This window comes from Mucilaginibacter sp. SJ (assembly GCF_028993635.1).
Lineage (GTDB): Bacteria > Bacteroidota > Bacteroidia > Sphingobacteriales > Sphingobacteriaceae > Mucilaginibacter.
Genome location: NZ_CP118631.1, coordinates 6,456,287 through 6,513,957 on the forward strand (window position 1 = coordinate 6,456,287; position 57,671 = coordinate 6,513,957).

The 57,671-nt window shown below is 43.0% G+C and carries 57 protein-coding genes (2 of these 57 running past the window's edge); 32 read left to right on the top strand and 25 right to left on the bottom strand.

The genetic code is table 11. The features are described 5' to 3' along the window. From moaA to MusilaSJ_RS26425, 5 genes are all read left to right on the top strand, one after another. Window positions 1-198 carry the final stretch of a GTP 3',8-cyclase MoaA gene (gene moaA, locus MusilaSJ_RS26405; RefSeq protein ID WP_274987744.1) on the top strand. It extends 792 nt beyond the left edge of the window, so 198 of the gene's 990 nt are visible here — the last part of the coding sequence; the start codon falls outside the window, past its left edge; the stop codon is at window positions 196-198. A gap of 19 nt (window positions 199-217) precedes the next feature. Continuing rightward, a complete protein-coding gene (locus MusilaSJ_RS26410; protein ID WP_274987745.1) occupies window positions 218-1,411 on the top strand; it encodes a molybdopterin molybdotransferase MoeA in 1,194 nt (397 codons plus the stop codon). Between the two features lie 157 nt (window positions 1,412-1,568). Then, window positions 1,569-2,039 (top strand): cyclic pyranopterin monophosphate synthase MoaC, encoded by a 471-nt coding sequence (moaC, locus tag MusilaSJ_RS26415; RefSeq protein ID WP_274987746.1) that lies wholly within the window; start codon window positions 1,569-1,571, stop codon window positions 2,037-2,039. After that, entirely contained in the window at window positions 2,020-3,231 is a 1,212-nt protein-coding gene (locus MusilaSJ_RS26420; RefSeq protein ID WP_274987747.1) for an NTP transferase domain-containing protein, read from the top strand. Before moaC ends, MusilaSJ_RS26420 begins: the two co-directional genes overlap by 20 nt. Continuing rightward, window positions 3,206-4,264, top strand: a complete 1,059-nt coding sequence (locus tag MusilaSJ_RS26425) for a HesA/MoeB/ThiF family protein (protein WP_274987748.1) — start codon at window positions 3,206-3,208, stop codon at window positions 4,262-4,264. The genes MusilaSJ_RS26420 and MusilaSJ_RS26425 overlap by 26 nt, the downstream gene beginning before the upstream one ends. A 115-nt stretch (window positions 4,265-4,379) precedes the next feature. Here MusilaSJ_RS26425 and MusilaSJ_RS26430 read toward each other — a convergent pair whose 3' ends face one another. From MusilaSJ_RS26430 to MusilaSJ_RS26440, 3 genes are all read right to left on the bottom strand, one after another. After that, complete coding sequence (locus MusilaSJ_RS26430) at window positions 4,380-4,799, bottom strand: molybdenum cofactor biosynthesis protein MoaE (protein ID WP_274987749.1); 420 nt, start codon at window positions 4,797-4,799, stop codon at window positions 4,380-4,382. A 12-nt stretch (window positions 4,800-4,811) separates the two neighbouring features. Continuing rightward, window positions 4,812-5,246, bottom strand: a complete 435-nt coding sequence (locus tag MusilaSJ_RS26435) for a GNAT family N-acetyltransferase (protein WP_274987750.1) — start codon at window positions 5,244-5,246, stop codon at window positions 4,812-4,814. Between the two features lie 182 nt (window positions 5,247-5,428). Next, a complete protein-coding gene (locus tag MusilaSJ_RS26440) occupies window positions 5,429-5,671 on the bottom strand; it encodes a MoaD/ThiS family protein (RefSeq protein WP_090526447.1) in 243 nt (80 codons plus the stop codon). A 369-nt stretch (window positions 5,672-6,040) separates the two neighbouring features. Here MusilaSJ_RS26440 and fdhD point away from each other — a divergent pair, with 369 nt between their 5' ends. The 12 genes from fdhD (at window position 6,041) to MusilaSJ_RS26500 (ending at window position 18,723) form a co-directional block, all read left to right on the top strand. Further along, window positions 6,041-6,922: a formate dehydrogenase accessory sulfurtransferase FdhD gene (gene fdhD, locus MusilaSJ_RS26445; RefSeq protein ID WP_274987751.1), complete on the top strand. Its 882-nt coding sequence runs from the start codon at window positions 6,041-6,043 to the stop codon at window positions 6,920-6,922. Window positions 6,923-6,936: 14 nt separating this feature from the next. Continuing rightward, a complete protein-coding gene (locus tag MusilaSJ_RS26450) occupies window positions 6,937-7,293 on the top strand; it encodes a DUF7009 family protein (protein WP_274987752.1) in 357 nt (118 codons plus the stop codon). Further along, window positions 7,290-9,605 (top strand): FdhF/YdeP family oxidoreductase, encoded by a 2,316-nt coding sequence (locus MusilaSJ_RS26455; RefSeq protein ID WP_274987753.1) that lies wholly within the window; start codon window positions 7,290-7,292, stop codon window positions 9,603-9,605. Before MusilaSJ_RS26450 ends, MusilaSJ_RS26455 begins: the two co-directional genes overlap by 4 nt. Window positions 9,606-9,675: 70 nt before the next feature. Then, a complete protein-coding gene (locus tag MusilaSJ_RS26460) occupies window positions 9,676-9,990 on the top strand; it encodes a ferritin family protein (RefSeq protein ID WP_274987754.1) in 315 nt (104 codons plus the stop codon). 100 nt (window positions 9,991-10,090) lie between these two features. Next, entirely contained in the window at window positions 10,091-10,696 is a 606-nt protein-coding gene (locus tag MusilaSJ_RS26465; RefSeq protein ID WP_274987755.1) for a GDSL-type esterase/lipase family protein, read from the top strand. Between the two features lie 43 nt (window positions 10,697-10,739). Further along, complete coding sequence (locus MusilaSJ_RS26470) at window positions 10,740-11,468, top strand: esterase family protein (protein ID WP_091162216.1); 729 nt, start codon at window positions 10,740-10,742, stop codon at window positions 11,466-11,468. A gap of 48 nt (window positions 11,469-11,516) precedes the next feature. Then, window positions 11,517-12,038, top strand: coding sequence for an O-acetyl-ADP-ribose deacetylase (locus MusilaSJ_RS26475; protein ID WP_274987756.1), 522 nt, complete (start codon window positions 11,517-11,519; stop codon window positions 12,036-12,038). Between the two features lie 43 nt (window positions 12,039-12,081). Beyond that, window positions 12,082-12,651: a Crp/Fnr family transcriptional regulator gene (locus tag MusilaSJ_RS26480; RefSeq protein WP_274987757.1), complete on the top strand. Its 570-nt coding sequence runs from the start codon at window positions 12,082-12,084 to the stop codon at window positions 12,649-12,651. 68 nt (window positions 12,652-12,719) lie between these two features. After that, a complete protein-coding gene (locus MusilaSJ_RS26485; protein ID WP_274987758.1) occupies window positions 12,720-13,742 on the top strand; it encodes an alpha/beta hydrolase family protein in 1,023 nt (340 codons plus the stop codon). Window positions 13,743-13,846: 104 nt separating this feature from the next. Continuing rightward, window positions 13,847-15,244, top strand: a complete 1,398-nt coding sequence (locus MusilaSJ_RS26490) for a hypothetical protein (RefSeq protein WP_274987759.1) — start codon at window positions 13,847-13,849, stop codon at window positions 15,242-15,244. Window positions 15,245-15,614: 370 nt separating this feature from the next. After that, on the top strand, window positions 15,615-18,032 hold the full coding sequence (locus MusilaSJ_RS26495) for a glycoside hydrolase family 3 N-terminal domain-containing protein (protein WP_274987760.1): 2,418 nt from the start codon (window positions 15,615-15,617) through the stop codon (window positions 18,030-18,032). A gap of 250 nt (window positions 18,033-18,282) precedes the next feature. Next, complete coding sequence (locus MusilaSJ_RS26500) at window positions 18,283-18,723, top strand: DUF695 domain-containing protein (RefSeq protein ID WP_274987761.1); 441 nt, start codon at window positions 18,283-18,285, stop codon at window positions 18,721-18,723. Between the two features lie 247 nt (window positions 18,724-18,970). Here MusilaSJ_RS26500 and MusilaSJ_RS26505 read toward each other — a convergent pair whose 3' ends face one another. Continuing rightward, window positions 18,971-19,804 (bottom strand): sterol desaturase family protein, encoded by an 834-nt coding sequence (locus MusilaSJ_RS26505; RefSeq protein WP_274987762.1) that lies wholly within the window; start codon window positions 19,802-19,804, stop codon window positions 18,971-18,973. A gap of 193 nt (window positions 19,805-19,997) precedes the next feature. Between MusilaSJ_RS26505 and MusilaSJ_RS26510 the strand changes: the two genes are divergently transcribed. The 7 genes from MusilaSJ_RS26510 to MusilaSJ_RS26540 all read left to right on the top strand — a co-directional run bounded on the left by MusilaSJ_RS26510 (window position 19,998) and on the right by MusilaSJ_RS26540 (window position 25,479). Beyond that, window positions 19,998-20,723 carry a DUF2071 domain-containing protein gene (locus tag MusilaSJ_RS26510; protein WP_274987763.1) on the top strand — a complete coding sequence of 242 codons (726 nt, stop codon included), beginning with the start codon at window positions 19,998-20,000 and terminating at the stop codon, window positions 20,721-20,723. 35 nt (window positions 20,724-20,758) lie between these two features. Beyond that, window positions 20,759-21,622 carry a helix-turn-helix domain-containing protein gene (locus tag MusilaSJ_RS26515; protein WP_274987764.1) on the top strand — a complete coding sequence of 288 codons (864 nt, stop codon included), beginning with the start codon at window positions 20,759-20,761 and terminating at the stop codon, window positions 21,620-21,622. A 96-nt stretch (window positions 21,623-21,718) separates the two neighbouring features. Then, a complete protein-coding gene (locus tag MusilaSJ_RS26520; protein WP_274987765.1) occupies window positions 21,719-22,258 on the top strand; it encodes a carboxymuconolactone decarboxylase family protein in 540 nt (179 codons plus the stop codon). Between the two features lie 92 nt (window positions 22,259-22,350). Continuing rightward, a complete protein-coding gene (locus MusilaSJ_RS26525) occupies window positions 22,351-22,968 on the top strand; it encodes a pyridoxamine 5'-phosphate oxidase family protein (protein WP_274987766.1) in 618 nt (205 codons plus the stop codon). Between the two features lie 62 nt (window positions 22,969-23,030). After that, entirely contained in the window at window positions 23,031-23,456 is a 426-nt protein-coding gene (locus MusilaSJ_RS26530; protein ID WP_274987767.1) for a VOC family protein, read from the top strand. Window positions 23,457-23,464: 8 nt separating this feature from the next. Further along, window positions 23,465-23,998, top strand: coding sequence for a hypothetical protein (locus MusilaSJ_RS26535; protein ID WP_274987768.1), 534 nt, complete (start codon window positions 23,465-23,467; stop codon window positions 23,996-23,998). Between the two features lie 248 nt (window positions 23,999-24,246). Next, window positions 24,247-25,479 (top strand): ROK family protein, encoded by a 1,233-nt coding sequence (locus tag MusilaSJ_RS26540; protein ID WP_112655752.1) that lies wholly within the window; start codon window positions 24,247-24,249, stop codon window positions 25,477-25,479. A gap of 109 nt (window positions 25,480-25,588) precedes the next feature. On the opposite strand, the gene MusilaSJ_RS26545 is transcribed toward MusilaSJ_RS26540, so the two are convergent. The 5 genes from MusilaSJ_RS26545 to MusilaSJ_RS26565 form a co-directional block, all read right to left on the bottom strand. Further along, window positions 25,589-26,440 (bottom strand): hydroxymethylglutaryl-CoA lyase, encoded by an 852-nt coding sequence (locus MusilaSJ_RS26545; protein ID WP_274987769.1) that lies wholly within the window; start codon window positions 26,438-26,440, stop codon window positions 25,589-25,591. Window positions 26,441-26,590: 150 nt separating this feature from the next. Continuing rightward, window positions 26,591-27,904 carry an NAD(P)/FAD-dependent oxidoreductase gene (locus tag MusilaSJ_RS26550; protein ID WP_274987770.1) on the bottom strand — a complete coding sequence of 438 codons (1,314 nt, stop codon included), beginning with the start codon at window positions 27,902-27,904 and terminating at the stop codon, window positions 26,591-26,593. A gap of 222 nt (window positions 27,905-28,126) precedes the next feature. After that, on the bottom strand, window positions 28,127-31,117 hold the full coding sequence (gene secDF, locus MusilaSJ_RS26555; protein WP_274987771.1) for a protein translocase subunit SecDF: 2,991 nt from the start codon (window positions 31,115-31,117) through the stop codon (window positions 28,127-28,129). Between the two features lie 116 nt (window positions 31,118-31,233). Continuing rightward, complete coding sequence (locus MusilaSJ_RS26560; protein ID WP_274987772.1) at window positions 31,234-31,716, bottom strand: dihydrofolate reductase; 483 nt, start codon at window positions 31,714-31,716, stop codon at window positions 31,234-31,236. A 281-nt stretch (window positions 31,717-31,997) separates the two neighbouring features. Next, window positions 31,998-32,819: a thymidylate synthase gene (locus MusilaSJ_RS26565; RefSeq protein ID WP_274987773.1), complete on the bottom strand. Its 822-nt coding sequence runs from the start codon at window positions 32,817-32,819 to the stop codon at window positions 31,998-32,000. A gap of 212 nt (window positions 32,820-33,031) precedes the next feature. Between MusilaSJ_RS26565 and ispE the strand changes: the two genes are divergently transcribed. Then, on the top strand, window positions 33,032-33,832 hold the full coding sequence (ispE, locus tag MusilaSJ_RS26570; protein WP_274987774.1) for a 4-(cytidine 5'-diphospho)-2-C-methyl-D-erythritol kinase: 801 nt from the start codon (window positions 33,032-33,034) through the stop codon (window positions 33,830-33,832). Window positions 33,833-34,169: 337 nt separating this feature from the next. On the opposite strand, the gene MusilaSJ_RS26575 is transcribed toward ispE, so the two are convergent. From MusilaSJ_RS26575 to tgt, 5 genes are all read right to left on the bottom strand, one after another. Continuing rightward, window positions 34,170-35,057: an NAD(P)-dependent oxidoreductase gene (locus MusilaSJ_RS26575; RefSeq protein WP_274987775.1), complete on the bottom strand. Its 888-nt coding sequence runs from the start codon at window positions 35,055-35,057 to the stop codon at window positions 34,170-34,172. A 3-nt stretch (window positions 35,058-35,060) separates the two neighbouring features. Then, a complete protein-coding gene (locus MusilaSJ_RS26580) occupies window positions 35,061-35,339 on the bottom strand; it encodes a lipopolysaccharide assembly protein LapA domain-containing protein (protein ID WP_274987776.1) in 279 nt (92 codons plus the stop codon). A gap of 1,006 nt (window positions 35,340-36,345) precedes the next feature. Beyond that, window positions 36,346-37,248, bottom strand: a complete 903-nt coding sequence (locus tag MusilaSJ_RS26585; RefSeq protein WP_274987777.1) for a DMT family transporter — start codon at window positions 37,246-37,248, stop codon at window positions 36,346-36,348. After that, complete coding sequence (locus MusilaSJ_RS26590) at window positions 37,248-38,351, bottom strand: LptF/LptG family permease (RefSeq protein WP_274987778.1); 1,104 nt, start codon at window positions 38,349-38,351, stop codon at window positions 37,248-37,250. Before MusilaSJ_RS26590 ends, MusilaSJ_RS26585 begins: the two co-directional genes overlap by 1 nt. Window positions 38,352-38,416: 65 nt before the next feature. Further along, window positions 38,417-39,547 carry a tRNA guanosine(34) transglycosylase Tgt gene (gene tgt, locus MusilaSJ_RS26595; protein ID WP_274987779.1) on the bottom strand — a complete coding sequence of 377 codons (1,131 nt, stop codon included), beginning with the start codon at window positions 39,545-39,547 and terminating at the stop codon, window positions 38,417-38,419. Window positions 39,548-39,771: 224 nt separating this feature from the next. Between tgt and MusilaSJ_RS26600 the strand changes: the two genes are divergently transcribed. From MusilaSJ_RS26600 to ltrA, 4 genes are all read left to right on the top strand, one after another. Beyond that, window positions 39,772-40,893 (top strand): glycosyltransferase, encoded by a 1,122-nt coding sequence (locus tag MusilaSJ_RS26600; protein WP_274987780.1) that lies wholly within the window; start codon window positions 39,772-39,774, stop codon window positions 40,891-40,893. Beyond that, a complete protein-coding gene (locus MusilaSJ_RS26605) occupies window positions 40,884-41,489 on the top strand; it encodes an RNA polymerase sigma factor (protein WP_274987781.1) in 606 nt (201 codons plus the stop codon). Before MusilaSJ_RS26600 ends, MusilaSJ_RS26605 begins: the two co-directional genes overlap by 10 nt. Then, entirely contained in the window at window positions 41,479-42,105 is a 627-nt protein-coding gene (gene rsmG, locus MusilaSJ_RS26610) for a 16S rRNA (guanine(527)-N(7))-methyltransferase RsmG (protein ID WP_274987782.1), read from the top strand. Before MusilaSJ_RS26605 ends, rsmG begins: the two co-directional genes overlap by 11 nt. A 631-nt stretch (window positions 42,106-42,736) precedes the next feature. Beyond that, entirely contained in the window at window positions 42,737-43,972 is a 1,236-nt protein-coding gene (gene ltrA / locus MusilaSJ_RS26615) for a group II intron reverse transcriptase/maturase (protein ID WP_274987783.1), read from the top strand. Window positions 43,973-44,101: 129 nt separating this feature from the next. Here ltrA and MusilaSJ_RS26620 read toward each other — a convergent pair whose 3' ends face one another. From MusilaSJ_RS26620 to MusilaSJ_RS26630, 3 genes are all read right to left on the bottom strand, one after another. Continuing rightward, window positions 44,102-44,344 carry a hypothetical protein gene (locus tag MusilaSJ_RS26620; RefSeq protein ID WP_091162272.1) on the bottom strand — a complete coding sequence of 81 codons (243 nt, stop codon included), beginning with the start codon at window positions 44,342-44,344 and terminating at the stop codon, window positions 44,102-44,104. A 291-nt stretch (window positions 44,345-44,635) separates the two neighbouring features. Next, complete coding sequence (locus MusilaSJ_RS26625) at window positions 44,636-46,387, bottom strand: M56 family metallopeptidase (RefSeq protein ID WP_274987784.1); 1,752 nt, start codon at window positions 46,385-46,387, stop codon at window positions 44,636-44,638. Further along, window positions 46,384-46,761 carry a BlaI/MecI/CopY family transcriptional regulator gene (locus tag MusilaSJ_RS26630; RefSeq protein WP_274987785.1) on the bottom strand — a complete coding sequence of 126 codons (378 nt, stop codon included), beginning with the start codon at window positions 46,759-46,761 and terminating at the stop codon, window positions 46,384-46,386. Before MusilaSJ_RS26630 ends, MusilaSJ_RS26625 begins: the two co-directional genes overlap by 4 nt. A gap of 247 nt (window positions 46,762-47,008) precedes the next feature. On the opposite strand from MusilaSJ_RS26630, the gene dprA reads away from it, so the two are divergent. Further along, window positions 47,009-48,106, top strand: coding sequence for a DNA-processing protein DprA (gene dprA, locus MusilaSJ_RS26635; protein ID WP_274987786.1), 1,098 nt, complete (start codon window positions 47,009-47,011; stop codon window positions 48,104-48,106). Between the two features lie 86 nt (window positions 48,107-48,192). Here dprA and MusilaSJ_RS26640 read toward each other — a convergent pair whose 3' ends face one another. The 7 genes from MusilaSJ_RS26640 to MusilaSJ_RS26670 all read right to left on the bottom strand — a co-directional run bounded on the left by MusilaSJ_RS26640 (window position 48,193) and on the right by MusilaSJ_RS26670 (window position 54,543). After that, window positions 48,193-48,669, bottom strand: a complete 477-nt coding sequence (locus MusilaSJ_RS26640) for a SixA phosphatase family protein (RefSeq protein ID WP_274987787.1) — start codon at window positions 48,667-48,669, stop codon at window positions 48,193-48,195. Between the two features lie 166 nt (window positions 48,670-48,835). Further along, window positions 48,836-49,456, bottom strand: a complete 621-nt coding sequence (locus MusilaSJ_RS26645; protein WP_274987788.1) for a porin family protein — start codon at window positions 49,454-49,456, stop codon at window positions 48,836-48,838. Between the two features lie 130 nt (window positions 49,457-49,586). Then, window positions 49,587-50,555 carry a glycosyltransferase family 9 protein gene (locus MusilaSJ_RS26650; protein WP_274987789.1) on the bottom strand — a complete coding sequence of 323 codons (969 nt, stop codon included), beginning with the start codon at window positions 50,553-50,555 and terminating at the stop codon, window positions 49,587-49,589. Window positions 50,556-50,568: 13 nt separating this feature from the next. Beyond that, on the bottom strand, window positions 50,569-51,072 hold the full coding sequence (gene rfaE2 / locus MusilaSJ_RS26655; protein WP_188832730.1) for a D-glycero-beta-D-manno-heptose 1-phosphate adenylyltransferase: 504 nt from the start codon (window positions 51,070-51,072) through the stop codon (window positions 50,569-50,571). An 81-nt stretch (window positions 51,073-51,153) separates the two neighbouring features. Beyond that, window positions 51,154-51,720, bottom strand: a complete 567-nt coding sequence (locus MusilaSJ_RS26660) for a D-sedoheptulose 7-phosphate isomerase (RefSeq protein WP_274987790.1) — start codon at window positions 51,718-51,720, stop codon at window positions 51,154-51,156. Between the two features lie 81 nt (window positions 51,721-51,801). After that, window positions 51,802-52,791, bottom strand: coding sequence for a D-glycero-beta-D-manno-heptose-7-phosphate kinase (rfaE1, locus tag MusilaSJ_RS26665; RefSeq protein ID WP_274987791.1), 990 nt, complete (start codon window positions 52,789-52,791; stop codon window positions 51,802-51,804). A 78-nt stretch (window positions 52,792-52,869) separates the two neighbouring features. After that, entirely contained in the window at window positions 52,870-54,543 is a 1,674-nt protein-coding gene (locus MusilaSJ_RS26670) for a DNA polymerase/3'-5' exonuclease PolX (RefSeq protein WP_274987792.1), read from the bottom strand. A gap of 187 nt (window positions 54,544-54,730) precedes the next feature. Between MusilaSJ_RS26670 and MusilaSJ_RS26675 the strand changes: the two genes are divergently transcribed. Further along, window positions 54,731-55,480, top strand: coding sequence for an ankyrin repeat domain-containing protein (locus MusilaSJ_RS26675; protein WP_274987793.1), 750 nt, complete (start codon window positions 54,731-54,733; stop codon window positions 55,478-55,480). A 121-nt stretch (window positions 55,481-55,601) separates the two neighbouring features. Here the strand turns inward: MusilaSJ_RS26675 and sppA are convergent, their stop codons facing one another. Then, a complete protein-coding gene (gene sppA / locus MusilaSJ_RS26680) occupies window positions 55,602-57,392 on the bottom strand; it encodes a signal peptide peptidase SppA (RefSeq protein WP_274987794.1) in 1,791 nt (596 codons plus the stop codon). Between the two features lie 87 nt (window positions 57,393-57,479). Here sppA and folK point away from each other — a divergent pair, with 87 nt between their 5' ends. Continuing rightward, on the top strand, window positions 57,480-57,671 hold the beginning of the coding sequence (gene folK, locus MusilaSJ_RS26685; protein WP_274987795.1) for a 2-amino-4-hydroxy-6-hydroxymethyldihydropteridine diphosphokinase. It continues 297 nt past the right edge of the window; only the first 192 of its 489 coding nucleotides appear in the window; the start codon lies at window positions 57,480-57,482; the stop codon falls past the right edge of the window.

Consider the following 57,671-nt stretch of genomic DNA (forward strand, 5'->3'; position numbering starts at 1 on the left):
GGTGAGTTAAAAACCTGTTTGTATGATGATGGCGTACTCAATTTAAAAGATCTGATGCGCGCGGGAGCTTCTGATGAAGCATTAGAGAGTGCCTTGTTAACCGCTTTTAGCCACCGCCCGGCAGATGGCTGGGAAGCCGAGCGGGCACGGGTAGCCAAAACCGGCATCCACGAGTCAATGGCCACTATTGGCGGATAGTTTTAAAACTACATATATTATGACAACGGTTGAGGAAGCTGAAAAACTGGTACTTGCGCAAATTAGGGATTATGGCACCCAAAGCCTCCCGTTTGAACAGGCTCTCGGTTATGCCCTGGCCGAAGACCTGAAGGCCGACCGCGACCTCCCCCCCTTTAACCGGGTAACCATCGACGGTATCGCTATAAGATATGAAGCTATTGAAAGCGGGGTCAATATTTTCCGGATCAAAGCTACCCAGGCAGCCGGTGACGAGCCGGTTCAGATCAATAGCGCCGAGGAATGCATCGAGATTATGACCGGTGCTGTATTACCTGCTTCGGTTGATACAGTGATCCGTTATGAGGATGTGGAGATCATCGCCGGGTCGGCGAGTGTACACACCCGCGACATAAAAAAAGGGCAGAACCTGCATTTGCAGGGCCTTGATAAAAAACAACATGATGTTATATCAACGGCAGGACAGGTGGTAAGCCCCGCTATCATTAGTGTGGCGGCATCAGTAGGTAAAACCCACCTGCTTGTTAAAAAAATGCCGCGGGTGGTGGTAGTTTCGTCAGGCGATGAATTAGTTGACGTGTATGAAACGCCGCTGCCGTACCAGATCCGCAAATCAAACAGCTATATGGTAAAAGCCGTTTTAAAACAACATGGTACCGATGCTGATATTTTGCATATCCCTGATGAGCCAGCTGTTACCAAAGAAAAGATCCAATACTGTTTGCAAAACTATGATGTACTGCTGCTGAGTGGTGGTATTTCGATGGGGAAGTTTGATTATATCCCCCGGGCGCTTGAGGAATTAAAGGTTGAAAAGTTGTTTCATAAAGTAGCCCAGCGGCCCGGCAAACCCTTTTGGTTTGGCAGGCATAATAACGGTGCATTGGTGTTTGCCTTTCCGGGTAACCCGGTAGCCACATTTATGTGCCTGCACCGTTACTTTTTAACATGGCTTAATACAGCACTGGGCTTGCCCGCAAAAGCCGCCACATATGCGGTATTAGGGAAAGATTTTACATTTCAGCCGGCATTGCAATATTATCTGCAGGTAAAGTTGGAAAGTAACGGGCAGGGTCAATTGATAGCTACACCCGTTGAGGGAAATGGTTCGGGCGATTTTGCTAACTTAGCAGATACCGAAGCTTTTTTAGAACTTCCGCCTGAAAAGAATAATTTTAAAGCAGGAGAGGTGTTTAAGGTTTGGAGGTTTTAGTTTTTGGGATTTCACCGATTTTCTTTGTTGATTACACCGATTTTTTGATTTGATCGAATCCATAACATAATAAGTCGCTATAAACAAACAAAGGAAACATGACCCTAACAAATTGGTGAAATCACAATAAAAATCAGTGTAATCATAATAAAAAATAATGTTAACTCACATAAACAAACAAGGTGACCCCAATATGGTTGATGTAACTGAAAAGCAGGTTACACACCGTACCGCTACCGCGCGCAGCGTAGTTGCTTTGCCGGCACAAGTATTTGAGCTTTTAGCAGGGAACGAGTTGCAAAGCAAAAAAGGCCCTGTTTTTCAAACGGCTATCATTGCCGGTATTATGGCCGCCAAGAAAACCGGCGACCTGATCCCGCTTTGTCACCCGTTGGGTTTGGATAACTGTAATGTTACCATCCAAATAAATGAGCGGCAGGAGGTGGTGGTTGATTGTACCGCAAGCATTACGGCAAAAACAGGTGTGGAAATGGAAGCGCTGGTTGGCGCTTCAATAGCGGCACTTACTATTTACGATATGTGCAAGGCCATGAGCCATGATATAGTGATAAAAGAAACCAAACTGATTTCAAAAACAGGAGGTAAACGTGACTTTAAAAGATCATAACCAGCCATCAGGTACGCATAAAAAACACACTAAACTGGCGCGGCCTTTAACAGGCAACTTCGGCCGTAATGAATGGGCAATTGTGGGCGGCCCCTGTACCGTAATCAAATTGTTGGCCGACGACGTGATCAGGATACTATCACCGGTTTATAAATGTGCTTATGTGGATATGTCACATAATGATGATATTACTTTGCTGCCCGGCAGATTGGTGAGCGGTGCTTCGCTCGAATATACCGACCAGGTAAACTATCAGCAGTTCAATTATCAAAACCCGGTATATCCCTATCAGCTCAAACAGCAATTTTCGCCTGCCGATCTGGTATTAGTTAATGGGAATCACCAGCAGGCTAAGGCACAGGTAGTTATTATCGACGTTAATAAAGAGGCGTCGCTGCAAAAAAGGACAGGTCAGCTCAATAATGTTCAGCTTTTTCTGCTGGCCGATAATGCAAGCGAAATCCCGGACTTTATACAGGAGGTTATCCCTCACTGGCAGCAGATCCCTGTTTTAAAGATAGATGAACGGGAAAAGATCGTAGCCTTTTTTGAAGCCGCGTTAAAACAGGCCAAACCTGTTTTAAACGGACTGGTATTGGCCGGCGGCAAAAGTACCCGAATGGGTTTTGATAAAGGTGCAGCCAAATGGCATGGCAAGCAGCAAAGGTATTACATGGCCGATTTGCTTAAAAACTTTTGCCGGCAGGTTTACATTTCCGCTCGCCCCGGCCAGCAGCAGGAAATTGACCCGGCTTATCCCGTTATTGAGGATACATTTACTGGTTTAGGACCTTATGGGGCTATTCTTTCCGCTTTTCGCGAACAGCCGGATGCCGCCTGGCTGATCATAGCCTGCGATTTGCCTTTGATGGATGAAGCTACCCTTCGCAATTTAGTGGCCTGGCGAAACAGTTCGTCGGTGGCTACGGCTTATCACAGTCCGGTAACCGATTTCCCGGAACCTTTGATAGCCATATGGGAGCCTAAAAGCTACCCTGTACTGCTATCGTTTTTGGCGCAAGGGTATTCATGCCCGCGCAAGGTTTTGATCAATAGTGATATTACATTGTTAAACGCCCCACAACAGGAGGCGCTGACCAATGTGAATACGCCTGAAGAATTGGAGAAAGTAAAATCAATGATCCACCATACAATAGTTGCTACTAATGAATCAGGATTTACAACGATATAACTGCCAGATAGCACTGCCTGGTTTTGGCGAGGAAGCCCAGCAATTATTGCAGCAAGCCCGCGTACTGGTTGTTGGGGCTGGAGGGTTGGGTTGCCCGGCTGCACAATACCTGGCATCAACAGGAATTGGCACATTGGGCATTGCCGATTTCGACCAGGTATCGATAAGTAACCTGCACCGCCAGGTATTGTATAACCCTGCCGATGAGGGTGAAAATAAAGCTGAAGTAGCCTGTTCACGTTTGCAGGCCCAAAATCCGGGTATTAAGCTCGTACCTCATACCATCAAAATAACATCCGATAATGTGATGGATGTTATCAGTAATTACGACATTGTGCTGGATGGTACTGATAATTTCGAGACCCGTTACCTGCTTAACGATGCCTGTGTTTTGGCCGGTAAACCGCTTGTTTATGGTGCCATTTATCAGTTTGAAGGGCAGGTTGCAGTTTGGAACGTAAGCAACTCCAAAGGGGCAAATTCGCCTAATTACCGTGATCTGTTTCCCGAGGTGGATGCTACCCAGATCCCTAATTGTACCGAAGGCGGGGTGGTACCAACTCTGGCAGGAATCATCGGCTGTATGCAGGCCAATGAAGTAATCAAGTACATTACCAAAACCGGTGAATTACTGGTCGGGAAAGTGCTGATCTTTGATGCACAAAGCATGCAAAGCCGCATCTTTAAGATTGGCCCGGTAACAAAAACGCATATCCGCAGGTTAAAAACAACTATCACCATTCCAACCATCAATGCTGATGAACTAAAAAAGCGGATCCTTTTGGATGAAACGGTAGAACTTATTGACGTGCGTACCATCCAGGAGCGTGAAGCCTATGATATTGGCGGTACGCATATCCCGCTGGATGAAATAGAAGAGTACCTGGCCTATTTTACCAGCCCGAATACTAAAGTTCTTTACTGCTCATCGGGCAAACGAAGCGACGAAGCCGTAAAACTTATCCTCAAAATGATCCCCGAGGCTGATGTGTTTTCATTGGAAGGCGGGTTGGAAGAGTATAAGGTTGATTAAATGATTTCGGATTTCGGAATTTCGATTTCGGATTTTTTTAATTTAAAATCTCCTATTGAAAATTGAAAAATCCAAATTTCATAATTCCGAAATCGAACATCCCAAATCCGAAATCCTAAGGATGTGCTGCTACCCAAACATCGCCATCCTCAAAGCTTTCTTTTTTCCAGATAGGAACGGTTTGTTTAAGTGTGTCGATGATGTACCGGCAGGCATCAAAAGCGGCGTCACGGTGCGCTGCTGATACGGCAATAACAACCGGTACCTCGCCAACCTGCAGCAATCCGGTGCGGTGGTGGATCAGTATTTTTTGAATGGGCCAGCGTTCAAAAGCTTGCGTGGAAATTTTGTTCATCTCGCTGATGGCCATTGGCTCATAGGCTTCAAAATCGAGCCTTAAAACTCTTTTTCCTTTGGTTGTATTGCGTACCGTGCCAATAAATACATCGATCCCTCCGGATTCGGGCGACATGATCCAGTCTATACATGACTGGATCTCCAGTGTTTGGGCCGATAGGAGGATCTGTGTTTTCATAACAATGCAAATCTATATTTTATCTGCTAATGATTTCATGAGGTATTTAGGCGATTCGGAATAACCCTGCCTGTAATAAAACCGGTGGGCGTCAGTCCTGCGTGTATGGCAGTGCACCTCTATCCTGTCGGCATTACGTTCTTTGCCAAGTTCCGTAATATAACCCTCAAGAGCTTTACCAATACCTTTGCCCCGGATGTTTTCATCAATAGAAAAACAACTGATGCGAATAAAATCACCCTTAACCACCAGCTGTGTTAAAAAATCAATGGCGATAAAACCTGCAACCTCACCTTCATCTTCATAAACTAAAACCTGCGAAGAAGATTGTCCCAACATCTTTTCAAGGTTTCCCGGCAAAAAACCTTCAGTGCCGGGATAACCCAATTGCGTTAGCAGATTTGATATTGCAGTATGATCGGCAAGCGTAGCGCTTCTGATAGCCATTGTTATGTTAGGTTGAGTGGATTTGTATTAAAATATCTTGTTAGAGTTCCCACGAGCTGCCAACTAAAAACTGTAAACTGAACGGAAGTACTGCCAACTGCCCACCGATAACTGCCAACTAATTTACTGCCACTGCTACTGTCTGCCAACTGCCCACCGCCCACCGCAAACTGCAAACTGATCTACCCCCCGCTTACCGGCGGAATGATCGCTATTTCGTCGCGTTCGTGAATGGTATCACCGGGCAGGGCATATTCGTTGTTGACAGCCAGCATGTATGATGAAAGCTGCTTTAAACGCGGATATTGTTGCTCAAGCAGGTATTTTAAATTGGAGATAGTAGCATCGTTGGTCATTTCCAGGCTAACTTCGCTGCTTCCAAATATCTCCTTAGCCACTCCAAAAGCCAGTATGTTGATCTTCATATCTCAAAAATATTCAAATTAGCTTACAAAACGAGCAACAGGTTTAAATTTAACAAATCAACATATGTAAGTTCATTATGCGGGTTCAGGCGTCCGCGCTTTAACCTAAACAAAAAAATAAGTGTGGAGGATTAACCTTGCCTGGGTTTACATGTGTTAATACTGTTTTTTATGTAATTAATTGGTTGTCAACTAAGTAATGTAAAATAGTTCGAATTTCTGTTAACCCTGTTAACCCCTCTTGCTGGCCTAAGTTAACAGCTATTGTGCAGACGCTTACCTCAAAAACAATTCAAGCGAAGACATTGAACTTGCCTTCTGCATGTAAACTTACATAAACAAACTATGCCATAAATTGTATCTTTGAGTATGTCTACGCCATCAGTTATTCATATCCCGGTTGTAAAAGTTAACGCTAACCGAAGCGCAAGGGAGGAGGATAGCATAGCCATTGAAGAACCACTTGAAATTAAACTGGAATATGGTCCTGCAGAAGGCAGAGAGCTACGTAATATCTCTGTAACTATGCGTACCCCCGGGCATGATGCCGAACTGGCAACCGGTTTCCTTTTTACCGAAGGCATTATTAAAAATGCAGATGAGATAAAATCAGCTAAACACAGCTTTATAACCTGTGCTGAAAACAAGGAGAATACCATGCTGGTAACACTTGAACAAGGTGTGATACCACATCTCCAAAATACTGAACGTAATTTTTATACCACCAGCAGTTGCGGTGTGTGTGGCAAGGGTTCTATCAGCGCTATTCGCACGGTAAGCAATTTTGCCGCCGGGGCAGATGATGGCAATGTGATTAATAGTTTGGTACTTAATCAGTTGCCGAAGATTTTGCGCGGGCACCAGCGGGTATTTGATGATACGGGCGGTTTGCATGCATCGGCTTTGTTTGCTCCTTTGGGTGAGCTGTTATTATTGAGGGAAGACGTAGGCAGGCATAATGCTTTAGATAAGCTGATAGGTGCTGCTATGATGTATAGCTGGTTGCCGTTGCAGCAAACAGTATTGTTACTTAGCGGCAGGGCAAGTTTTGAGCTTATTCAAAAGGCCGCGATGGCCGGCATCAGTATTATTGCGGCAGTAGGTGCGCCGTCAAGCCTGGCTATTGAACTGGCAAACGAATTTAATATTACACTAATTGGCTTTTTACGTGATGAGCGCTTTAATATTTACGCGGGCGCGCACCGGGTAATGGTCCCCGATGAGGCCGTACTAACGGCGCCATCGGCGTAAACTGATTGATACCAATGAAAATAAGGATAAAAGGTAATACACTAAGATACAGGCTCACTAAAACCGATGTAGCCAAACTGGCCGAAGAAGGTTATGTTCAGGAAACGGTCGATTTTGGCAGCCAGCAGCTGATTTATGCTTTGAGGCTCGTTGATGATGAGCATCTTTCGGCAACCTATAAGGAGAATGCCATAACACTATATGCGCCAAAAGCTGTGGTTGCCGGCTTTGCCGACGACGATAAGGTAGGTTATGAAGGTAAGCACGGCAGTTTGCATTTACTGGTTGAAAAAGATTTTACGTGTTTGGATGAAGTCGCCGAAGATCAGAGCGATAATTATCCCAATCCCTTAGCAGCTAAAAAGCCATGAGCAAGCAAGCAGAAAAAGGACCAGCAGCAGAGAACCCTGAGGAATTGCTCGACCTGAAAATAAAACATCCCAAAGATTGGGCGGCGGGTATTCCTGCTGTTACAGTTGCCATGGTTGATATATTAAAAGAAACTGGTTTGGCAAGAGGTATGGAGGGTTTGTTTCATATGAACAAAAAGAGTGGCTTTGATTGCTCTGGCTGTGCCTGGCCCGACCCGGATGATGACCGTTCAGCCCTTGCCGAATACTGTGAAAATGGCGCCAAAGCCCTTGCCGAAGAAGCTACTACCAAAAAACTCACCGGAGATTTTTTTGCGGAAAATTCGGTGGCCGAACTGGCTAAGCTTAATGATTATGAGATAGGGAAGAAGGGGCGTATCGCCCAGCCGGTTTACCTCGCTAAAGGTGGCACCCACTACGCTCCGGTAAGCTGGGATTTTGCGTTTAAAAAGATAGCAACTGAGCTTAACGCTTTGGCATCGCCCGATGAAGCTGCATTTTATACATCCGGCCGTACCAGTAACGAGGCTTCATTTACGTACCAGTTATTTGTGCGCGAGTTTGGTACCAATAACATGCCCGATTGCTCCAATATGTGCCATGAAAGTACCGGTGTTGGCCTTGCAGACACCATTGGCATTGGCAAGGGCACGGTTACGCTTAATGACTTTTACGATACCGATGTGATCATCATTATGGGGCAAAACCCCGGTACCAATCACCCCCGGATGCTTAGCGCGCTTGAAAAGGCCAAACAGAAAGGTTCAAAGATCATTGCCGTAAACCCGTTGCATGAGGCGGGGTTGATGGGCTTTAAAAATCCGCAAACCTTAAAAGGTATTTTAGGCATTAAAACACAATTGGCCGATTTGTACCTGCAGGTAAAAATAAACGGTGATATGGCATTGCTTAAAGCCATGGAAAAATTGTTATACAAGGCCGAGCAGGAGAATCCCGGCAGTGTTTTCGATCATGAATTTATTAAAAAGAACACTACTGGTTATGTTGCTTTTTTAGAGAACCTGAACCAATATGAGGTTGACGATCTGGCTAAAGCTGCCGGTTTAACAGTAAATGAAATTGAGCAGGCTGTTGATCTGATTAAAAATAAAAGCCGCATCATTATTTGCTGGGCTATGGGCATCACCCAGCATAAAAACGGAGTGGATACCGTAAAAGAAATTGTGAACCTGGCCATGCTTAAAGGCGCCATTGGTAAACCCGGTGCCGGTTTGTGCCCGGTACGTGGCCATAGCAATGTACAGGGTAACCGTACCATGATGATCTGGGATAAGCCAAAACCGAAGCAGTTGGATAAACTCAAGGAAGTTTTTGGTTTTGAGCCGCCGCGGGGGCATGGCTATGATGTTGTTGAATCTATTAAAGCTATGGACGAGGGCAAACTTAAAGTGTTTTTTGCCATGGGCGGCAATTTCCTTTCGGCTACACCGGATACCCTGTTTACGGCACAGGCCATGCGTAAACTTAAGCTGTCGGTACATGTATCAACCAAATTAAACCGCAGTCATCTGGTTCATGGTGAGGAAGCTTTGATCCTGCCAACACTATCACGAAGTGATAAAGACGTTGTAAATGGCGAGGAGCAGTTTATAAGCTGCGAAAACTCTATGGGGGTTGTCCAGATGTCAAAAGGGATGCTGAAGCCGGTATCTGAACATCTGATGAACGAGAACCAGATCATTTGTAATCTCGCTAAAGCCACATTAGGTAATCGCGCCGTTGTCGACTGGGATAAGTACTCACAAAGCTATGATGCAGTGCGCGACGCGATAGCCAAAGTTATTCCGGGCTGTGAGGATTATAACCAAAAGGTACGTTTGCCCGGCGGGTTTTACCTGCCCAATGCTGCACGGGAGGGTAAGTTTATCACCGAAAAGAATGGGAGCGTTGTGCCTTTCAATATCGCCCCGTTGCCGCAGCATGAACTGGCGGCTGATGAATACCATATGGCAACCATCCGCAGTCATGATCAGTTTAACACCACTATATATGGCCTTGACGACCGCTACCGGGGCATTCACAACGAGCGCCGGGTAATTTTGATGAATGAAAACGACATGAAAAAAGCCGGTTTTAGAGCGGAGGAAAAAGTTGATCTGTTTAATTATGATGATGGCGCCGAGCGGGTAGCGAGGCTGTTTGTAGTTGTGCCTTACAACATACCCGAAGGGAATACAGCTACCTATTACCCCGAAGCCAATGTGCTGGTCCCAATCAACAGCGTTGCCGAACAAAGTAATACGCCTACATCCAAACTGGTTAATATCAAAATCAGGAAACACGTGGCTTAATAACCATTCTAAATACTTACACCTTAAAACAAAAGCGTTTACATAATACTTATCTCCTTAAAAAAGTATTATGTCATTTGATCAATATCACGAACCGGCAAATGAGCTGTCCGACGAAACCCGAACCTTTGCCCGGATGATAGTTTCTTTAACCGAAGAGGCTGAAGCCATAAACTGGTACGAACAGCGGATTTCTGTCGAAAAAGATAAACAAGCTAAAGCCATTATGCAAAACGCACAGCAGGAGGAGTTTAAGCACTTTGGTATGGACCTTGAGTTTTTACTGCGCAAAAAGCCGGTATGGCGTACTACGCTGCAGGCTATCCTTTTTAAAGAGGGTGATATTGTTGAGCTGGGCACCAAAGGCGAAGAAGCGGCAGAATAATAGTCATTTTTACATTTTTAGTTTTATCATCGTTACATTAAGTTAGGGCTATTGTATTATCTTTAGCGCTTAAATTAATACGGCCCTACTATAAAAGAATATGATCTGGTACGAAGAGGATGTGAAGCAGCTGGAAATTAAGCGAACTAAGCTTGATTATGTGCCGCGGGTAATTTTTTATGGAAGCTCATCCATTCGTTTGTGGAATACGCTTGATGCTGATTTTGATGACATGCAACCGGTTAACCTGGGTTTTGGCGGTTCTACACTGGCTGCTTGTGTATGGTTTTTTGAACGTATAATGCATTCCTATAATCCCGAATCCATTGTAGTGTATGCAGGCGATAATGATCTCGGCGATGGCCGCAATCCCGAAGAGGTTTTTATATTTTTTAAGCAGCTCACTGTTGAGGTTGAGCGGCTTTTTGGTAGTATTCCCTGCTATTATATATCGCTTAAGCCAAGCCTTGCCCGCTGGCCTATTGTTGAAAAGTACAGGTACACCAATAGCTTAATTGAAAACGAGATAATACACCGCCATAAAAACTGGCAGTTCATCAATATATTTAATCAGATGATAGATGCTTCCGGTAAACCAATACGAGAATATTATGATAAAGATGGTTTGCACTTGAGCAGCGCCGGTTACGCTTTGTGGAAAAAAGCTGTTTTACAGCGAATGCCACAAAGTATCAAATTAGCTTAATATAGGGTTTACACGCATTTGTCATCTTTCAGCGGTTTAAAAGATGAAAAGAGAGTACCACAAGTGGTTCAGTCCGTCGCTTCAGCGTAATATGGAATTGCTGGTTTTTGGCCATGCGGGCGCCTCCGTCTTATTTTTTCCCACCCGCACAGCCCGGTTCTATGATTATGAAGACTGGAAAGTAATTGAAGCCTTACGCAGTAAAATTGAGGCAGGTCACCTGCAGGTTTACTGTGTGGATAGCATCGACCGGGAAAGCTTTTATAATGAGTTCAGTCATCCCTACCATCGCATGGAAAGGCACCTGCATTATGAACAGTATATTTTGCAGGAGGTGGTGCCGTTGATGAAAACACTTAACGCCGCCGGTTCAATTATTTCGGCAGGTTGCAGCATGGGGGCTTATCATGCGGTTAATATTGCATTTAAACATCCGTCGGTATTTGTGAAGGTAGTGGGTATGAGCGGGCGTTATGACATTACACAGGCTATGGGCAATTTCCGCGACCTGTTAGATGGCTACCGCGATGAAAATGTGTATTTCAATATGCCCAACCAATTTTTAAATAACCTGCACAGTCCCGAAATTATTGACCAGATCAAACGCCTCCAAATTATACTGGCCGTGGGCGAAGAAGATGCCTTTTTAGAAGATAATAAATACCTGAGTACCGTGCTGGCAAGCAAAGGCATCCAAAACAGTTTATATATCTGGCACGAGGAAGCACACCGCGCCCGTTATTGGCGTAAAATGGTGCAACTCTATTTTTAAAAGCAAAACACTTTTCTGTTTGTTATATCAGCTGTAATTCAAGATATTATGGGCACTATTGAACTGGTAAAGGGCGATATCACAAAAATTAAGGCCGATGCTATTGTAAACGCGGCAAATACATCACTGATGGGTGGCGGCGGTGTCGACGGCGCTATCCATCGTGCCGGCGGACCGGAGATCCTGGAAGATTGCCGTAAGATAGTAGCCCGGCAGGGCGGCTGCAAAACCGGGCAGGCAGTGATTACAACAGGCGGTAAGTTGCCGGCTAAATATGTGATCCACACGGTTGGCCCCGTTTACAATAGTGGTAAAAAAGGTGAGGACGAACTGTTGCAATCCGCTTATTTAAATAGTCTGAAGCTTGCCGCCCAAAATGATGTGCATACCGTAGCCTTTCCTAATATCAGTACCGGCATCTATCATTTTCCAAAAGATAAGGCTGCAGCCATTGCTGTTAAAACAGTTAATGATTTTTTGGCTGATAGCAACGTAGTTGAGAAAGTGATATTTGTTTGTTTTGATGATGAAAACTTTAGCTTGTACCAGGATCTGCTTACTCAAAAATAATCAGGAATTTGTCAACCCGATGCTAAGTGTATAAATTGCAGCTATGCATCCTGCTTTAAAACAACATCTTGAAGGTAAATTAATCCTCTCGCCTGAACATGAGCGGCTGATTGCAAATTGTTTTAAAACCCGCTTTACCAAACGCAATGAGATCCTGATTGAAAAGGGGAGCATCGCAAAACATTTATATTTTGTGGTAAAAGGATGCCTCCGCGTGTTTTTAACCGATGATGAGGGCAACGAATCAACCCGGTTCCTGATTTTTGAAGGGCGCATGGGTACCGCATTTCCCAGCTTTATATTGAAAGAGCCTTCTGTGGCCTCTATTCAAAGCCCGGAGCCGTCCGAACTGTTGGTGCTGAGTTATGCGGATCGCGATCTGCTCCTTCAGGAGATTCCCGGGTTTGAGACTATGTATCGTACAGGTCTTGAGCTTGATTATATCGCATCAATTCAACGGATAGAAAGCCTTATTACTATGGATTCAAAAGCCCGTTATAATATCCTGATGCAAACCCAGCCCGAAATCATTAAAAGGCTGCCCAATAAAATAGTTGCCGACTACCTTGGCATCTCGCAGGAAACCCTGAGCCGCCTTAAATCAAAAAAGTGATTTATTGACTATTGTCAATCTTTTTGAATAGCTAAATGCCTTGTTTTGTGATATAAACGCTATACATTATGTGGAAACAAATCTTCACCATTATTATAATCTTGCTATCAGGCCATCTTACGATTGCCCAAAACTTAGGTGAGCGTACCTTCAATTTTAAAGACGGAAGCCGCAATAACCGCCCGGTGGTTACCGAAATCTGGTATCCAACTGCTGATACGTTAAAACCCGCAGATAAACATTTTTCGCCCTTTTTACGACAGCCAACAGTTCGTAATGGTAAGTTTCCGGCAAATAAACTGCCGCTTATCCTACTTTCCCATGGTACAGGCGGTGGCCGGTTAACTTTGGAGTGGCTGGCCCAGGCTCTTGCAATCAGCGGTTGCATAGTTGCTGCTGTCGATCATTACGGCAATACATATGATCATAAAATTCCCCTTGAATTTGTTAAGCCATGGGAACGTCCGCTGGATATCAGCTTCGCCCTTACATCCTTACTGAATAACCCCGAAGTTGGCCCGCTTATCGATCAGCAAAAAATAGGGGCAACCGGTTTTTCATTTGGAGGCTACACCATGATTGCCCTTGCCGGTGCAAAGCTCGATTTTGAGCAGGCCCGCAGTTATTATAAAACCACAGGCCGCAAAGAGCTGGAGATCCCTGAATTTCCGGGATTGGTAAAACTACTGGACGATAGCTCCATGATTGCCGACTCCAAACATGTGCCCCCGCTAAAAGATCAAAGAATCAAAGCATTCTTTTCCATATCGCCCGCATTAGGCTTTGGCTTTACCCGTAAAGAGCAGGTAGGTGATATTAAAGGCGCCTTGTATATTGTAGGCTCACAAAGCGATAGCATAGCCCCGGTTAAAACCAATGCCAGGCATTATCATCAGCTAATCGGTAAATCAAAATATACCGAGCTGCCCGGTAAGGTAGGCCATTACGTAATGCTTGGCGAGGCCATTGACGCTGTAAAAAAGGAAGCCCCGATGTACTTTACCGATGATGCTTCGGTTAACAGGCATGCCATTCACTTACAGGTGGACAGCTTGGCTGTCGGTTTTTTCAAGACAGCGTTAAAGTATTAGCCGGCCGGTAAAATTTAACAAAACCTTATCATTAAGCTAAAAACATTTTTATCGTGCTGGAGTTGATAGTTAAATCCGAATAGTAAATTTTTCCTGCTGATACTATGAAAGCTTTTGTGTTTGGTTTGCTTATCACACTTTTTGCCGGTGTTAATGCCGGCGCGCAATCAAAAAATGTAAGCGGCGTTTACGCCGGTATTGAAATAACATTACCTGTTACCATGGGAGGAGGCATGGGCCGCAGTGATGTTGTTTTCCAATTAAGGCCCGATGGAACTTTTAACGATCTGCTTGAAAAACCCGACTGGAAAACACATGTTGCAGGTCGTTACCAGGTACAGGGCAATACGCTCAAATTGCAGTATCTCAAAGGCTCCAAACAGGAATATAAAATTGAATCTGATGGCGATATCGATGCGGGTTCTTTCAGTATCCTAAAACTCAATACTGCCGACAGGGTACCTGCCGGTTATTATCAATTTACCCATGCAAGTAGCATGGGAGGAGGGAATACCGGGCAGGTATTTGTTGGCACATCAGGCTCAAAAGGCCTTTATTTTGATGGGAAGGGTAATTTTAGCCAAAATAGTTCTTCAGCCACTATGGTATCAGGTGAAGGTATCGGTGGCGGCGGAAGTCGCAAAGATAGCGGGGCAGGCACCTATACTATTAAAGATGGCATACTTACATTAACTTATAATACAGGTAAAACCGAAACGCATAGTTTCTTTTGCCGCCCCGGTGAAAAACCTGTAATGGCCGCCATAGATGGCAATATTTATTTTATGGAGGATAAAGCACCCAAAAGCGTATCATCCTCATCTAAAACAACATCCGGAGGGGCTGGTAATGCTAAAACAACTGCCGGAAACCAGGCAGTTGAAACCGGTGATAATGATGCTTCGGGCTTATTAAACAAGGCTGCCGAAGTACACGGCGGTGCAAAGCTCAATGCAATTAAAACCATGCAGATCTCCGCTACAATGACGGGCTTCGATTTTACTATTAAGATTGATCTGACCGCACATCGCGTCCGCTCTGAGATTCGCAAAGGCGGAAAGTTACTGCAGGTTGAGCAAATGGAAGGTGATAATGGCTGGCAATGGCGTGATGGCAATAAAAAACCGCTGTCAACCCCGCGTTTAGCGCAATTGAAACAGGGTTTCCGTTCAGGGGCCCTATTGTTCAGGAAAGAAAACCTCGATCATATTCAAAATGTTAAGGTGCAGGAAGGTAAAAATAACGTAATGATAGTAAGCTATAGTTTTGATGGCGTAACCAGTTTTGCAGTGTTAGACGATAAAAATCAGCTGGTTGGCGAAGGTACTAAAGTGGGTTCGGTAGTGCAGATATCGGCTTTTACCGGTTATAAAACGGTTGATGGTATTGTTTTTCCTGCCGCCGAATTACAAACCGAGGGTGCACAAAAGAGCAGCATCACCTATAATGATTATAAAATAAATCCTGCCTTTGCCGAGGCTGATTGGGCAGATGCCCGCTAAGGTCATACCATGGGGTTTTCGATAATATATATCAAATGGCTGCAAACGCTAATTACGTAACCCGGAATGGCAAACAAACCTTACATGATAGCTGCCGCTATCTCGCTGCCTTCCCGGCAGATACCATAAATGATTAGCGTTAAAATCAGGAAGGTACGCAAATACCAGACTGGATGAGTGCTTGTGAAATTAGGGTTACAAGTTACTTAAGCTCATTTAAGAGCTAAATGTAACAGATAAAGTTTGTGAATATTGCAGGTGGCAGGTTTAACCCTCGTTACTCAAACGATATAGTTAAAATATCCGGCTCCGGGCATGGCTGCGCCCACACAGGTTTATATATTTGAAATACCAACTCCAATACAACCTCATGAGAATTAAGTACTATCTGCCGCGGGTATTTGTGGCATCTGTTTTATCACTTAGCTTTAGCCTGGCTGCATCGGCACAGGAAAAAAAAATCTACCACAAAGGCTGGATAGATTTTAACAAGAACGGCAAAATGGATGTGTTTGAAGATCCGTCGCAAAACATTGATAAGCGTCTGGCTGATTTATTAAGCCAGATGACCGTTGAAGAGAAAACCTGCCAAATGGCTACCCTGTATGGCTACAAGCGTGTGTTGAAAGATGAAATGCCCGTACCCAACTGGAAAAACGAAGTTTGGAAAGATGGCATAGCCAATATTGATGAAGAACTGAATAATCTTACTTCGCATACGGATGCTGCACCTACGCAGTATTCATATCCTTTCAGCAAGCACGCTTCGGCCATCAATACCATACAAAAATGGTTTGTTGAAGAAACCCGCCTGGGCATCCCTGTCGATTTTACCAACGAAGGCATCCACGGCCTTAACCATGACCGGGCCACACCATTACCGGCGCCAATATCCATAGGCAGTACTTTTGATAAGGAACTGGTATACCAGGCAGGTAAAACCGTTGGTCGCGAAGCCAAAGCTTTGGGGTATACCAATGTTTACGCCCCTATACTTGACCCCGCCCGCGATCAGCGCTGGGGCCGTGTGGTTGAATGTTATGGCGAAGACCCTTTTCACATTGCTGAAATGGGCAAGCAAATGGTGCTGGGCATCCAGGAAGAGGGTGTAGCATCAACACTTAAACACTTTGCTGTGTACAGCGTGCCAAAAGGAGGCCGCGACGGCAGCGCCCGTACCGATCCGCATGTTGCACCGAGGGAAATGCATCAGCTATATTTATACCCATTCCGCAGGGTAATCCAGGAAGCGCATCCTATGGGGGTAATGAGCAGCTATAACGACTGGGATGGTGTACCCATAACCGGTAGCTATTACTTTTTGACCCAGCTTTTACGCCAGCAATTTGGTTTTGATGGTTATGTAGTGAGCGATAGCGAGGCAGTAGAATTTCTGTATTCCAAGCACCACGTAGCGGCAGATTATAAAGAAGCTGTAAGGCAGGTTGTTGAGGCAGGCCTTAATGTGCGCACCAACTTTACCATGCCGCAAACCTTTATCATGCCTCTGCGTGAGCTGATTAAAGAGAACCGCATTTCGATGAAGATCATTGACACACGCGTTGGCGAAGTGCTGAAAGTAAAATTCAGGTTGGGATTGTTTGACAGCCCGTATGTTAAAGACCCAAAAGCGGCCGATAAAATAGTGCATACCGACGCAGATAAGGCCATGAGCCTGAAAATGAACCGCGAATCGATGGTGTTGTTGAAAAACGTCAACAACCTGCTGCCGCTGGATAAAAAGAAATACCCTAATATCCTGGTAACCGGCCCGCTGGCTAAAGAAGAGAATTATGCTACCAGCAGGTACGGTCCATCGCACAATCCCGTTACTACCGTGTTTGACGGCATTAAAAACTATGTCGGCAGCGATGCTAAAGTTAGCTATGTTAAAGGCTGCGATATTATTGATGCTACCTGGCCCGAAAGCGAGATCATTGAAACGCCGCTAACTGCGCAGGAGCAGGCAGCTATTGATTCGGCGGTAGCACAGGCAAAACAATCTGATATTGTAATAGCCGTGGTAGGCGAAGATATTGACCGCGTAGGCGAAAGTTTGTCACGTACGGGTTTGAACCTGCCTGGCAGACAATTGAAGCTGATCCAGGCTTTGCAGGCCACCGGCAAGCCTGTGGTAATGGTTATGATCAACGGGCAGCCCTTAACCATCAACTGGGAAAATAAATATGTGCCGGCTATATTGGAAGCCTGGTTCCCGAGTGTTCAAAGCGGACAGGTGATCGCTGAAACTTTATTTGGTGATAACAACCCGGGCGGAAGGTTGCCGATCACTTTCCCTAAAACAACGGGGCAGCTGGAGTATAATTTCCCTTTCAAGCCATCTTCACAGGCTGAACAGGGCGGGCAAAACAGCTGGGGCAAAACCAGTGTAAAAGGAGCTTTATATCCTTATGGATACGGGTTAAGTTACACTACGTTCGAGTACAGTAATCTGCAGGTATCACCCGAAAAAGGTAATTCGCAGGGACTTATACAGATAAGTGTTGATGTAACCAATACAGGCAGGCGGAAGGGAGATGAGGTGGTGCAGCTTTACCTTAAGGATGAAGTAAGCAGCGTTACCACTTATGAGTATGATTTGCGCGGCTTTGACAGGATTACCCTGAACCCCGGCGAAAAGAAAACAGTGCAGTTTACCCTGCACCCCGATGATTTGGCTCTGCTGGATAAAAACATGAACTGGACGGTTGAACCAGGTAAGTTTATGGTGATGATAGGCAGTTCATCGGTTGATATTAAACTAAAAAAGGAGTTTGAGATAGAGTAAAAAGGATGTTTACGACTTACGAAGTTTTTAAAAACTTCGTAAGTCTGTTATTCACAAAGAAAGGGGGCTTAATGAATGATTTTTTGAACAAATGCACCGGATTTTGCCTGGCATGATTATCTTTATACCCGGAAAGTTGACGGTGGCTAAACATCTGTTATTGAGGAATAAAATAACTATAAATTCGTATTGTTCTGCTATAGTAATTTATCCGTAAAACATCCCTGCTAAACCTTATAAAAACAAACCTATGATTTTAGATGATACCTGGGTGGCGGTAAAAGCCGTATCCGACGATGATATTCCCCTGCTGGTCCGTTACAGGCCCTATTTATCAAACTTTTTCGAAACAGGTGTTTACCTGCAACGAATGGATGTAACCTGGAACTATGAATCATTTGATCCGTCGTTACTGCCTCCTGCCGATGAAATGTTGCTGATGGGGCAGGTAGAGGATGCATTAGTAGATATCCTTGAGGATGATTATCAAAGTATCCTGGCTTTCGTATTCACAGGCGAAAATGAACGCTGGTGGGCCTGGTATACTACCGATATTGACGTAGCAGGCGACAGGCTAAATGATGCCCTGTCTGCTTTTGATGAACTGCCCATCAGCATCACCGTTATTGAAGATCCTGAATGGGAAGAATACTTTGGCGTAATGGAGGATTTTGGAGAGGATGAAGTGTAAACCCTTTGTTAACCCTATTGTGTATACGCCTCTTGCAATGACTATCAATCAATAAAACCTTTGTCATTTCGAACGAACCAGCGGAGGTTATGAGGCCGGGGTGAGGAGAAATCTTATACATCATGCCCTAAACTTTTCATACTGCTCTACATGGCGTATAAGATTTCTCTTTCGCCCCGCCATTAAGTCCGCCCCTGCTCAATCGAAATGACAATTTCTTTTAGTTAAAAGAAGTAGCTGTTAGCCTCTAATGTTGGTTCCCGTTTGGTCGTTCCAGCTTCTGAAATGGTATTTTAAGAATATTCACAAACTTACCGGTAGTTTCTTTATCCATATGGGTATCTATACCAAAACGGGTGTTTTCTTGTTCAAGTTCTCCAAAAGTACCAAAAAGCCTGTCCCATATACTTAACACATCGCCGTAGTTGCGGTCGGTATGGGGCAGTTGAAAGTGGTGATGTACATGGTGCAGGTTGGGCGTTATGAAAATGAGGCCAACAACTTTATTAACCTTTCGGGGGAGCCTGAATTCGGTATGGGCCAGTATATTAAACAATGATTGAAAGGTTTGCCTGAGCACTAAAACGCCAATTACCGGCCCGCAAATAAATACCCAGAGCATTAAGCAGCAAGTACGTACGCATGTCTCGCCGGGATGTTCACGAACAGTGGTTGAAACATCAACATGCAGGTCGCTATGATGTACCAGGTGAAATTTCCAAAGTGCATCTATCTTGTGCATTACCACATGGTAAACGTATTCGCAAAGGTCAAGCAGCATAAAAAGGCTTATGTAGTAAATCCATTTATTATGATGACCGGGGATATAATTAATCAATCCCCACTGGTGCGCATTAGTCCAGCTTAGTATTATTAAAACAATAGTAGTTAGCATGAGCTGGATGGGAAGGGCTGTAAAAATGAACATCAGGTTGGTTTTGTTGTGCTGCCAGCGCTTCTTTACCGAAATTATGCCCGACGAAAAACAAACCTCTATCAGCCATAAAGAGCATATGATAAAAGCATATAATACAACTTGCACGGCATCCTGATGCCGGTCAAGGAACTGGGTTGTAGTCATCTTAAATTAATAGGGGTAATTGCCTTATGTAATAGCAGCAGGCAATTAAGAAGCAATTTCTTTTTTTTGAATGAACGTTTGATGAAGTATGTTAAGTGGTTGTTAATGTACTGTGAATAGTGAAAGGGAGTGATTTACAAGATAATCTGCACTTGAGTATCTAAACACCGAAAAAGCATCATACATTTATCCCATGAAGATTCCGAAAATTACCGGTATAATTGACAGGCGTATATTAGTAAACTTTACAGTAGATGCGGATATAGCCAAAAAAATGGTGCCGCCGCCCTTCAGCCCCCAGCTTTTTAATGGCAAGGCTATAGCCGGGATCTGTTTGATCAGGCTTAAACAGGTGCGACCTAAAGGAATGCCCGCTTTTTTAGGAGTTGGATCTGAAAATGGTGCGCATCGCATTGCCGTTGAATGGCACGAAAATGGAGAATTAAAACAAGGAGTTTATATTCCGCGCAGAGATACATCATCTTTATTTAATACGGTTGCCGGCGGTAGGGTATTTCCTGGCAGGCATTATCATGCCAAATTTGACGTTAATGAGCACGACAGCCAATATCACGTGGCTTTCACCAGTTCGGACGCAACGGTGATCAGTGTGGACGCCAGAGTTGCTGATCAACTCAATCCGGATTCGATATTTGGAACGCTTGAAGTAGCTTCTGATTTCTTTAAAGCAGGGTCAACAGGGTATTCGCCCAATGGTAATAAGTATGAAGGGCTGGTATTACATACCGATAATTGGAAGGTACAAGCGCTTGAAGTAAGTTCGGTTAAATCAAGTTTTTTTGAAGATGAAACCATTTTTCCGAAGGGTTCAATAAGGTTTGATAATGCATTACTTATGACCAATGTTCGGCACGATTGGTCATCTGGCTGTGATAAACCGATGGCTGTAAATACTTAATTACTACTTTTAAATATCTTTGCGACCACGCAAAAATGAAACTATCAGCTACGGAACAATCTACAGGCGGCGATCTGCTGTTGCTTATTAACGAAAAGCACTTCGACAGGATGTTTTTTACCCGCGATCGTCAGCATAAATACCTTACCATAGCCTGGAACCGTGGCGAAAAGCAAACTGTAACCATCGATGAGGTGGATTATGATTTTCTGCCCAACACCATTCTGCCCTTAATGATTAACCAATCTTTCCGCTTTGAGCGGCCTGAAGATGTAGTGGCCTGGCAGTTTAACCGCGATTTTTATTGCATTGTCGATCATGACGAGGAAGTAAGCTGCGTGGGGTTCCTGTTTTATGGTAGTTCCGACCAGGTATTTGTTACGCTCGACGAAATCATGCAGTTTAAACTGCAACGGCTGTTGGATATTTTCATAGAAGAGTTTGAAACTGCGGACAATATCCAGATAGATATGCTCCGGATGCTGCTGAAGCGGCTTATTATTATCGTAACCCGCCTTGCCAAGGCGCACAGCGGGCCTCGTGAAGTTTTGGCCGATGAAAAATTTGGTACCATTCGTAAGTTTAATTTGTTGGTAGAGAATAATTACCGTGAACACCATACCGTGGCTTATTACGCGCAGCAATTAAATAAATCGCCTAAAACGCTTTCCAATCTTTTTGCCCTGTATAACCATAAGACGCCATTACAGGTAATACAGGAACGGCTTATTATTGAAGCTAAGCGATTATTGTACTATACCGATAAATCGGCCAAGGAAATAACTTACGAACTTGGTTTCGAAGATGCGGCCTATTTCAGCAATTTCTTCAAGAAACACACCTCGTTTTCACCTACCGATTTCAGAAATAATAAGGTTTTGGTAGCCGAAGGGAAATAATTACAAGTACCCGGGAAGTTTGCCCATTCCGCAGGGCTGCTAAAGTAGCCACCTTTGTATTGTTAATTCAAAACAACAAAAATTAACGTTACAAAAATGAAAACTTTCGCAATTCCAACAAGAGAACAAGTAACTCCAGAAAACCAGGCTATATTTGATACATTAACAAAAGTAGTGGGCCGCGTGCCAAATCTGTTTGCAGTTTTTGCAACTTCAGATCATGCGCTTGCTAACTATATCACCCTTTCAAACGGCAAAACATCATTACGTGCTAAAGAAAAAGAAGCCGTAAACCTTATCGTAAGCCAGGTAAATGATTGTGCTTATTGTTCTGCCGCACACACTGCAATCGCTAAAATGAATGGTTTTAATGATGACCAGATCGTCGAGATCCGTGGTGGTTCAGCTTCGTTCGATGCAAAAATTGATGCTTTGGTTAAAGTAGCTAAATCAATTACCGAAAATAAAGGCCATGCCGATCACCAACTGGTTGAAAACTTTTACGCTGCCGGTTATACACAAGCTAACCTGATTGACGTAGCTGTAGCAGTTGGCGATAAAACCATTACCAACTATGTATATGCCTTAACCCAGGTACCGATTGACTGGCCTGCTATCCCTGAACTGGTAAAATAATATCCCCGATTTATAATTATAGTTTACACCCTTATGCCCGCTTTGCACCGCAAGGCGGGCATAAGTATTTTATCCTTTAAAATTGTTATATCATGAATTTTGCACGTTTTGCTTTCACCGATGGTGTAAAAAAGCTTCAGGAAAAATATGGCAGCCGGGGCGCCTACGCCCGTATGGAAAGCCTCATGGCCGATAAGGACGGCATTACTGAATCTGAACAAATGTTTATTGAAAGCCGTGACAGCTTTTATATGGCGAGCATGGGCGAGAACGGCTATCCGTATATTCAGCACAGGGGAGGGCCGGCCGGTTTTATCAAAGTGATAGATAACCATACGCTTGCTGTGGTCGATTTCAGGGGCAACAAGCAGTATATTTCGGTAGGTAACGTAATGGAGCATCCGCAGGTATCCCTATTTCTGATGGATTATCCCCATAAAACAAGACTCAAGATCTATGCAGATGCCCGCATTGTTGAGCTTGCTGATAATCCAGAGTTGTTTGAACTGATAGATCCTGCTGAGTACAAACATACGCCTGAAAGAATGCTCATTTTCGATGTTAAAGCATTCGACTGGAATTGTCCGCAGCACATCACTCCCCGGTATACCGTTGATGAAATTAAAGAAGCCTTCGCACCGCAAAATGAATATGTGCTTAAATTGGAATATGAAATAGCTAAGCTTAAGAAGCAGTTGGACGGGAAATAAGAGGTTTTGATAAAGACCCGTAATAGTTTACCTTAGTGCTGCTAACAGCCAGGCGTAAACCGATGAACACTAACCAGCAAATAATCCCTATGCTTGCCTATGAAGACGGCGTTGCGGCTATGGACTGGTTGTGCCATGTGTTTGGTTTTACCGAAAATATGCGGATGACGGATGAAGCTGGTCGCCTTGCTCATGGTGAGCTTAAAATAGGCAATAGTTTGGTAATGCTGGCCGAACCAACACCACATTATCAAAGCCCTGTGCATCACGCTAAAAATTGTGAAATCGCTGCTAAATGGAGTACTGTTCCGTATATCATTAACGGCGTTTTGGTTTATGTAGATGACGTTGAGCAGCATTACGCCACCGCCAAAAAGAAAGGCGCAACTATATTAACCGAAATCGAATATGGGTATCCAGGTACCCGCTACCGCGCTGCCGATCTTGAAGGGCAACGCTGGATGTTTATGCAAATTGAAAAAAATTAAACCACCTTATGACCGCTCTTTTCCATTTCCTATTCGTTATTATTAAATCATACTTGCTTGCCCTTATTTATACGCCCATAGTTTGGCTTTTATGGGTGTTGATCCTGAAAGTACGGAAAAAGTATACCGGCTTTAAATGGTCAGGAATATGGAGGGTTTATACCATTGTGGGCCTTCTGCTAATTATGTTTTCATTTACTTACTATGGAAATCACGGGCTTGGTGACGATTCACGCATTCCTTTAGGGCACGGCGAAGCAATAGAACAAGGAGACCAGTTTACATATTTTACACCCAAGGGCACAAATAAACAAGTGCATGTGAAAGCTTTTGTTTTGAAAGGAGATAACCTTTGCATGGCAGTTGATTCGGGATATAAAGTGTACAATTTAAAAACCAAGGGCGTTGTAAACTTCAGTGAGGGGCAAATGTATGATGCTTTTGCTTTTTCGTACGGTTTACCTTTATCGCTTCAGTTACAAAGCTTCAACTCGCAATACGATAATTACTGGAATGGATGGCGCTTTTGGCTGTTGCCATAAGGTAATTATTTACCTTCGCGGCCCCCTTGAAACTAATTTTAATCAAAACTTTCGCATATTTTATATCGTACACGAATATAATAGATATTTTTGTGCGTTGTAGGCAAAAGGTACATTAATGGTGTCCATGTATTTACAACAGGTTTACTGTAATATTTACAGTTGTACTTAATAACTTTATTTTTAATTTTATAAAATTCAGAACACTAAGGTGTTGCCTGTTATAAACCAAACTATAATAATTGTTGATGGAACTTACGAATAAAGGGGTAAAGGGCAGCCAGTTAAAAAATATGATCATTAAAAGGCTTTATTTTAATAAGGCCATGTCCTGCGCGGGATTGAGCGAGTTGTTTGATAAAAGTATCCCTTCCATAGCCAAAGCCATAAACGAATTAATGCACGAGGGTTTTGTGGTTGAACAGGGTTATGCTCCTTCAAGCGGCGGCCGTCGCCCGTTAATGTATTCGGTAAAATCAAGTGCTATGCATATTTTAGCCATCGCGCTCGACCAGCTCACCGCCCGCATCCAGATGTTTGATCTGCTGAATAATCCCGTTGCCGATATGCTCACCTTTGAGCTTAAACTGCTCAATAACCCAGAGGCGTTGCCCACCCTGGTTGAGCAGATTAATAACTACATAACACACAGTGCGATCCCTAAAGATAAGATTGCCGGAATAGGCATCGGTATGCCCGGCTTCATCAATATTACCGAAGGTATCAATTACACTTACCTTGATGCCGGCGGACAAAGCTTAACTGCCTATCTTACTTCTAAAACAGGCATCGCCACTTATATCGATAATGATTCGAGCTTAATAGCCCTTGCCGAACAAAAATTTGGTATTGCCAAATCACAGCAGGAAGTTATGGTAATAAACCTGGGCTGGGGCATTGGCCTGGGGATGATCGTAAATGGAAAACTGTTCCGCGGTCACAACGGTTTTGCGGGCGAGCTAAGCCATATCCCGCTATCGGAAGATGGTTCCCTTTGCGAATGCGGTAAACGTGGCTGCCTGGAAGCTGAAGCTTCATTATTGGTGGTAGCCCAAAAAGCTATAGCAGGTATCAAAAAAGGCCGTGTAACCAGCTTAAAGTACAACGAGGAAGACCACTCCAAACTAATGGGAGATGCCCTGATAGAGGCCGCCAATAACGGTGACCAGTTTGCTATCGAACTATTATCCGACGCCGGCTATAAAATAGGGAAGGCCCTTGCCATTCTTATCCATATCATGAACCCGGCCATCATTGTATTAAGTGGTCGCGGAGCTAAAGTTGCCAAGATCCTGATGGCCCCGATACAACAAGCCCTTCATAAGTATTGTATTCCGCGCCTGGCCGGTGGTACCGAATTATTAGTATCTGAACTTGGGTTTGATGCTGAGTTAATTGGTGCGGCTGTATTGGTAATGGAAAACTTTGACAGGGTGGTGAAAAATAAGGCAGCTAAGGCCGCTAAGCATGCCGCGGCGTAGAAAACTGTTTGAATCAGAATTTACAGAATTTTTAAATTAACAGAATTAGCCTCGCTTATATTATTGCAAGCTAATATTCTGAAAATTCTTAAATCCTGAAAATTTTGATTCAGACAAACACCCTTCCCGAGTAATCTATCGCTTCCTTAAATTTATCCATATTAAGCCCTGTGGGCTCACTTTGTGTTTTAAGATAACTTATCAGGTTTTCGGTGGCAATGTTGCCTGTGAGGTCGTCTTTGGCCATTGGGCAGCCCCCATATCCTTTTAGTGCAGTGTCAAAACGCTTGCAACCGCTTTCATAGGCTGCTGTTATCTTAGGTTGCCAGGTATCGGGTGTGGAATGAAGATGAATGCCAAACTCAGCGTCGGGGAATAACCGACAAAGATTAGGATAAATGCTGCCGATCTGCGCCGCATCTGCAATACCTATGGTATCAGCCAGGGCAATATTCTTTATTCCTTCGGCTGTTATTTTTTCAGCCCAGTGCTCGATGATGCCGGTATTCCACTCGTCGCCATAGGGATTACCGAAACCCATAGAGAGATATACCAATAACTGTTTGCCATTTTTACCGCACAGCTCATTTATACGCTGCACATTTTCAAAAGCTTGTGCTATAGTGGTATTGGTATTGCGAAGCTGGAAGGTTTCGGAGATGGAGAAGGGATAACCCAAATAGGCGATCTCACCATGTTTCACTGCATCTTCGGCACCCCGGTAGTTGGCAATAATAGCCAGCAGTTTTGATTTGGTATTGCTTAGTTCGAGTTTCTTTAATACCTCAGCCGTGTCTTGTAACTGTGGGATAGCTTTAGGTGATACAAAACTCCCAAAATCTATCGTATCAAAACCTACCTGTAAAAGCAGGTTGATATATTCGGCTTTTACTTCGGTAGGAATAAAATCATGAATACCCTGCATGGCATCGCGGGGGCATTCGGTTATTTTGATGTTCATTGTTTAAAGTCTGAAGTTCTAAGTCGTAAGTTCAAAGTCTTGAGTCTTAAGTCAAAAGTCATCAATTTAATTTACAAAGTACTAAACTTCCAGCTTAAAGCTGCTGACTTTTAGACTTAGAACGTAAGACTTCCGACTTCTAACTTTAAACTAATCAACCGTATTAGGCAAGTGATGGTCTTCTGTTAAACCTTCACGCTCAAATTTGCGGATTATAAGCCTTGTACCGCCATTATAGGTTACATAGCTTGATACCCAATTGATGAACACGATAACCTTGTTACGGCCTCCTAAAAGCGATATCAGGTGCACAAACATCCATACCAGCCATGCAAAAAAACCCTGGAATTTTACTTTACCCAAATCGGCAACCGCTTTATTGCGGCCGATGGTTGCCAATGAGCCTTTGTCATTGTATTTAAATGGCGAGGTTTGCTCACCGTTGATGATGTGCATGATATTTTTTGCTACATGCTGTCCCATTTGTATAGCTACCTGCGCCACGCCGGGGTGCCCTTTAGGGGTTTCGTCGGTGATCATAGCTGCAACGTCTCCAATGGCGAAGATGTTATTGCTGCCTGTCACGCGGCCTATGCTATCCACTCTTATTTTATTTCCACGTTCAATAACGTCTTTATCAAAGCCCTCGGGAACAACCCCCATAACCCCGGCACTCCAGATCACATTTTTGGTGCGGATGGTTTTACCGCCTTCAAACTTGATTTCTTCACCATCATAGCTTTCCACTTTTACGCCGGTTAGCACTTCAACGCCCATATTGGTTAGGAAGGTCCGTGCCGCGTTTGATGCCTGGTCGGAGAAAGGCCCCAGCACTTTCTGTAAAAAGTCTACCAGGTACACTTTCATGTCCTCCTTTTTAAGCTCGGGATAATCCTTGGTTAAAACGTGGTTACGGAGTTCGGCTAATGAGCCCGCAAGTTCAACACCGGTTGGCCCTGCACCTACCAGCACAAAGGTAAGGTAGGGGTCACGCTCGGCCTTGCCTACTTTGAGCAGGGCTTCTTCAATGTTCTGCAAAATAGAATACCGTAGGTTCAGCGCCTCAGGGATCGACTTCATCGGCATGGAATAATGCTCGATGTCTTTATTGCCGAAAAAGTTGGTTGTTGACCCTGTTGCTATTACCAGATAATCGTAAGCTATATTGCCTATGGTGGTTTCGAGCATGTTAGTTTCGGTGTTTACCTTTGTTACTTCCGCTATCCTGAAGCGGAAATTCTTTTGGCTCGCGAAATTCTTTCGCAAGGAAAAAGCTATCGATTCTGATTCGAGGCTTCCCATGGCAACCTGGTATAACAGGGGCTGAAAGGTATGGTAGTTGTGCTTATCCAGCATCAAAACGTCTACAGGTTTGTCCTTTAGTTGTTTTGCTACCTGCAGGCCGCCGAAGCCGCCGCCTACGATTACTACTAAAGGGAATTTTGAATTTTGAGTAGATTCCATTTTATTTAGCTTAAAACTGTTTGTTTAGCTTAAAGCTGAAGGCTAAAAGCTAAAGCCTAAAGCAGGTGTTATTTTAGCTTAAAGCAAAAGGCCTAAAGCTTTTTTATTTTTTGCTTAAAAGCTGTTTCTTTTAAAGCTTTCAGCTTTGAGCTTTATGCTTATTTAGGTAACAAAAAAGGCTCCAAATGTTCTTTGGAGCCTTTCAATAATTTATTCTTTTTCTTATTTGAGGTCTTTCTTTCCAAAGTCAACGATCACCGGTGTTGCCACACAGATCGACGAGTATGTACCGAAAAGAACACCGATCAACAATGCAAATGAGAAGCCTTTGATCACGTCACCACCGAAGATGAACAATACCAACAATACGAATACTACAGTTAATGCAGTAATGATAGTACGGCTTAAGGTACTGTTGATGGCCCTGTTGATAACCTCTTCTGGTTTTTCGTTTTTGTTAGAGTGTTCAAGGAATTCACGGATCCTGTCAAATACTACCACGGTATCGTTAATTGAATAACCAATAACTGTTAATATAGCCGCAATAAACGCCTGGTCAATATCCAATGAAAACGGAAGGAAACCATTGAACAATGAGAAGAACGACAATACCAATAAAGCATCGTGAGCAGTCGCGATCATTGCACCCAGGCTAAACTGCCATTTGCGGAAACGGATCAGGATATAAGCCGAGATCACGAAGATAGCGAACAATACAGTATAGATAGCTGAAGTTTTTAACTCATCGGCAATAGTTGCACTTACTTTTGAACCACCTAATATATTGCTATCCGCAATTTTAGTTTCGGCTTTATTACCTAAAGCACTCACTAAGGTTGCCCGCACTTTAGCGTCGGCGGCTGTTGAGTTATCATTAAACAAATAGTTGGTGGTGATGCTGAATTTATCGGTACCCATGGTTTTAACTTCGGTACTGCGGCCTAAAGTGGCATCAATAGCATCGTGGATCTGACCGGTAGTAACGGTTTTGTTAGGGAAGCTAACAATGTAGTTACGACCGCCTTCAAAGTCAACGCCGTAGGTAAAGCCGCGTGTAAAGATAGAAACCAAACCGGCAGCAATGAACAGGCCCGAGAAAATGTAAAACTTGGTACGGTTTTTAACAAACGCAAAGTTTGCATTTTTGAAGGTGTGTGAGCTCCATGGGTTTGAGAATTTGATATCCATGTTTTTGTCCAGCATCCACTCAAATATAACCCTCGAGATCAGTAATGAACAGAACAATGAAGTAGCGATACCGATCATCAATGTAGTTGCAAAACCCTGGATAGGACCTGAACCGAATACGAACAGGATTAAACCGGTAAGGAATGTACTGATCTGTGAATCGAGGATTGAAGGTAATGCATGTTTGAAACCGTCGGCAACTGCAATCCTTAATGATTTGCCTAAGTTTAATTCTTCACGTACACGTTCGTAAACAAGTACGTTAGCATCTACGGCAATACCTAAAGTTAATACGATACCTGCAACACCCGGTACGGTCAATACCGCGCCTAAGCTGGTCAGTACGCCCATCAGGAAGAAGATGTTGATGATTACGGCAACTACCGCCACAGTACCCGCACGGTTATAATAAGCGATCATGAAGATTAATACAACTACCAAACCTAAGATACTTGACGTGATACCGGCAGTGATAGCTTCCTGGCCTAATGACGGACCTACGATTGACTCGGACACGATGTGGGCAGGAGCCGGCAAACGGCCTGCTTTTAATACGTTGGCTAAGTCGCGGGTGTCATCAATGGTAAAGTTACCGGAGATTGATGATACACCACCAGAAATTTCGTTTTGTACGGTAGGAGCAGAGTATACGTTATCATCCAAAACTATGGCGATAGCTTTTTTGTTAGTGCCTGATGATGCCTCTGCAGTAACAGTACGCCATTTTTGGGCACCTTCCGAGTTCATGATCATCACAACCTCAGGGCTGCCTTTCTGATCGTTATCGGCACGGGCATCGTTAATTACGTCGCCTGATAATACAGGGCCGTTTTCGGCACCTGTAAGTTTGATAGCGTATAACGCAAAAGTTTTGGTGTTTTTAATAGGTTTTACTTCCCACAAAAATTTGATGTTACGTGGAATAACCGCTAAAACATCGGCACTATGCAGGTATGCGTTAACCTTAGCCGTATCCTGTAACGGAGCGTAGCCAACAACCGGGCCCTGGCCTAATTGCTGCTGGCCATTTGCACCCTGGCCAACGTTTAATGACATCACTGCAAACAGTGGGTGTTGCGCGGCCAATTTTGTTTTGCTTAATGACGCAGCTGAAGTATCGTTTTTAGCAGCGTTTTTCTGAACCTTGCTTAACAGCGAGCCGCCTTTGGTGGTATCGGCTTTTGCAGCAGCAACAGCAGCAACAGAATCAGCTTTTGCTGTTTTGCCGGTATCGGCTTTTGCTGTTTTGCTTTTTGCAGCAAGCAGGTTATCAATGTTGATCAGGTATTGATATGCCTCAGCATTATCAAAAGTTTCGTAAAATTCCAGTTTAGCAGAACCTGAAAGCAATTTGCGAACACGCTCCGGCTCTTTAACACCCGGAAGTTCAACTAAAATCCTGTTTGAGCCTTGTTGCAACTGGATGTTTGGCTGGGTTACACCAAACTGGTTGATACGGGTGTTCAAAACGGTGAATGATTGTTTAACCGCTGTTGAAGCCAGGTCCTCAAGGTAAGTTTTAACCTCGCTGTTTGAAGCGTTGAACTTCAAGTGGTCCTGGTTATCTTTTGTTGAAAAGATAGCGGCAAGCTTACCGTTGGGGTTTAGCTTTTCGTACTCGCTTACAAATAATGCGATGTAATCTTTTTGGTTGGTTTGAGCGTTAGCCTGCAATTTATCGGCGTTAGCCAAAGCCTGGTTAAAAGTTGCATCCGGATTGTTGTTGGCAATTTTCCTAACCAGCTCATCAAGCTGGATCTGCATGGTAACGTTCATGCCGCCCTTAAGGTCAAGGCCTAATGCAATTTCCCTTTGCAATACATAAGCGTAATCATGTTTTAATAGCGGATAAACCGGTTGATTGGAAATAGAATCCAAATAAGCTTTTTCTTTCTCAGGATCTCCCTTTGAGTATACTTTGGCATCCTCCCTAACCTTATGGGCCACCCACGTAAATGATAGCTGGTATAAGCACACCACTGCCAGTAGTATGGCGAAAAATTTAATAACCCCTTTGCCTTGCATCGAATTTGTAATATGTAATAAATTAGTTTATAAGCTTTTTTTCAATAAGGCAGCAAATCTAATAAAATTTCGTAAGCACAAAATTTTAAATTAAAACAAAATCATGACAAAAAATGTTAGCGCCGCACAAGTGTAATAAAAGCATATTTATACTTGTTTTTTTCGTCGGGCTCAAAATCTTCACGATCTGTTTCCTGCCATTCATCAGGATTTAACTCCGGGAAGAAGGTATCGCCCTCAAAATCCTGGTCAATAATGGTGAGATATATGCGGTTTGTAAGGGGAATTGCCTGCCGGTAGATCTCGGCCCCGCCAACGATAAAAACTTCATCCTCGGCCTTGCAAAGCGCAATAGCAGCTTCAATAGACGGTGCCACCTCGCAACCTTCAATACTGATGGCCTGCCGGGTAACAACGATGTTGCGGCGCCTGGGCAAAGGCTTGCCAACCGAATCAAAAGTTTTACGGCCCATGATCACGGTATGCCCCGTAGTAACATCTTTAAAATGTTTTAGATCGTTAGGCAAATACCAGAGTAATTTATTGTCTTTACCGATAGCGCGGTTTTTGGCTATGGCTACGATGATGGATAAAATCATTGGTTCATTAGTTCATTGGTTCATTGGTGCTAAGCAGGTGAACCTTGTTTTTCAAAGCGTTATTGTTTCTCAAAACGCCCATGTTTTCAAAGCCTCATTGCGAGGTACGAAGCAATCCCCGATGTACAGAGCTACTTTGCATGGCTCCTCTGTATAGTTTGGGATTGCTTCGTGCCTCGCAATGACGGATAGTTTATTTTGTAAGGATAGTGAAAATCTATTAATTCTTAAATCTGCCCACAGTAAATACCAATGAACTAATGAACCAGTGAACAAATGAACTATACCGCCACTTCCGCTTTAATATGCGGCCACGGATCGTAGTTCTCTAAAGTGAAATCTTCAAACTTGAATGAGAAGATATCTTTAACCTCAGGATTGATTTTCATGGTTGGCAGCGGACGCGGATCGCGGCTTAACTGCAGGCGGGCCTGCTCCATGTGGTTGTTGTACAAATGGGCATCGCCAAAGGTGTGTACAAAGTCGCCAAGGTCAAGGTCGCATACCTGTGCCATCATCATGGTGAGCAGGGCATACGACGCTATGTTGAAAGGAACGCCAAGGAAAATATCTGCACTGCGTTGATACAACTGGCACGAAAGTTTTCCCTTTTGTTCCCCCTTTAGGGGGTTAGGGGGCTCTACGTAAAACTGGAACAAGCTGTGGCATGGAGGCAGCGCCATCTGGTTAACCTCGGCAACGTTCCAGGCCGATACAATGATGCGGCGTGAGTCGGGATTATTTTTAAGCTGGTTCACCACCTGTTTGATCTGGTCGATATGACCGCCATCCGATGTAGGCCATGAGCGCCACTGTTTACCGTATACGGGGCCAAGGTCGCCATTTTCGTCGGCCCATTCGTCCCATATTTTAACGCCATTTTCTTTCAGGTAGCGGATATTGCTGTCGCCGCTCAAAAACCAGATGAGCTCATGGATAATAGATTTGAGGTGGAGTTTTTTGGTGGTTACCATCGGGAAACCATCCTTAAGGTTGAAACGCATCTGGTAGCCAAACACACTTACCGTACCGGTGCCGGTTCTGTCATGCTTTTGCGCGCCGGTTTCCATCACATGCCTCATCAGATCGAGATACTGTTTCATTTTTTGTTAGTTTATTAGTTCACTTGTTCATTAGTTCATTAGTGCTTGCCCGTGCATTGATGGCGTATAAGCTTAATAGTGGGCTTATATAAGCGATACCAATGAACCATTGAACTAATGAACCAATGACTAAATTCAGAGGGCAAAGAAAAATAATCTACCTTTGGTTTCCTACGGATGTTGGCAAATACATCACGTGTTAATTACTTTGTATGATTTTATTTCCGAATGCAAAAATAAACATCGGCCTCAATATTACCGAACGCCGGCCTGATGGTTATCATAATCTTGAAACCATTTTTTATCCTATTGATGTTAAAGACGCTCTTGAGGTGGTAAAAAGCGATAAGCTCAGCTTCATCTCAACCGGCCTGGAGATTCCCGGCCTGACAGAGGATAACCTTTGTATTAAAGGTTACCATATGCTTAAGCAGGATCACGACCTGCCACCTGTGAGCATTCACCTGCATAAGCACATCCCGATAGGTGCGGGGCTGGGTGGCGGATCATCCGATGCTGCATTTTTTATCAGACTGATGAATGACGAATTTAAACTCGGTTTATCGGTTGATGTGATGACCGATTATGCCCGCCGCCTTGGTGCCGACTGTGCCTTTTTTATTGAGAACAAACCCGTATTTGCTTTTGAGCGAGGCGATGAGTTTGAGCATATCAAACTCGATTTGTCGGCTTACAAAATTGTTTTGGTGATGCCGCCTGTTCATGTGTCTACAGGGGAGGCGTTCCGCGGCATAAAACCGACTCCGGTAAAAGATTCATTGTTCGACTTGATCAACGAACCAATAACCGACTGGAAAAAGTTTATCAAAAATGATTTTGAGCAAACCGTGTTTCAAAACCATGCGGAAATTCGCGGCATTAAAGCAGCCCTTTATGAAGCCGGCGCCATATACTCAAGCATGAGCGGAACCGGAGCATCCGTGTTCGGTATTTTTGCCGAAACTCCTGATTTGAAATTTTTGGAGGCGGAGAACGAAGTGTTCTATTTATGACGTCATTGTTGATGTCAGATTTCGGATGTTCGATTTCGGATTTGGTAGGATTCGGGAAGCTGTCCCGAAGCAAAATAAAAGAGTCATTGCGAGGTACGAAGCAATCCCCGATTGGCAGGTCGTCTCTGTATAGTTTGGGGTTGCTTCGTACCTCGCAATGACGTTGTGATATAAAGCAATTCTGCTACGAAACTTACTTATCCTGCTGCATGTAAAATGCCGGATGATTTATCAATCATTTTATCAGTCGATAGACCATCCGGCATTTTATTTAAAAGAAATATCCGATTCCAAAATCCTACTTACAAATTCCGAAATCGAACATCCGAATCCGACATCACAAGCCCGCATCTTCACTTACACCCCGGCTTATCCCTTCTACCCAGCCACGCTCGCCCCAGCCTTTGGCTACTGCTGTTAATAAGCGGCCGTGTACGGCGTTTGCAATGGGCATAGGCATCTCACTTGTTTGTGATAATTTAAATGCGAGACGCGCGTCCTTATAACCCAATTTTGATTTAAAGCCCACGGATTCGTATTGTTTACCTGCGATAAGCTTTCCATAATTTTGGAAGATAGGAGCGTTGAAAAGTGTCGAGCCAAAAAAATCGGAAACCTGTGTTCTGCTCAGCCCGTTTTTCTCGGCGAGGGTGAACGCCTCGGCCATCATTTCCATGGATGCCATGATCATAAAATTGCCTGCTATTTTAACCACATTTGCACCTCCCGCCGAAGGCCCAAAATCAATCACTTGCTGGCCAAGTAAATCAAGTATTGGACGGGCGTCAGTTTTAGTTTGTTCATCACCCGAAACGCAGATCCAGAGCTTACGTGCAGCGGCTGCTTCGGGCCTTCCGAATACAGGGGAAGCGAGGTAACGACTACCGGCCTGCTCATGTAATTTGGCCAGTTCTTCAGAAGTATCAGGCGAAATAGTGCTCATGGAGATGTGCACAGCATTTGGCTGTAGCGTTTTTAAAATTCCGCCGTCGCCTACAGCCGATTCTCGCAACACTTCGTCATCTGACACCATGGTGATCAAAAATGGCACATTTGCCGCGGCTTCGGCAGGGCTCTGGCATTTGGTTATACTGTCGGTGCCAAGCTCGTCTATCTTTGAAAGTGTGCGGTTGTAAACCTGCAAATGGTACCCCGAGGCGATAAGGTTTTTGGCCATGCTGGTACCCATGTCGCCAAGGCCTATAAATCCAATCTTTGTTTTCATATTTTAGCTGATGTATTCCCTGTCTTCGTCACTTAGTGTATCGGTGTCATCTTTTTTGCGCATGGCGTCATGGTAGCCTTCGATATCGAATTTTTGTTTTTTAGGCCAGGCCACGATCAAACCCAATATAAAACCGGTTACCGCAACTATCAGCATCATCATTAGTTTGGATACCCTGAAAGTAGCGAACAAAAATTTGAAGTAAACCTCGTCGGTATTTTGCATCAGTACGATGGTAAGCAAAACAGCGAGGACTACAATGACTATTGTTTTAATGCTCATGATGGATGTGGTTTTAGAGTTAATACAATATCCGCTTTTTAAATGTTTAATAAAAATTGATCTTGCCTAAATCTGCTTCCTGAAAATTGATGGTGTTTGGGCGCGGAGATATGACTGGATTTACCTCCATATTTTACAGGCTGTGACTGCTTAGGTCGCGGCTGTCTTTTTTAATTCGTTCAGGTTTGAGTTGGCTAATAATTGTAGAATCAAAAAAACGACGACCAAAATCATGGTGAAATTCTCGGCGCATTTTTCAAAGTCAAATCAGTGCTGTTAACATCAGTGAGATTTGATGACACAGCGATTGTTCATGCCGAAAATTTCCTTGAGGGAATTCCTGCGAGAGTGTAAAAAAATCGGCCCGGAAACAAATTCTGTATACAAGCAGGAGAGATGCTGCGATTTTTTTTGATTCCTGAATTATAACTTCACTACACTTTGCATAAACATCTCCTTCTTCATGCTATTTGAAATTTTTACATTATATAAATAATAGTAATTATTTGATTTTTAATATTATATGATGTTTTTTATATCTTAAAATTGATAGTGCTAATTTTTTTAGCTTTCTGTGATTTCGCTTACATCGCTTCTGTTTAATTATTTATTGATGTAATTTATATAAATATTTGATTTTTAGGTTTATATGTTTATTAAATTAATAGATTGTTTCAATTTTTATAGTAGATGAAAGGGGTTAAATTCTGAATTGTTGAAATTGCTGATACGATTTTAAAACTTGAATTTAGTACACTAAGTAAAAGTTGGATTTCACCGCTGCTTTGTGCTGAACGGTTGGTTGAGGCTGGAGTATCTCTAAAAATTAGAATCGCTCAGCGGGGCTAAAAATGGCCATGGCGGGCATGGGGATTTCGGCCCCTATTGTGGTTTGGGTAAGAGAAAGATGAAGGCGTATTGAGCCTTCGCTCGGACTATTTGGTAGTCGATAGAAATACGCTTAGGTAACTATTAGATATGAAGCGATATGCCGGAAAGTCGAAACTCAGGCCCTGCCTTTGCGCTGGGTGATTTGCTTTCGGGCGACGGGATATAAGAAGATCGTAGACAAAATAAGAAGCGCACCACCCCAAAACCCCAGCGTCATTTTATTCATGTCGCCAAAAAAAATAAACGACATAATGATGCCGTACACAGGTTCGAGATTGGTGATGAGCGCCACCCTGAATGCCGAAAGCTCGCGCATTACAGATACGCCGGCGACGTAGGCCAGCGATGTGCACACCGTGCCAAGCAATACCAGGTAGCCAATATCCGCTGGCTTTAACAACATAGCCCGGGTATAGCCGGAGGTTATAAAAAGGTATATCGAGATCCATACAAAAGCGCCGGATAGTTCATAAAATGCAATAACCGGCGCCTGTACTTTTTGCACCTGACGCGAATTAATGATAGAGAAAAGGCTTGCACAAACAGCGCTGGCAAGCCCTGTTATGATACCCTTAGTGTATCTGCTTTCGAATTTGAAAATCAAAACAATGCCGGTGATAATTAAAATGCCGGCTAAAATTTCAAGTTTCGAAATACTTTTTTTGTTGATCAACGGTTCAAAAATTGCCGTGAAAAGTGTGATGGATGAGAGGCAAACCAGGGTGACGGCGACTGTGGAAAGTTTGATGGCAGCAAAAAAAAGGATCCAGTGACCGCCCACAATTGCCCCCGTAAACACCAGTTTGATCAGCGTTTTTCTGTCGACTTTAAAATCGGTTTTATTGAATTTAAAATACAAAAACAGCGAAATAAAGGCAATAAATACTCTGTACCACACCAATTGTACGGCCGAAATGGTGATCAGGGCGCCTAAAATTCCGGTAAATCCCCACACAAAAACCGTAAAATGGAGTATTATAAGGTTCTTATTTAGGGTTGATGGGGTATTTTGCGCCATTATTTGGGTGCTTTTAAAAGTAGGTAATAGCCCAAAATGCCAAAAACGATGTTAGGAATGAATACAGCTGCCAGAGGCGACATACCCCCTTTTACCGAAAATACAAGCGCAAACCGTTCTAATATAATATAAGCGAAGCATAATAAAATACCTATCCCCAGGGGTAATCCAACACCTCCGCGTACCTTTCTTGACGATATGGAAACACCGATTAAAGTAAGTACAAAGGCTGATAAAGGGTATACAAAACGGTGATATTTTTCAAAATAAATGGCCTTTAAATACTCCGGGCGACGCAGTTTTTCCTTGTCAATATTCTTGTTCAGGTCGCTTAAAGACATGGCCTGGTATACGTTGTCATATACAATAAAATCGCTCGGGTGCATATCCAAAACAGTGTCTTTTGGCGTGTTGCTTGTAATGAATTGTTCTTTCATTCCGTTTACATATTTAACACTGTATTGCTTAAGTGACCAGATCCGTTTTAAAGAATCGTATTGAATTTGGTCGGCAATTAGTTTTTCACGCAACGTATCACCATTAAATTTCTCCATTATAAAATTGTAACCGAAGTGAGTTGTGGGATCGTAATTGGCAAGATAAACAAACGTATGTTTGTCAATTTGCATGTGTACCTCCACCTTAGTCGGGTCATTATCCATCATGCCATTCGCATTTTCGAAGTCGATTTTTAAGCGGTTTGTGAACGGAATGAGGTATACATTAGCAAAAAAAGACACCACAAATATGATTGATGAAGCGATTACATAAGGTCTTAAAAATCGGTTAAAACTTGCCCGGCCGCTCAATATCGGGACGATTTCTGTTTGGTTTGCCATCTTGGCTGTAAAGAAAATTACCGCCAAAAAGTTGATCAGTGGTGATAACATATTCAAATAAAACGGAATAAAACCCGCGTAATATCTGAATACGATATCGTGCAAACTGGCGTGTTTATTCAGGAAGTTATCCAGCTTTTCTGATACGTCAAACACTACAGATATCACCATGAAAATACCCATAGTAAATATAAAAGTGCCCAGGTATTTGCCAATAATAAACCTGTCGATGATCTTTAAATATCTATGAAAAAAAGCTTTCATCTGTCGGTTGTTTGATTGTTAATTTCCATGTTTTTCCTGGAGATTTCTTGTGATTTTAGGAGTTTTTATAAACGCTGCCCAAGGCGCTTTACCATCATGTTTTTCCAATCGTAAAACTCACCTGCAATAATTTTTTTTCGCGCCTCTTTAACCAGCCATAGATAAAAATGGAGGTTGTGCAAGGTGGCGATCTGAGCGCCTAACATTTCGCCCGAGTGGATCAAATGACGTAAATAGGCTTTGCTGTAATCCTTGTCGGCAAACAGATCGCTGTCATCTTCAATGGCCGAAAAGTCGTTTTTCCACTTCTCGTTTTTGATGTTGATGATGCCGTTTTTAGTAAAGAGCATGCCGTTACGGGCGTTACGCGTTGGCATAACGCAATCAAACATATCAATACCCAGAGCTATGTTTTCCAAAATGTTTACAGGCGTACCTACTCCCATTAAGTAACGCGGTTTTTGCTGCGGTAATATATTGCATACAATCTCGGTCATAGCATACATTTCCTCGGCCGGTTCGCCTACTGAAAGACCGCCTATCGCATTGCCTTCGCGGTCATAAGAGGCAATAACTTCGGCGGAGCGCATACGCAGATCTTTATATACCGAACCCTGTACAATGGGGAAAAGTGTTTGACTGTAACCATATTTTGGCCCGGTGCTGTCAAACCTGTCGCAGCAGCGTTTCAGCCAGCGGTGGGTCATTTCTATCGATCGTTTTGCGTAGTTATAATCGCAGGGATAGGGGGTACACTCATCAAACGCCATGATAATATCGGCGCCGATTATGCGCTGAATGTCCATTACATTTTCGGGAGCAAACAAGTGTTTTGATCCGTCAATATGCGAGCGGAAAGTAACCCCTTCCTCTTTTATTTTACGTACCTCGGTTAATGAATATACCTGGTAGCCGCCGCTATCGGTCAAGATGGGACCGTTCCATCCATTAAATTTATGTAGCCCTCCGGCGCTTTCAAGGGTATTTAAACCGGGGCGCAGGTATAGGTGATAGGTGTTGCCCAGTATAATTTGCGCCGAAATATCCTGTTTAAGCTCGTGCTGGTGCACCGCTTTTACAGTGCCGGCAGTACCTACCGGCATGAAAATAGGGGTTTGTATAGTACCGTGGTCGGTAGTGATCTCGCCGGCGCGGGCCTTTGAAAGCGGGTCTTGTGCTGTTAAGTTAAATTTCATTTTAGGGTTGCAAAATTAGCAAAAAAAAAACCTCATGCCCCTCCATTCCAAAACGGCGGCAGGATAAAAGCTATTTATAAACGTGCTGAATATTAAAACCATGTTAATTTAAGTGCTTTTATTTTAAAGAGGATTAAATAAGAGTACATAAACTTCAAATTAACGCTGATATTGAGCCTTAATTTCATTGATTTTTAACAAATTTGCCTCATTATTTTTTTTGTTTGGAAACGTACTTACACGACGCGCTTTTTATTCTTTTTCAGCTTTGTTTTATAGTTCAGCTATATTACCTGGTAAGCAGGCATACCCGCCTTGCAGGCCATAAACCCGCCGAAGGGCCACCACCCCGGGTCTTAATTCCCATTTCTGTTATAATCAGCGCCCGCAACGAAGCCCATAATTTGGAAGAAAACCTGCCTTCCATACTGGAGCAAAACTATCCCGATTTTGAGGTAGTTGTTATTAATGATTGCTCTTTTGATACTTCCGACGAGGTGCTGGAAGCTATGCAAAAAAAATATGCCCACCTGAAAGTTGTTACCATTACCGAGCATGACCGCTTTAAAACCGGTAAAAAGTTTGCCCTTACCTTAGGCATCAAGGCTTCAAAAAATGAGCACCTTTTATTTACCGATGCTGATTGTAAACCAGCTTCCGAAAACTGGATAAGCCGTATGGCGGCCAATTTTGCAAGCGGTGTGCAGATAGTTTTGGGTTACTCTCCTTATTATAAAACCGGTGGTTTTATTAACGCTTTTACCCGCTTTGAAACCATAAAAACAGCAACAAATTACTTGTCGGGTGCGTTAACCGGCGACCCTTATATGGGTATTGGCCGTAACCTTGCCTATACAAAAGAATTGTTTTTTAGCGCAAAAGGTTTTGCATCACATATGCATGTGATATCAGGAGATGATGACCTGTTTGTTAATCAGCATGCTACCGAGGAAAATACCGTTATTGAATTAAACCCCGAGTCGTTTATGTTTACAGAGGCTAAAACCACTTTTAAATCATGGTTCAAACAAAAAAAGCGACACATGGGAGTGGGTAAACTGTATAAAAACCAGCACAGGCGTATGCTTAGTTTTGATGCAGTTAGCGGGTTTATATTCTATATTTTATTGATATTATTCCTTATTTTGAGATATGAGCCGTTACTGGCATTAGGTTTGTACGTTTTTAGGTTGATATTACAAATGACCATTTATAATCGTATATTTAAAAAACTTAATGGCAAAGACCTTTGGTGGTATCTCCCCTTTTTTGACCTACTATATTATACATATTTAAATGTTTTTGGATTGATCGGTACCTTTTTAAAAACTACTCAATGGAAATAAACGCCAACTTTACCGAGAACGCAAAGAATGATTTTCACCTGGTAGTGAAGGCCAGGCAGGGAGATCAAAAAGCCTATGCCGATTTGATGCACCGTTATAAAGATTCGATTTATTTCATGGTGCTTAAGATGGTAAACAACAAAGAAGATGCAATGGACCTAACGATTGAAACGTTTGCCAAGGCATTTGAAAAACTTGAAAAATACCAGCCCGATTTTGCTTTCAGCACCTGGCTTTTTAGGGTAGCAACTAACAATTGCATCGATTTTATCCGCAAAAAGAAACTAAGTACCATGTCAATTCATGGCATGATGGACGATGAAGGCGATGAAAAACCGCTGCAAATTAAGGCCGACAGCCTTAACCCCGAAGAAACATCTATCAAAAAGCAACAAACTCAGGAGCTAAGATCATTAATTGAAAGCCTCCCCACGCGTTATAGGAACCTGATTACCTTACGCTATTTTGATGAGCTTTCGTACGAAGAAATAGCCCAGCAACTCGATCTCCCGTTAGGGACGGTAAAGGCGCAATTATTTAGGGCAAGGTACCTGCTTGGCAATATTATTAACCGTTTTAACAGGGATGACATCTGAAATAATTCTACAATATTTTCCTGATTTAAGTGCCGAACAGCGTGAGCAATTTGAAAAATTGCCAGCTTTATATGAACACTGGAACAGCCAGATCAATGTAATTTCGCGCAAAGATATTGATCTTTTGTTTGAACGTCACGTGCTCCACTCGCTTGGGATTGCTAAAGTAATGGCTTTTTTACCGGGTGAAAATGTGCTTGATGTGGGTACCGGTGGGGGCTTTCCTGGTATTCCCCTGGCCATTTTATTCCCCGAAACACAATTTCATTTAGTTGATTCTATAGGCAAAAAAATCAAGGTTGTTACTGAGGTAGCTGCAGCCTTAGGCCTCAGAAATGTGAAAGCATCACACCTTCGGGCAGAGCAAATTGCGGATAAATTTGACTTTGTAGTATCACGCGCTGTTACCCAGTTAAAGGATTTTTATCCATGGGTAAAAGGCAAATTCAACAAGCGATCGAATAACAAATTACCCAACGGTATCCTGTATTTAAAGGGCGGCGATTTGGAGCAGGAGATCAAAGAATCGGGCTTAAAAGTTATCCAATATCATCTGAAAGATTACTTTAAAGAGGAGTTTTTCGAAACAAAACAGGTGATATACGTGAAGGGATAATCTATTTGTAATCCACCTTTCTGATTATAAATATGCACATAAAGACGCTACTGCGTTAAAGTAAATCACTTTACGCCTTCGCGTCTTTGCTTGTGCCATGAAGCTGAAACGAGCCGTGTTTCAGCATGTTTTAATGAAGATGATACAGCAGTGAAAAAAAAAAAGAAGTAGCTGTGGCGTATCGGCAAGGGTTTTCAGGAACAGTTGCCAAACCGCTCTTATCTGCAAGAGGTGTAAACCGATTGTGGTGAACGAAAAGAGAAAAGGCTGTTAAACGGTCAGGTGAGTTAATGGGAGATGACTGCAAAGGAATCGCTGAAGAAGCATCGAAACGCAGTGAAGCGGACAAAATCGGATCGTGCTAAGGGTTCAGAGAAGAGTATAGCGGTTACCTGATTACTGGCTATGCGTCCGCCGGTGTACAGGCGACATGACCCATTAACAGGCTTCATTAGAGAACTTGGGATCCCCGCTTTAAAATGGAACGGCAGTTATAACTGTTAAGAAAGCGGGAGTCGGACTGTGCCATAGTAGTGAATTAAAGCCTTATGAAAATAAGGCATAGCGAAGGGCGCAGGTTACAGGATTTATGAACAGATGAACAACTGAAAAAAAAACAGGAGGATTCAGGATGGATGTAAATGTAAAGAGAACAGTACCGATTGAGTTTAAATGGGTGGTAGATGCCTACGGCAAAGTAAGACAAGGCGGTAAAGCCTCAGGAATAGACGGAGAAAGCTGGGAAGCCTTCGAAGCGAACGTACAGGATAACTTGTATGTGATCTGGAACCGCCTGTCCTCAGGTAGCTACCATCCGCAGGCCGTACGCAAGGTAGAAATCCCCAAGAAGGATGGAAGCCTGCGAAAGTTAGGCATTCCTACGTTGCGGGACCGAATCGCGCAGCAGGTAGTAAAGACGTACATGGAGAATCGGATAGATGTGATCTTTCACAAGGATTCGTATGGGTATCGCCCTATGAAAAGCGCCCATCAGGCAGTGAAGACAATTATGTCGAACTGTTATAAATACGATTGGGTGATTGACCTGGACATCAGTAACTTCTTCGATGAGATCGATCATGAACTGATGCTGCGTGCAGTAGGTCATGTCCTGGAAGAGAGATGGGTAAGTCTGTACGTAAAGCGTTGGCTGGAAATGCCGGTTCAAGCCAAAGCAGGGGAGGTTCATGCCAAAGGAGGAAAAGGAACGCCGCAGGGCGGGGTGATCAGTCCTTTATTGTCCAACCTTTACCTGCACTTCACGTTGGACAAATGGTTGGAGAAGGCTTATCCTGAAGTGCGGTTTGTACGCTACGCAGATGATGTGGTGATCCATTGCAGGAGCAAGGAAGAAGCATCGGAAGTGTTAAGGGCAATAAAAGAGCGATTAGGAGTTGTGCGCTTATCGATAAAAGAAAGCAAAACGAAGATAACGTATTGCCGGGATTACCGCCGGAAACAGGCGGAAACGGCAGTAAGCTTCGACTTTCTTGGTTTCAGCTTCAGGCCAGAGCGAATGCAAAGCAAACATGGCGGCTATTTTACGGGTTTCGGTATGGACATGAGTTCATCAAGCCAAAAGCAAGTCAACGAATCGATCAGGACCGAGCGCTCTCTAAGCAATAGTACACTTGAGGCCGGAGCGATAGCAGATCGTTTAAACGCAAAGCTACGTGGCTGGATCAATTACTATGGGATAGCAGGTAACCGTGGAGGTCTTTACCGGGTAATGATGGGGCTAAACAACCGTCTTATCAAATGGGTAAAGAAGAAGTACAAACTTAGCCTACGCAAAGCTATTCTTAAACTTGGTATGATAAGACAGGGAAATCCTACCCTGTTCTATCATTGGCAAAAAGGTTTCTAATCTCTTTAATTAACTGTAACACGAGCCGTATGAAGCGAGAGTTTCACGTACGGTTCTGTGAGAGGCTTGCGGGTGAAACTCCCGCTTGCCTACTCGGCGAGAAATCATTTATAAAATGCGGTTTAACTTCTATATCAAATGATCATGATGCTGGTTGTCGGTACGTGATGCTGCCCAAAAAACAAACCCCAGGAAAAACAACGCACCACCGGCAAAAACAGGCAGTTTAAATGTCCATCCGCCATTTAAGCCGGTAGTAATAATTGAACTGCCTGAGCTATCTACCGCATTGATGGTATGCTTATAGAAAAAATTACCTGCAATAAGCATCACAATGCCTACTATTGCTAAAATGATCCCAAACTTTTTCATATTATGAGGTTTAAAAATGAACAAAATCAGGTTAACGGTAAGGTCCAGGAAGTATAATTGGTACTTATTAAACAAAGCGTATTTTAATGTGTTTGCTTTGTTTTAGATATATTTTAAAAGAAATTGTCCCGATTGGATATATCTAAGTTACAAATTTTTGGATACTAAAAGAAATTATTTAGCTATTTGTAAAACAGGGCGGTTAAAGAGAACGGAGGGATTTACGCAGAAAATTGCCGGGACGGTTTTGGGCCGGTCGGCAATTATAAAAGCTTGTTTAAAGCTTTATCTTTATTTGTTTTCTTTTGCGGGGTAGCCTACCACAATAACTTCGCGAAGGGTAGTTGAAGCTTTTGTAGAAGCTATTGCCTGATCATATTGCTTTGAAGGTACAGGGGGGTAATAGTTATCATTGTCAGCAACTAAAGCCATAGATATGGGTAAATTATAATGGCCTGATTTTATGCCGAGATTACCGTCGAAATTATTTACAACCCTTAATATTTCATTATCTATATCCTGATCAATGCCTTCGGCAAGGGCCACTTCACTTATTTTACCATTAATAATATTAAAATTTAACATCACTTTTCCCGAAATGTGGTTTTCACGTGCTTTTGACGGATAGCGTGTGTGTTTAGCAACGTACATATATAGGGTTTGAAATGGATCTGCAGGCGGAGGTGGTGGCGGGACGCGTTCTGCAATGGCTGGTGCGGGAACCTTCGGGGTAACAGGTGCCACTTCTATCACTTTAGGTGCTTTCTTTATCTTTTCCGGATTTGAAGGCGGTGGCGGAGGTGGCAGCTTTACATCAATAACCTTAGGCTTTTTGCTGTTTGCGGGCGGAGCAGGCGGCGGTGGCGGAAGTTTTGGGTAAATTAACATTTTAGGAAATGTATAGCCGTATTTAGTTTTCAGTGTAGCCAGTTCTTCCAGAGTAGCTTTGCTTTTAAAATATTCTTTTTGCTCCCCGTTCTTTTCGGTAATGATTACCCTGAAATCGGTTTTTTTATTAACAAGGTAACCGGTTTCTTCGTATTTAAAACCTTTGGCAGTAACATCTGCTTTTTTTATACGGATTGGATCTGCTTTGATTGTATCTGCAGGGCTTGTTTGCGCATTTGTCGGCTTTTGATTAGCAATTCGATGGCCGGGCATCAGGTCGATGATCCCATAGCTTTTACTGAATACTAAGGTTGATGCGCAAAGCAGGCCGGCAGATATGGGTACGGCCACGAGGTATTTTAGCCTGGCTAATTTCCCCGAACGTTTTTGGTTTAACATAATTATCCTCTTTTTTAATAAGTTATAATTGAAAAATGAATGCGCCAGGGGCGAGCCGTTTAACCCATAAGCATTGCTTACCAAAAACGACGAATAGCTAAAGGCATCACTTTCCTGCGCGGCGGTTTGCTCGTCGGCTATATATTCATGTATGGTTTTCAGGCTGATTTGTAATAAATAAACCAGCGGATTAAACCAATTGATAATCTTGATCAACTCCAGAAAAACAATATCAACCGAGTGTTTTTGACGAATGTGAACCAGCTCGTGCCTGATAATGATATTATTAGCCTGGGTTTTTGTGCCAATAAAAAGGTAGTTAAAGAAGGAAAAGGCGGTGGTTGATCCCTCTATATTGATGAGTTTATACTTACCATCAACCAGAGTTTTGGTGGCCTTTGTTAGTTTGACCAATTGATAAAGCCTGATAAAGAGTACTGTGGTAAGTACTATTGTACCAAGTATATAGGCGTAAACCAAAATATCGTTAAAGGTTAACGTTGGCTGCACGGTAAGCTTTTGCACAGTGGTTTGGTAAGCCGTTTGCGGAATGATAACGATTGTTTTTGTTGCAGTTTCAACCGGTTTTAGCCAGCCAATTTGTACAACGGGTAATACAAATGAAACCACACAGCTCAATAACAGGTATATACGGTTTAAAGTGTAGTGTGTTTCCTTATGTAAAAACAGGCAGTACCCTGCATAAAATACGCATAGGTACAAGTTTGCTTCAAGCAAATAATATAGCCAGTTCATTGTTGTTTGCTTTTAAGTTTATCAATTAATGATGTTAGCTCGTCCAGTTCTTTTACGCTGATGTTCTTTTCATCCACAATAAAGGATACCAAACTTTGATATGAATTGCTGAAATAGTTTTTCATCATCTTATCAAATGTGAATTTTTTGTACTCCGCATCGCTGATGAGCGGAAAGTAAACATGCGAGTTACCATAGGCCTTATGGTCGATAAAGCCTTTGCCCTCCAATACCCTTACCACAGTCGACACCGTGTTATAAGCGGGTTTAGGCTCAGGCATTTCTTCAATAATATCTTTAACAATGGCTTTTTTCAGTTGCCAAAGGATCTGCATTACCTGCTCTTCGGCTTTGGTTAGTTCTTTGATATGCATAGCAAACTATTTTTATAGTTATATAAAGGTAGAACTATTTTTATAGTTTGCAAACTATTTTTGTAGTTTTTAAAAAATGTGCAGATTACGGATGTGCAGATACGCAAATTAAATAACGAAAGGCATATGTTTTAAAGCTGAATATGATATCCAAACTTTATTTATTGCATTGCAAATAATAGGTTCTACTTGAAAATCGCCCGAATATTTATAATTTGCGAGGCTATAATCTGCATGTCTAAACCCAATGTCATTACTCCATAAAGTAGCTTTATCTTTTGTTAAAAACCTCGGGCCGGTAGCGGCTAAGTCACTGATCGCATATCTTGGCAGCGTGGAAGATGTGTTTAACGCATCGTCCGAAAAAATGACCAGGATTCCGGGAATAGGTGAGAAGCGCGCTGTAAAATGGGATTTTGACGATGCTTTGAAGCAGGCCGAAAAGGAATTGAAGTTTGTAGAAGATCATAATATCGACGTTATTTTTTACACCGATGCCCGTTATCCTAAACGCTTGAAAAACTGCCACGATTCGCCGGTGTTGCTTTACGCGAAAGGGAAGATGGATCTTAACCCGCCACACATCATTAGTATAGTGGGCACCCGTAACGCTACTGATTATGGCAGGCAATTATGCCGACAGTTGGTTGAGGAGTTACAGCAATATAATGTATTAATAGTAAGTGGTTTGGCACATGGTATTGATGTAGCTGCACATAAAGAATGTGTAAAGCTAAATCTGCCAACCATCGGTGTACTTGGTCATGGGCTCGACAGGCTCTATCCTGCTCAAAACCGGGCCACTGCCGATAAAATGCTCGACAATGGCGGTTTACTATCCGAATATCCTTCAGGCACTAATCCCGACAGGGAAAACTTTCCGCAGCGAAACCGTATAGTTGCCGGTATTGCCGATGCAACCGTAGTAATTGAAGCCAGTATCAAAGGAGGGGCACTTATCACGGCCGAAATTGCCAACTCCTATAACCGGGATGTTTTTGCTTTTCCGGGCAGATTGGGTGATGAATTTTCTGAAGGATGTAACTTTCTGATCCGCAATAATAAAGCAAGTTTGCTCACCTGTACCGCCGATCTGGCTTTTAGTCTTGGCTGGGAAAAGAACGACGCCAATAAACCTGTAGAGCAATTTATGTTGCCTTTTGATCTGTCGGCAGATGAACGGCTGATTATGGAGATATTGCAGCAGAATAAAACGCCGCTTGCCATAGACAATCTTACTTTAAGGGCGAACATGCCTATGAGCCAACTGGCCATGAACCTGCTTAATATGGAAATGCAAGGGTATATCAGCTCGCTGCCGGGGAAAATGTACCGGATTAATTAGTCGGAAGTTCTAAGTCTGTAGTCGTAAGTCGATAGTTCAAAGCCTTGAAAAATTATGACTTTGGACTTACGACTTAGAACTTAAGACTATCCTTTCGGTGAATCAAAATGTACCAGTTTCCCATCCTCTTCGCTGATGGATTGCCATGTATCGTTTTCAAAAGTAATGATAGCTACAGCACATGTAGGCATCTCTTTTAACTGGCTGGTGAGGTAATATAGTATTTGGCTAATGCCAGGGTTATGCCCAACTACGCCTATATAATCATATTCATCGGGCAGGCCATTAATCACTTTAACCCAGGTGTTTTCGCTGGCTTCGTAAATTCTTTTGTCTTCTCCCGGAGCCGGTAATTTAAACTGGTTGGCAAAAATTTCGGCAGTAGTTTTGGTACGCAGTGCCGGACTGGTTATTATAATTTGAGGTATTTGTAATTGTCCTTTTAAGAGGGTAGCCATTAAAACCGCATCCTGCATGCCTGATTGTTTTAAAGGCCGGTCAAAATCAACATAACCGCTTTCATGGGTAGCTTTTGCGTGGCGTATTAATAATAACTTTTTCATGATTTTAAACGGCTGACCGATCGGTTTATAATGTTACGGTTTTGTGATTATAACGTGAGACATTTGTAATAAGTTTCCAATAATACTAAATAAATAAGGAGAAGCTGTTGCTTCTCCTTATAATAAAAGACAGACAAAGTCTGCTTCAATTTTTTCACCGGGCTAATTAAAACGCATAACCAACTGAAATGCCGAAAACACGGTTTGTAAGTTTAATACCATCAACGTTGGTGATGTTGGTTAGGCCCCAATCATAATTAGCATTGATCAGGAAACCGGTTTTGAATTTAAAACCAACAATAGCATTTAAACCCGCGTCGGTTCTTTTGATTTCGTCCTGGCCGCTGCCAAATTTAATATCTTCAGAATTGCCGCTGTTATCTTTTGCTTTGCCGGAAACACCCATACCAAGGTAAGGGCCGGCACCAAAGTAAAAGTCACCGACTACCGCAGGCACGTGGTACACAACATTTACCGGAACTTGCAGGTAATAGAGTTTTACTTTGCCGCCAGAGCTTGCTTCGTCATCAAAAGAAACACTTGATGATCCGCCTTTACCGGTAAAGTTTAAGGCTGGTTGTAATGATACATTGCCAAATTTAAAATCGACAAAGGCGCCTACATTGAATGTGGTTAAGCTGCCCGAATTACCCGAGCCGCTAACACCATCAACTGTAGCATGTAACGTTGCGAAGTTTACGCCTCCTTTAAAACCAACGGTTGGTAATTGAGCAAATGCAGCGAAAGATGCCATTAAAAGGCACAAGCTTAGTAAGGTTTTTTTCATCGTGTAAGGATTTTAAGTTAATGCACAAAATTATACAAATACACTAACATTAAAAGCTGCATAATGTTTTTTGTGAAATATTAACAGTAGTTAAGCTGTAAGTATAATACGGGCAATGTTTTACAATTACCTATTGATGATTGGAGAAATTTACAATATCGGCCTCTGGCATATCGTTCATACATTTAAAGTGTCCGAGCGGGCATTTTTCAAGTCCGAATTTGGAGCAGGGACGGCAGGATAGTTCAATACCGGCAATCAGTGTTTCTTTTACTTTATAAGGCCAAACCCCCAGCAGATCGGGTGTGGTGCCACCCCAAACCGAGGCTATAGGCACATTAAACGCTTCGGCAATATGTGTGAGACCTGTATCAAAACCAATTACATTTTTTGCGCGCGATACCAGGAAAACCGATTCATCAAGTGATGTTATTCCGCAGACATTATAAACTGAAGTACCAACTGCCGTAGCTATTTCATCGCCATTTGCTTTTACATCATTGCCGCCCAATAGCAAAACAGGTAAATTAAGCTGCCTGCAAATGCTAATGATCTTGTAATTAGGCATCCGCTTCGTAAAATGTGTTGCACCTATTACAAAAGCAACATAGCCATGCTGATGACTAACCGGTAGTAATTTAGTTATATCGTGTTGGGCTTTGATATAATAATCGATAGGCTTATCGTCATTAACCACACCTAAAAACTTAACAGCTTTTAAATACCTGTCAACCAAATGTTCCTTACCTACCAGGTTGCGTTTCAACTTTAAACTTAGCCACTTTAAAATTGGCCGTTTTTTATAAGTTGATGCTTTGATACCGGTACGCAGCTTGATGATGCTCGTGCGAAGATTATTATGCAGATCAATGATCTGATCATACTTTTCGGCCTTAATGTCGTTAATGGTATCTGTTAACGAGGGTTTTAATAGCAGCAACTTATCAACATACTGGTTATTATCGTAAATGTATTTGAAAGCTGGTTTGGTTAAAAAATGAACTTCGGCATCAGGGACCTGCTTTTTGAGGCAGCGCACAACGGGCGTGGTATAAATTATATCACCCATTGAACTAAAGCGGATCACCAATATCTTCATGTTGTTATCACGTTCAGGAAATCTGGTTCCTGATTTTTTCGATTATTGAGGTGGATGAATATCCTTCAACAAAATTAATGGTTTTAACCTCGCCTCCGTTTGCTATTACTTCTTTAGCGCCCACAATATTTTCAACTGCATAATCGGCTCCCTTTACCAGGATATCGGGCAGAAGTGAGCTGATCAGATTTAGCGGAGTATCTTCTTCAAAAACAACAATAGCGTCTACAAAAAACAATGCCGCCAACAGTGCTGCACGGCTGTTTTGATCATTCACCGGGCGGGTTGGGCCTTTGATGCGCCTTACTGAGCTATCGGCATTAAGGCCAATCACCAGCTTGTCGCCAAGCTCAGCCGCTTTGGCCAGGTAGGTGAGATGGCCTATGTGCAGCAGGTCAAAAACGCCATTGGTAAACACTACTTTTTTACCTTCGGCCTGCCAGTTTTTTATCTGAGTTTGCAGTGATTGCAGGTCGGTTATTTTATCAAGAAGGGTTTTTTCGAAGCCGGTCCTCATTTGTTTTTCCTGTAAACACACATCACTTGTGTCTTTGTATATTATTAGAAAGACGCGTATGATGCGTCTCTACGGTACTGTTTAATCAAAAAGGTCATCAACGGCGGTACACAGGATATGCCCGATAAGGATATGCATTTCCTGGATGCGCGCGGTAATGTTTGATGGCACAATGATGTTCAGTTCACAAAGTCCGGTCATTTTACCGCCATCCCTGCCAGAAAGGCCTAAGGTTTTAATCCCCAGTTTTTTAGCCGACTCAAATGCCGCCAGGATCCCGGGACTGTTTCCACTGGTCGAAATGCCGATGAACAAGTCGCCCGGCCTGGCAAATGCCTCCAACTGGCGCGAAAACACATGTTCATAACCATAATCGTTAGCGATAGAAGTAAGCGCCGAAGTATCAACTGTTAAGGCAATACCCGGTAAAGGCTGACGGTCTTTCACATAACGGCCGGTAAGCTCCGCTGCAATGTGCTGAGCATCAGCAGCACTGCCGCCGTTACCAGCCAGTAACACTTTGTTACCGTTTTTTATGGTCGAGGTGATCATCTCACAGGCTACCTCGATATTGCCACTAAGCGTGTCGATTACCCTTTGCAGCGTATCCTGGTGATCCTTAAGTTCGTTTAATATCTTTTGGTTCATTAGTTCACTTGTTCATTAGTTCATTGGTCGGTTAGGGCAAGCATATTTCAAACCTTTCGCCCTTGACCTTTCACCTCTGCCTTATCTTTCGCCTTTTATTATATCTTCAATAATCTCATCTACAGTAGTTGTTGCACTGCCCACACGGCGGATCACTATGGCAGCAGCATGGTTAGCCAGTTCGCATGAGTCTTCAATATTTAAGCCTCCTGCCATAAAATAGGCCATTGTGGCCAGTACAGTATCGCCGGCACCAGTTACATCAAACACTTCGGTTGCCTTGACGGGTAAACTTTGATAGCCCTCTTCGCTCAATATTACCATGCCTTCTTCGGATAAGGTAACTACTATATATTGGGTCCCGGTTTGTTCAAAAATTACTTTAGCGGCCTGCTGCAGGCTTTCTATCGAATTGATCTTCTCGGTTTTAGCAGCTTCAGACAATTCTTTGCGATTGGGCTTAATGATAAAAGCGCCTTTGTATTTTTCGTAATTAAGCCCTTTGGGGTCGATGATTACTTTTTTGCCTTTAGCATTCGCCGCCCTGATAATGCCTTGCGTTAAAAACGGTGAAAACAGCCCTTTGTTATAATCAGATAAAAGTACCATATCTGCGTTGTCAATATAACCGCTTAGCTTACTAATAAGCTCATTGGCAATAGGCTCCGATACTTCGTCAGTAACTTCGCGGTCAACACGTACCAGTTGGTGGCTGCCAACAACCACGCGGGTTTTTACTGTGGTAGGGCGGTTGCTATCTTTAATAATAGAGTCCGTTTCAACGCCTTCGTCAGTCAGGATTTTGATCAGTTCACCCGCAGCCTGGTCGTTTCCGATTACTCCGGCAACAATAACTTTTGCACCTAATGATACCAGGTTTTGAACCACGTTACCGGCACCACCTAATGTAGTGGTTTCGTTTTTTACATTTACAATAGGTACAGGAGCCTCGGGCGAAAGGCGGGTGGCATTTCCCCATATATAATGGTCAACCATCAGGTCGCCAATTACCAGTATTGCCGGTTTGCGAGCTGCTGCCTGTATGGATTGTACTTTATCTTTTAGGTTCATCTAATTTTGTCATTGTTTCATTGCGTCATTAGGCCATTTTTTATCGCGTAAAAAACACTAACCTCTGATCTCTAATCACTAACCTCTCTTTGCAGCAAACGCCTTCGTAATTTCAGCCAGGGACATAGCATTCATACACATTTCTTTATACAAACCGCCTTTACGTGCGGCAAGAATACCGTAATGCATATCTGTAAACCCTTCAATACGGTGGGCATCGGGGTTTATGGACAGCATAACACCTTTATCTAAAGCATATTGGTGCCAGCGCCAGTCGAGGTCGAGCCGCAATGGGTTGGCATTGATTTCAATAACTACGTTATTGGCTGCGCAGGCATCTATCACTTTTTTATAGTTGATAGGATATCCGCTACGGCTTAGTAAAAGTCTGCCTGTTGGGTGTCCCAATATAGTTGTATAAGGATTTTCGATTGCGGTGATCAGTCTTGACGTAGCCTTTTCCTCGTCCATTTTGAGGATTGAATGAACTGAGGCTACAATGAAATCAAACTTTTGCAGGATCTCGTCAGGATAATCAAGCGAACCATCATACAAAATATCCGATTCAATACCTTTAAAAATATGGAAACCGTCGAGTTTTTTATTCAGGGCATCTATTTCTTCATGTTGCTGCAATACCCGTTCAATGCTTAAGCCCTTGGCATAAAAGGCGCTTTTGCTATGATCACACATGCCCAGGTATTCTAATTTCAGGGTATCCCGGCAATACAAGGCCATTTCTTCAATGCTGTTAACACCATCGCTCCAGGTACTGTGGTTATGAAGTGTACCTTTCAGGTCGTGCCAGTTAATGAGCGTTGGCAGTATGTTCTTTTCGGCCTTTTCAATAAACAGGGTACCTTCACGCAGTTCGGGCTGCATCCAGCTTAAGCCGGCCTTGGTGTAGATCATTTCTTCCGTTTCTGGCTGTTCAACAGGAACATTAATCCTGTCGAAAACGGCTTGTACATGATCATCAGTACCTGTATTGATAAATAGTTCTTTGTAATAATCAGCCTTATCTACACAAACAATATCAACGAGCAAGCCATTTTGCAGCTCGCCCTGAATATGGTTTTGATTTTTACTTATATTGCAAAGTATGGTTGAATTTACCAGCGCTTCGTAGGCAACATCATGGTTAAGACTGCCAACTACAATCACAATTTCGGTAATGACCTCATTCAAACGCCTGAATTCGCCCGCGAAGTGTTTTAGCGCATCAGGGAAAATGGCTTTTACCTCATCCATCAGTTCGTTGGCTTCCTTTTCAACCTGGGCAAAAAGGAACTTACCATTGCTCGCCATCCTGAACTCAATAGCTTTACGGATCTCTTCCTGCGTTTTAAGACCGAAGCCCTTTGCCTCTATCAGGCGGTTTTCATTGCAGGCATAAAAAAGCTCACCGGTATTTTCAATGCCCAGCTCTTTCCAGATGACAGCTACCTTTTTGGGGCCGATGCCTTTAATACCCATCATTTCAACCACACCGGCAGGGGTTTTATCCAACATATCCTGCAGCTCGGTCATGGTGCCGGTTTCAAGCAACTCAGTAACTTTGCCGGCTATGCTTTTACCTATGCCATCAATCTTCTCCAGTTCATCCAGTTTTTTACCGGCTATGGGGAAAGGGAGCTTATCTACTTTAAAGGCTGCATTAGCTACCGATTTGATCTTGAACGGATTAACCTCATGGAGTTCCATGAGTTGTGAGAGTAAACGAAGTGTACGGGCTATGGGTTTATTTTCCATAATTACAATGAGGCCGTAAAAATACAAAAAGCCATTGTAATGACAGCTTATGTGGTGGGTTTGTTTTTGAGCAGGGCTATTTTCTCGCGAAAGGCCAAGTCATAACACAGTTTGAGAATGCCTGGCTGGCGTCTTTTAAATTATTGAATGAGTAATCATTTGATTCTTTAACTTTAATAAAAAGATCATGCCTAATTACAACGACATCCTTTACGCCGCCGAAACTCATGCCGTTGATGAGATCAAAGCCTATTTTAATAAAGGCGGCAGCCCGAACGAAGTTCATGATGGCATGCCTGTTTTTACCATGATGGTTGAAATGTATGCCCGCGGCCCCCGGTTTAAAGACTGTGTGCAAGCTTTTATTGATGCCGGACTTAAGTACGAAGACAAGGCGCTGCTGGCGGTTTTGGCCCATGATGAAGAAATGTTAAAACAAGCCTTGACGATAGATCCATCTGCTGTTAACAAAACCTATTCTTTATATAATAATACCTATACTCCTTTAACGGGTGGAACACTCATGCATTTTTGCGCCGAATATAATAGCCTTGCCTGCGCCAAAATACTTTTACAACATGGGGCTGATGTAAATGCCAAAGCAGCTTATGATGATCATGGTTTCGGCGGACATACACCTATTTTTCATACGGTTAATCAAAACGGGAATAGTTCTGTTGATATGCTTCACTTTCTGTTGCAAAACGGTACCGATCTGTTCTATACAGTTAAGGGATTGATCTGGGGCAGGGGATATGAATGGGAAACTTTTGTTCCCGCTGTTAATCCGATAAGTTACGCTATGATGGGCTCATTACCACAATTTCACCGTAAGGAGCAAACTATTATGGAAGTGGTAAGTTTGCTGATAAAGCATTCTTATGGGATTGATTATGTGCCGAAGAATGTTCCGAATGCTTATTTGAAGAGGGGATAAGATGTATTATATTTAACAGACTTATGCAGTTTTCAAAATTTCGTAAGTCTTACCGGACAACAAAAAAAGCCACCCAAACAAGGCAGCTTTTCACAATCAAAATTAATGTATTAATGAAATTTTATTTGATCACAAGGTCGTAAGGCAAACGGGCCTGAGGGGTGCGCATCATTTGCGTGATGCCTTTTATCTGCTGGTAAACCCGGTAGTTTTCACCAAGCTCGTTTTTTACCATGCGGGTTTGTACTTCGGCGCTTAAACCGTCGCCCACTTTGTTAAAAAAGCTTTTTTGCTCGGGGTAACTTACTATATTATAGGTTTTTATCTTTGCTTTTTTAGCGGCTGACGCGATAGCGTCGTTGATATTCCCCAAACGGTCAACCAGGCCAATTTTTAGGGCCTGCTCACCAGTCCAAACACGGCCCTGGCCAATGCTGTTAATGTAAACCTGTGTTTTGCCGCGGCCTTCGGCCACTGCTTTGGTAAATTCATCATAACCACGGTTCACACTGTTTTGTAATATCAGGCGTTCGTCGGGATTAAGCGGACGGCTAATATCGCCCAAATCTGCATACTTCCCGGTTTTTACACCATCAAAGGTTACCCCCAGTTTATCATTAAACAGTTTTTGCATGTTTGGCAATACGGCGAAAATGCCGATAGAGCCGGTAATAGTATTAGGCTGGGCAATGATCGAATCGGCCGCGCACGAAATGTAATAACCACCCGATGCAGCATAATCGCCCATAGAAACAATGATCGGTTTCTTTTCGTGGATGAGTTTCACCTCGCGCCAGATCACGTCTGATGCCAGTGAGCTGCCACCAGGCGAATTTACACGCAATACCACAGCTTTAACTTTATCATCCAAACGGGCTTTGCGTAATGCTTTCGAGATAGTTTCTGAACCGATATTGTTGTCATCACCCTCGCCGCCGGTAATATCGCCCGATGCATAGACAATGGCAATACGGTTTTTAGATGATGAATCATCTTCCTTATCGTCCGAATCATCGCTTTTGCTTTTGGCGTAATCCCTAAGGTCTACACTTTTTAAGTCGTCTTTTAAATCGGTACCGGTCCGCCTTTTCAAATCATTAAGGATCTCGTCTTTATATTTTAAGCCGTCAACCAGCTTTAATTTATAGGCATCTTCAGGAAATTGAATGCGCATATTATCGGCATAGCTGAATAATGAATCCCTGTTAAGGCCGCGGCTTTTGCTGATGCCGGTTAAAAAATGATTGTACAGTGAACCGAGATACGAAGTTACCTGTAATTTATTGGCATCGCTCATCTTGGTAAGGAACAACGGTTCAACTGCGCTTTTAAAGGTGCCAACTTTAATGATTTGTGCCTCAATACCTAATTTGTCCAGCGCTCCCTTCAGAAAAGTGGTTTGAGAGCTGAAGCCATGAAACTCAAAAATACCTTTGGGGTTAATATAAACTTTATCGGCTACCGATGCCAGGTAGTAAAAACCCTGGGTATATACTTCGGCGTAGGCTACAACAAATTTGCCTGATTTTTTAAAGTCGATAAGCGCGTTGCGGATCTCTTCGGTAGTAGCCTGGCCGGCGGTCATATAACTTTCATCAAGGTATATGCCTTTAATATTATCGTCGGTTTTGGCTTTTTTGATATCGGCCAGAATATCATTTAAGCCTATTGATTTATCTTCATTCAAACCTAAAAAATCCAGACCGGCAAGGGGATTGTTAGGTGTACGCTCAGTGATCTGATTTTTAAGCGACATGTATAAAATAGAGTTTGGGCTAACATCTACAGTTTTATCACTGCCGGCCGATGCAATAAGGCCGATAATAAGAACCGCTCCAACAACACCTATTATTATACCCGAAATAATTACCCCTACAATAGTGGCCAGAACGAATTTGAAGAATTGTTTCATTAATGTTATAAATCTTTTTAACTATGCAAACTTAGTAATAAGGAGCCGTATAATGCTAAGAGCGGTTTCCATTATATTTGTTACAACATGATTGATGTTTTTTTATTGCTTGGGAGCAACCTTGGTACCCGCGAATTGTTTCTGCAGCGGGCAATTGAATCTGTTTCGGCTCAAATTGCTCCGGTTAAATTGATCTCGTCGGTTTATGAAACCCAGTCGTGGGGTAAAACCGATGAACCCGACTATTTAAACCAGGTGCTGATGCTCCAAACTGATTTT

Bases quoted from the DNA above. Each gene is read 5' to 3' on its own strand.
- MusilaSJ_RS26590 (WP_274987778.1), bottom strand. From the start codon at position 38,351: ATGAAAGCTTTTTTTCATAGATATTTAAAGATCATCGACAGGTTTATT.
- MusilaSJ_RS26525 (WP_274987766.1), top strand. From the start codon at position 22,351: ATGAATTTTGCACGTTTTGCTTTCACCGATGGTGTAAAAAAGCTTCAG.
- MusilaSJ_RS26465 (WP_274987755.1), top strand. From the start codon at position 10,091: ATGATCTGGTACGAAGAGGATGTGAAGCAGCTGGAAATTAAGCGAACT.
- MusilaSJ_RS26435 (WP_274987750.1), bottom strand. From the start codon at position 5,246: ATGGCTATCAGAAGCGCTACGCTTGCCGATCATACTGCAATATCAAAT.
- MusilaSJ_RS26480 (WP_274987757.1), top strand. From the start codon at position 12,082: ATGCATCCTGCTTTAAAACAACATCTTGAAGGTAAATTAATCCTCTCG.
- ispE (WP_274987774.1), top strand. From the start codon at position 33,032: ATGATTTTATTTCCGAATGCAAAAATAAACATCGGCCTCAATATTACC.
- moaC (WP_274987746.1), top strand. From the start codon at position 1,569: ATGTTAACTCACATAAACAAACAAGGTGACCCCAATATGGTTGATGTA.
- dprA (WP_274987786.1), top strand. From the start codon at position 47,009: ATGTCATTACTCCATAAAGTAGCTTTATCTTTTGTTAAAAACCTCGGG.
- rsmG (WP_274987782.1), top strand. From the start codon at position 41,479: ATGACATCTGAAATAATTCTACAATATTTTCCTGATTTAAGTGCCGAA.
- MusilaSJ_RS26545 (WP_274987769.1), bottom strand. From the start codon at position 26,440: ATGAACATCAAAATAACCGAATGCCCCCGCGATGCCATGCAGGGTATT.
- MusilaSJ_RS26565 (WP_274987773.1), bottom strand. From the start codon at position 32,819: ATGAAACAGTATCTCGATCTGATGAGGCATGTGATGGAAACCGGCGCG.
- MusilaSJ_RS26660 (WP_274987790.1), bottom strand. From the start codon at position 51,720: ATGAACCAAAAGATATTAAACGAACTTAAGGATCACCAGGATACGCTG.
- MusilaSJ_RS26605 (WP_274987781.1), top strand. From the start codon at position 40,884: ATGGAAATAAACGCCAACTTTACCGAGAACGCAAAGAATGATTTTCAC.
- tgt (WP_274987779.1), bottom strand. From the start codon at position 39,547: ATGAAATTTAACTTAACAGCACAAGACCCGCTTTCAAAGGCCCGCGCC.
- fdhD (WP_274987751.1), top strand. From the start codon at position 6,041: ATGTCTACGCCATCAGTTATTCATATCCCGGTTGTAAAAGTTAACGCT.
- MusilaSJ_RS26530 (WP_274987767.1), top strand. From the start codon at position 23,031: ATGAACACTAACCAGCAAATAATCCCTATGCTTGCCTATGAAGACGGC.
- MusilaSJ_RS26620 (WP_091162272.1), bottom strand. From the start codon at position 44,344: ATGAAAAAGTTTGGGATCATTTTAGCAATAGTAGGCATTGTGATGCTT.
- MusilaSJ_RS26630 (WP_274987785.1), bottom strand. From the start codon at position 46,761: ATGCATATCAAAGAACTAACCAAAGCCGAAGAGCAGGTAATGCAGATC.
- MusilaSJ_RS26650 (WP_274987789.1), bottom strand. From the start codon at position 50,555: ATGAAGATATTGGTGATCCGCTTTAGTTCAATGGGTGATATAATTTAT.
- MusilaSJ_RS26505 (WP_274987762.1), bottom strand. From the start codon at position 19,804: ATGACTACAACCCAGTTCCTTGACCGGCATCAGGATGCCGTGCAAGTT.
- MusilaSJ_RS26410 (WP_274987745.1), top strand. From the start codon at position 218: ATGACAACGGTTGAGGAAGCTGAAAAACTGGTACTTGCGCAAATTAGG.
- MusilaSJ_RS26540 (WP_112655752.1), top strand. From the start codon at position 24,247: ATGGAACTTACGAATAAAGGGGTAAAGGGCAGCCAGTTAAAAAATATG.
- ltrA (WP_274987783.1), top strand. From the start codon at position 42,737: ATGGATGTAAATGTAAAGAGAACAGTACCGATTGAGTTTAAATGGGTG.
- MusilaSJ_RS26430 (WP_274987749.1), bottom strand. From the start codon at position 4,799: ATGAAAACACAGATCCTCCTATCGGCCCAAACACTGGAGATCCAGTCA.
- MusilaSJ_RS26440 (WP_090526447.1), bottom strand. From the start codon at position 5,671: ATGAAGATCAACATACTGGCTTTTGGAGTGGCTAAGGAGATATTTGGA.
- MusilaSJ_RS26640 (WP_274987787.1), bottom strand. From the start codon at position 48,669: ATGAAAAAGTTATTATTAATACGCCACGCAAAAGCTACCCATGAAAGC.
- MusilaSJ_RS26485 (WP_274987758.1), top strand. From the start codon at position 12,720: ATGTGGAAACAAATCTTCACCATTATTATAATCTTGCTATCAGGCCAT.
- MusilaSJ_RS26550 (WP_274987770.1), bottom strand. From the start codon at position 27,904: ATGGAATCTACTCAAAATTCAAAATTCCCTTTAGTAGTAATCGTAGGC.
- MusilaSJ_RS26470 (WP_091162216.1), top strand. From the start codon at position 10,740: ATGAAAAGAGAGTACCACAAGTGGTTCAGTCCGTCGCTTCAGCGTAAT.
- rfaE2 (WP_188832730.1), bottom strand. From the start codon at position 51,072: ATGAGGACCGGCTTCGAAAAAACCCTTCTTGATAAAATAACCGACCTG.
- sppA (WP_274987794.1), bottom strand. From the start codon at position 57,392: ATGAAACAATTCTTCAAATTCGTTCTGGCCACTATTGTAGGGGTAATT.
- MusilaSJ_RS26645 (WP_274987788.1), bottom strand. From the start codon at position 49,456: ATGAAAAAAACCTTACTAAGCTTGTGCCTTTTAATGGCATCTTTCGCT.
- MusilaSJ_RS26580 (WP_274987776.1), bottom strand. From the start codon at position 35,339: ATGAGCATTAAAACAATAGTCATTGTAGTCCTCGCTGTTTTGCTTACC.
- MusilaSJ_RS26510 (WP_274987763.1), top strand. From the start codon at position 19,998: ATGAAGATTCCGAAAATTACCGGTATAATTGACAGGCGTATATTAGTA.
- MusilaSJ_RS26490 (WP_274987759.1), top strand. From the start codon at position 13,847: ATGAAAGCTTTTGTGTTTGGTTTGCTTATCACACTTTTTGCCGGTGTT.
- MusilaSJ_RS26575 (WP_274987775.1), bottom strand. From the start codon at position 35,057: ATGAAAACAAAGATTGGATTTATAGGCCTTGGCGACATGGGTACCAGC.
- MusilaSJ_RS26425 (WP_274987748.1), top strand. From the start codon at position 3,206: ATGAATCAGGATTTACAACGATATAACTGCCAGATAGCACTGCCTGGT.
- MusilaSJ_RS26475 (WP_274987756.1), top strand. From the start codon at position 11,517: ATGGGCACTATTGAACTGGTAAAGGGCGATATCACAAAAATTAAGGCC.
- MusilaSJ_RS26515 (WP_274987764.1), top strand. From the start codon at position 20,759: ATGAAACTATCAGCTACGGAACAATCTACAGGCGGCGATCTGCTGTTG.
- secDF (WP_274987771.1), bottom strand. From the start codon at position 31,117: ATGCAAGGCAAAGGGGTTATTAAATTTTTCGCCATACTACTGGCAGTG.
- MusilaSJ_RS26670 (WP_274987792.1), bottom strand. From the start codon at position 54,543: ATGGAAAATAAACCCATAGCCCGTACACTTCGTTTACTCTCACAACTC.
- MusilaSJ_RS26560 (WP_274987772.1), bottom strand. From the start codon at position 31,716: ATGATTTTATCCATCATCGTAGCCATAGCCAAAAACCGCGCTATCGGT.
- MusilaSJ_RS26460 (WP_274987754.1), top strand. From the start codon at position 9,676: ATGTCATTTGATCAATATCACGAACCGGCAAATGAGCTGTCCGACGAA.
- MusilaSJ_RS26520 (WP_274987765.1), top strand. From the start codon at position 21,719: ATGAAAACTTTCGCAATTCCAACAAGAGAACAAGTAACTCCAGAAAAC.
- MusilaSJ_RS26585 (WP_274987777.1), bottom strand. From the start codon at position 37,248: ATGGCGCAAAATACCCCATCAACCCTAAATAAGAACCTTATAATACTC.
- MusilaSJ_RS26675 (WP_274987793.1), top strand. From the start codon at position 54,731: ATGCCTAATTACAACGACATCCTTTACGCCGCCGAAACTCATGCCGTT.
- MusilaSJ_RS26535 (WP_274987768.1), top strand. From the start codon at position 23,465: ATGACCGCTCTTTTCCATTTCCTATTCGTTATTATTAAATCATACTTG.
- MusilaSJ_RS26625 (WP_274987784.1), bottom strand. From the start codon at position 46,387: ATGAACTGGCTATATTATTTGCTTGAAGCAAACTTGTACCTATGCGTA.
- MusilaSJ_RS26455 (WP_274987753.1), top strand. From the start codon at position 7,290: ATGAGCAAGCAAGCAGAAAAAGGACCAGCAGCAGAGAACCCTGAGGAA.
- MusilaSJ_RS26495 (WP_274987760.1), top strand. From the start codon at position 15,615: ATGAGAATTAAGTACTATCTGCCGCGGGTATTTGTGGCATCTGTTTTA.
- MusilaSJ_RS26450 (WP_274987752.1), top strand. From the start codon at position 6,937: ATGAAAATAAGGATAAAAGGTAATACACTAAGATACAGGCTCACTAAA.
- rfaE1 (WP_274987791.1), bottom strand. From the start codon at position 52,791: ATGAACCTAAAAGATAAAGTACAATCCATACAGGCAGCAGCTCGCAAA.
- MusilaSJ_RS26500 (WP_274987761.1), top strand. From the start codon at position 18,283: ATGATTTTAGATGATACCTGGGTGGCGGTAAAAGCCGTATCCGACGAT.